This is a genomic window from Lacihabitans soyangensis (genome assembly GCF_024343775.1).
Taxonomy (GTDB): Bacteria; Bacteroidota; Bacteroidia; order Cytophagales; family Spirosomataceae; genus Leadbetterella; species Leadbetterella soyangensis.
On the sequence record NZ_RJUF01000024.1, the window covers coordinates 1 to 52363 of the forward strand.

The window sequence follows — 52363 nt, forward strand, 5'->3', positions numbered from 1 at the left end:
CTAGACCCGAGGCAATGGCAGCTGTCCCACCTGAAGGAGCCCATGAATAGGTATAATTAGGATTTCCACCAGATGCCGATACTGTAGCTGATCCGGTACTTGCTCCATTACAAAATATTCGTTTGTGCAGAAATAGATGCGACCAGGCCGTAGGCTGAGTGATGTTGACCGTTGCTGTTTTCTGACAAGAGTTGGCATCCGTCACCGTAACGGTGTAAGTTCCGGCTGATAGGCCGGTTGCTGTTGCTGCAGTACCCGTATAAGTGCCAGCTGCTAGACCCGTTGCCGTCGCCGCTGTTCCACCTGAAGGAGCCCACGAATAAGTGTAGGGAGCAGTACCGCTTGATGCTGTTACTGTTGCAGTTCCGTTATTTCCACCATTACAGCTCACATCCGTTTTGGAAAATAGACTTACTACAGGTGTTGAGACAATTGTTATTGCATTGGTGGCGACTCTACCGCTCACGCAGTTTGTTGATTCACAGGCTGCATAATAGGTAGTGGAAACAGTCGGAGAATTGGATAAATTTGTTCCTGTTCCGATATTTGAGCCACCTGTAGCAGTAGTGTACCAAGTGAGCGTTGTACCACTAGGGCAAGTACCCGATAGGGTTACACTTGTACCTGAACAAACAGTTGTGTTATTGACTGAAACAGAAGTAGGCTTTTTATTGTCAAAATCAAAAGGTACCACAAACGTACAAGTACCATCTGTTACTTGGGCATAAAGTGTTTGTGTACCAGTTGGGATAGTATTGTTTGCTGTAAACATATTTCCAACCGAAGTATAACTTCCTGCCGAGGTAGTTGCTCCTGCATCCGTGAAAATGCCACTTACTGAATAATTATTACTTCCACCCAAAGTAAAGATTGGACAAGAATTTGTAATTACTACTTTGTTATTTGTTATACCCGAAACAGCATTAGCTTTCAATACACCATTGTTTGTGAATGTGCCAGTGTTTGTAAAGCTATATGTATTTGGCATTTGAATTAAACCTGTATTGGTGGTTGTACCACCATTGGTGTAAGTACCACTCGCCATAAGTATTTTACCACAGGCATTGTTGTTAATTGTATTGCCAGTAGGGTTTTCAATACCAGTTCCCGAATTTATGTTTACTGTACCTGTATTGGTGAAGTTTGTAGTTCCCAAAAACTTAAAGGCCAAAACCGTACCGTCATAATTTATAGTTCCCGCATTACTGAAGTTTACAACATCTGTTGGTAAAGCCATCTCCACTCCGATGCCCCCCACTATGTTTATGATACCGTTTAGGCTATTGGTAATTGTTGCTGGTGTTGAAACAGAGCCAACACCGATTGCTTCATCGGTGCTATTAATTTTTATAGTACCATTGTTGGTTAAAACCGCATCTGTTGCTTGAAGATAAATATAGGCTGGAATAGCAGTATTTGTTGCCGATTCAATATTTATAGTTCCATTATTAGTCAATGTTCCTCCCGCAATTGTAAATCCTTTGCTTAGACCACCATCACCTCTTATGTTTAGTGTTCTTCCACTGTTGATTGTCAGAAGTGCTGTCGACTGAATTTCGATCGATTTAATATCAGGGACTGAAGAAGAGACAACTGGTTTATTAGCAGTATTAGGAATAATAACTTTCCCAGTGGTGAGGTCAGGCACCCAAGCGGGGTTCCAGTTACAAGCCGTGTTCCAATCTGTACTCAATAGCCCTGTCCAAGTGATATTTACATTTCCGGGTGATGAACCGAGTGGTGTACACGGATTGTATGATACATTGACATTTGTACTTGGTTCACTCACGCAAGTATTTGTTCCTGTACATCTGGCGAAAAATGTTTTGTTTGATGAAATTGTTGGGGTATTATTCGGTAAAGCTACCAAAGGATTGGCTGAATCATACCACGAGATAGTATTTGGTGAATTACAGCCGGAAGCCGTAAGAGTCGTTGTATTGCCAGAAACTGAAATGGTGGAGGGTAAGGCTACAGGGCTGGTTGGAGCTGGAGTAGAATTTACAGTAACTACTGTTTGAGATGTACTGGATGTACATCCAGTAACCACGATGTTCAAACTGTATGTTCCTCCAGCAGCTGTTGTTACATTGTTTATCCCAGGATTTTGTAAGGATGAACTAAAACCATTCGGGCCAGTCCAAGAATAGGTGGCTCCAGATACCAAGGGAGAAGACAACGATAAGTTATTTCCAACACAAAGTGGAGAATTAGATGAAATGGATGGTGTGGCAGGCGTAGTGTTAACAGTCACACTTCCATTAATATTGCTTGAGGTACAACCGTTTGCATTTTTTACAGTTAAGACATAAGAAATACTTGGGCCAGATGCACCACTACTTAGACCTACAGTTATTGGTGATAATGAAGGCATTGTAGCATCTATCACAGGGGTAATACCAGCTCCCGAAATTGAAAAAGTGGTTGGTGTACCTGAGGTAGTGGTATATGGAATTGTAAACGAGGTCGCTCCCGAACAAATTGCAGGGCTGGCACTGGTAGTAAGTGTAGGCAATGGATTTACTGTGACATTACCGATTACATTACTTGAAGTACACCCTCCAGCATTTCTTACTGTTAATGTGTAAGAAATACTTGAACCTGATGCTGGACCACTCAAACTTACTGTGATAGGCGATGAACTAGGTAAAGCTCCATTAGTTACTGTTGTGATGCCTGTTCCTGAAATTGAATAGGTAGTCGGGCTACCTGTTGTAGCAGTATAAGGTATCGTAAACTGCGTTGCTCCGGTACATATAGCAGGACTAGCACTGGTAGTAATGGTTGGTATAGGATTTACAACCACACTTCCCGTTACATTGCTTGAAACACAACCATTGGCATTTCTAACCGTCAGCGTATATGAATACGAGCTACCAGTGGCGGCACTGCTCAAATTAACTGTTATTGGTGTAGCAGGCAAAGAAGCATTGGTTACTGTTGTAATACCAGTACCCGAAATAGAGTAGGTTGTTGGAGAACCTGTTGTAGCGGTATAAGGTATTATGAATGAAGATACACCTTCACAAATGGCAGGGCTTGCACTTACCGAAATTGTTGGTAAAGGGTTCACTGTAATAAGGCCTGAATTAGTCCTGGCACTTTCACAGCCATTTACTTTACAAGCTGCTTGGTAAGTGGTGTTTGTGATCGGAGATTGACTAAAAGTAGCTCCAGATGCTGATGTGCCTAAAAGAGTACTCGGTGCAGCAACTGTATACCACTGAACCGTACCGATCGAACAAGTAGCTGAAAGCGAAATACTTTGTCCTGTACATATCGAGGTAGCTGTTGTAACCGCTGTTGGAGGTGGTATTACTATATTGCTTGTCGTAGTATTTGAATTTACAGTAGAAAAGTTACTGCCCGAAACTGAAGCTGTATTTGTGATTGCACAAGTACTTGGCGAATTGCTGATAGTAGCACTAAATGTAATAGTAGTGGATTTTCCGGCTGGAAGAAGGAAACCTGAGCCTGCACCGTTAACAGTTACGGTCTCGCCGGCCTCTATACCTGTCAAAGATTTTTGCGTATTATCCGAATCGTTTACATTTACTTTTTTCTCTACTAACGTGGCTTCTTCGTTTGAGGATTGCTTATCAATTCTTAAGTTACTTTCAGACCTAGCTAAATCGTCTGAAATTTTGGAGGATTCTAAAGAGGCCATTGTTGCCTTTCCTGGTTCTGCAATTAAAGCTGATGGTGCAGCATTGTTTGGGGTAAGGCATGTACCTCCCGCTCTAAATTCTAAAACACCAAAACCACTATCTCTAACACGAGTACTAAAAGGGGAGGAGCCTGGGCTATTTGGAGTATTACTGTTACCGTTCCAATATGTTGTAGAATTCGTTTCACCAACACCATTTATACCCTCTCTCCATATTCTACTGGCATTTCCTCCTGAAACTCCTTCAGTTCTAAATCTTAATAAACCGAGTCCGTTTACATCAATAGGGTTGATTGTATTTCCCGAAATTTTTACGCAATTGATTACATTTGACCATGTAGCACCACTACTGCCATTTCCACTAAGCACATCAATACCGTAATTAGATAATAGTTCTTCTATGATATTATTGGTAATTGTTGCATCAAGGCGAGCCGTTTCAGCTGCGGCTTCTGGAGTATTTTCAGCAGCTTGTAAAGTTAGGTTTCCTTTAGTAATGGTATTACTATTTACTTGAACTACTCCATTACTTTTACCTCTTACTAAGATATTAACAGCAGTACCAGCATCTGTCGAGTGTCGGGTTAGGATATTGCCATTAAATTTACCTTCCATTCCTCTGCCAGAGGCAGGTGTGAAGTCAGACCCATCAAAGTTATTACTATAAAATTCAATCGGTAAGCCTCCTTTTGTAAGTATAGAAGTATTGTTCAATACATTAAAAGTGGTTTTGGCACTTCTGAGGTTATACAAGTGAAAAGCACCACCCACATATGTAGTTCCTCCATCATAATTTACACTACTTCCCTGAATACCTACATCAGTTATTGCTGAACCAGTAGAAGTGGTGTAGACAGCATAGTTGTTGAATCTATAGAAGGCTGAGTTTTTAATATTGAGTGTTCCCACTGTACTGCTGTTGGCAGCAGTTGTAGTTTCGTAAGCAAGACCATGATTGTCATTCGGGCTGGTAGTTAGCTGACCAGTGAATGTCGAATTATTTACATTGAGTGTCATGGCTACATTTTCGTTTAGAATATGTACACATCGACGGTCGTATGACGTGGTTGCGGGAGTAGTTGGTACGTTCAAGGCATTAGCTCCAAGCGATAGTGCAGAATTGTTAATAGCACAAGTGCCCGATAAATTATTTGCATAAAAACAGCTCTTGGAGGTATTTGTGATATTCATGTAATTTAAACTTACGCTACTCACATTATTTAGAAAAACTCCATTTTCAGTAGTATTCTGTATAGTACCACCGCTACCAGCCGTAGTTCCAGAACCAGTAATATTTAGTGCACCGGTAGTATTTTGAATATTGAGACCATTGGCAGCACCACTAGCCGAGACACTGACGAATGTAAGAGCTAAACCTACCTTGTTAGAACTATTTGTTCCTGTAATATTTACACCAACATTGTTTGTTGCCGAAATGGTACCAGTGGTATTTGATAAACTTCCGGTCACAGAGGTTGCTTTGAGAGCAGTTGCAGTTGATGAACTGGCAGATATTTCTTGAAAACTGCAGGCCAATATACCATTGGTTAAATCTAGGGCTGCACCTGTACCAATTAAGTCCATTTCGGATGCAGTGAGGGTTCCAAAGTTATTGCCTACAATATCCTTGGTACTGTTGCCCATATCGAATCCTCTTAGTGTATTATTACTTCCTAGAGTAATGGTGGTTCCACTACTAATGGTAAGGTTAGGCTGGGAGAGATTAGTGGATGGCAATGCAGGGCTTGAATGGGCAGGTACCGTAACACCCGCAAAACTTGCTAGGGAGACAGTTGCTCCTGCTCCTAATACTTTCTGTCCTGATTTAAGAGTTGCGGCCCCCGTGTAAGTTCCCGAATACACAAATATTGTTTGATTTGCGGCTGGATTCGTCGCTCCAGAAAGTGCATTAGAAGCAGCAAAGTCAGACCAATTTTTAAACGGATTGGCCAATGTTCCAATGTTTGTGCTAGTCGTTGCTGCAATATCAACAAACCATATCGGGCTTGTAACTGTAATAGTAACTGTTCCGGTGCCTGTTAGGCTGCTTGAAGAGCCAGTAGCAGTATATGAAAAAGTAGTGGTCCCACTAAAACCTGCGTTTGGTGTGAAAGTAAAACTTCCGTTAGGATTAAACGTAACTGTACCGCTAGTTCCTGCGGTATTTACGGCTGTTACAGTGATTGGCTCATTGGTGGGGCTGTTGTCATTAGCCAAAAGTCCGCTTCCAGCAGGCACGTTGATACCCACGTTCCCTATGCTCGAATAAGCATCATCTCCTGCAATTGGAGTAGCTTTTACACTACCAGCAACCAATGTCAAGTCACTAATTAATTGATCTGTAAATAACACGCCTGTTGCATCATTAGCAGAACCAGAGGCCGTATTGCTCAAAATAATACTGTAATTAAGGATGCCTCCAGGTAAAGCATTACCACCACCTTGTACTGTTACAGATTTAGTAGCAGTTATAGTAGGTAAAAAGAAGGTTTCTTCAACCCAGTTTTGTGTTCTGCTCAAGTAATTTGTTTCGCCGACTTGCGGTTTCAAAACCATAGAGCGATATTTTCTTGGAGGATTGGTCTGTTTTGCGGCATTGGCTGGCTTGCTTTTTAGGTAAGCAGTAGAATCTACCCTATTTATATCTAAATTCGAAATACCAAACATGGTAAGTACAAATCCGATACTCGCAATTAAAAGATAAATTTGTTTCATATAAAAGGCCTTTAAAAATTATTTTTTATGAGAAAACTGCTTCATATTTCATCCCTTCAGAATCATAGCCTTTGGGAGATAAAAACATTGGTATGTCGCCTAGTAAGGGATGTATAATGATGTAAGTTGACTGTGGATAATATTCGTTTTTTTGTTTTGTTCTGAAAATAATCGAAAACGGTTTTCGCTCGAGTGGAGAATAACCATTCAGTGCTATCAATTCTACCAATTGAGCAGGAAGGGTTACTGTTGGCTCAAATTGAATGTCAAAACTTTTATCCAAAAAGTCTTTAAAATCATTATGTGTCAGTGTACTTAGTTTTTGTAATTCCATTGTAATAAATGATATACTCCGTTTGTTTCGGAAATTTTCTGAAAACCCAATCTTTTGTATAATGCCATTGCTGGATTAAAACTCTCCACATGAATAGTTATATGCTGCTCTATTATTTTTGCATGTTCCATAATATCATGCAGGATTGTTGTGCCTAAACCTTTTTTTTGAAACTCAGGTAACAAAGCGATGTCTATAATTCTCAAAGTGGCCTCAAAATTTTCTTGGTAATACAATCGCCCAATGATTTCACTACCTTTTTCTATTATCAAGAAATTGGCACCCAAATAATTCTTTTGATAATACTCATGTTGAGCTTCAAACTGTTGCGTAAGAAATGCCTGCTTCATGCCTTCAGTCCAATCGCTAACCTGGTTAAGCTCGGCCTCTCTGGTACCGAAATAAATTTTTTTCAGAAAGGGAACATCCCTTTCTGAAAAAAACCTAAGTTTTAAATCCTTATTTTTCAAAGATAAAATCATAGCCTTCTTATAGTTCTTAACCTAAAACTCACTGCCGAGGCGGAAAAACACCCTGCAAAGCAATGCAGAAGTTAAGTGTCAAATAGGGCTGCATATTATTATGAGGTAATGAACCACCGGTAATAGATAACTGATTGGGAGACATCGATGTATTGGCCACACTGTTGTAGGTCGGAATATTGGCAATGGCCAAATAACTTTGAGGCCCCGGAATTCCTCCAGAATTTGACAAATCAGCTACCACACTAACTTGGTGACTATGTATTGGCATTTCAGACTGGAGAAGTGTTATATTCTCAGAACCAGATATTTCACCAATATCGTGCAAACTCAAGCCAGGCCCTTGCCCCCAAAACATAGGTGCCGAGCCTTGTAGATTTGGAAGTGCAAAATTTGACTTACCATCACCACCGTATGTTGTTCCAAGAAGTGAAAATAAAGCCGTATTTTGAGATAAAGGCAATATTTGTCCTTGACAAAAAGCCCAACCTTTTGGAGCGAAATTAAAGCCGAATATTCTTATTTCGGCTACAAATGGATCTGCCATAATGTTTTTAGTTTAAAGGCCAATTTTAGAATTGATAATATTTTTTAGAAAAGATTCTACCCACAATCAGAATGCATTTGCATCGAAATATGGATCAATTTGTTATTAGGTAGGACTTGGGTAAATACCAAATAATGAAATGATAAAGCTAACACATAAATAAGGCATCATATTCTCATGGGGTTGGCTACCTCCAGTATTATTAATCGAAGCAGCATTCATGGTATCGCTGGGGGTGTCCCTCAAATACAAATTAGCTGTAGCATTAGCCAAAGAGTTACCTTGTGGCGAGCTCGCCGATGCTGCAGTACCTGATACTAACATAAGGTGATTGTGAGCCGGTATCTGATTGTTTGTCAAAGTAACTGACTCAGAACCTCCTGTTTGTCCTATTATATAATTACTGCCGATACCAGGACCCTGCCCCATGTGCACTGGTAACCTTCCTCTCATGTCAGGTACAGCGTAAGTTTGCTGCCCATCACCTCCATAGGTGGTACCAATCAACTGAAAAAGAGTTTCGTATTCGCTTATTGGCAAAAGACTTCCATCACAAAAAGCCCATCCTGCGGGGGCGAAATTCCCCGCAAACATTCTTATTTCGCCTACATATGGTTGTGCCATAATTTTCTTGTTTTAAGGTTAATAATTAGTTTTGACTCGGAAAAATACCCTGCAAGGCTATACTAAAATTAATCGTTAGAAAGGGCTGCAGGTTGTTATGAGCTTGGCTGCCTCCGACTTGCGAAACAGTATTGGCTGGTAATGATGTCGCTGCAGGCCCATTGGTATAAATGTTTGGAGGGGCAGAGTTAGAGAAAAAATTACCTATGGGACTGGTGACATTACCAGTAGTTCCATTGTTTGCACCCACAAAATGAGAATGGGCTGGCATTTGTGTTAAATTAAGGGTTACGTTTTCAGTACCCGCCCTCTCACCAAGCGTGTGTCCGTTTCCAAACGATATTGGAGTTCTACTTCTCATGTCTGGTAACCCGAAAGTAGTTTGACCATTTCCACCAAAAGTTGTACCCAATAGTGAAAAAAGGGCTTGATTTTGATTGATGGGAAGTAATTGCCCGTTACATAATGCCCATCCTTTGGGGGCAAATCCAAAGGACATCAATCGAATTTCGGCTAAAAAAGGTTCTGCCATAGTTTAAGTGTTTACATGGTTATAAAGAATCGGTCGAAATACTTTTCAAAATTACCCAAGCTCAAGTGGCGACACATGGGTAAAAATACCTGTTTTCAGTTTGGCCCTTCCGAAATATTCACTAGACCAATATACTTGTCTCGTTTTTCTGCTTTTCCAGAAAAACAACCCTTTTCATTCCCTTACCTTCAAATGCCAGACTGCCAACAATACCATTTTCCGCCAGATTTATTTTAATAATCATTCTTGAGGTATTACACATAAAAGAATTATTAAGACCATCAATCACCCGTCTTTGAGGTAAGATATCAGATGACTGAAAATTCGAAAGTTTTGTAAGTTCATTGGATAAAATCAGAAACAAATCAGCTTCATGTTGATTCAAAACACCTACATACTTCCAATTTTCGTGTTTGCAAAAAAGCAATACAACTTCGTCTATCAATTCGCCATGAATTTCTAATCTGATTGGGCTCACTGCATAATTTTTGGATGCATTGAGCAAACAACCTCCTGGAGAATTATTATAACCTAGTTTTCTGAATGAATCCGTATGACTTTGATGTAAACTTGCCAGTTCTAAAGGAAGAAAATGGGAATGTAAACCAAACAAGTCTTTGAAAGTTTGACTTCGGCTTTTTGAATTGTTGGAGAAAATATCTTTTCTAGCAAAGGCTTGGTTGACTGCAAGCATGGCTAAAGCAATAAATCCTCTTCTTTTAATTTTCATGACTAATGGGTTAGGGAAAAATCTAAAGGTTGTCACAATAACTGAAAACCACTAGAACTTTTTATTTATGCAAAGCTATCGAAGGTCTTCATTAATAGTGTAGCCCGATAAGGTAATTCGATAGCCCGATAAGTTAAAGTAGACTTGGTTTTAAATTACTAAGAACCTGCGAAGGCAGCATTCCATGCACTTTCTTAAATGCATTCGAGAATTTGGAAGGATTTTCATAGCCGAAATATAGGGCAACATTTTTTATTTGAACATCGCCGTCTATTAACATTTTCATCGCCAATTTCATTTGCTCATTCCTGTAAAATTGAAATGGTGGCATTTTAAACGTTCTCTTAAAGTTAGACTTCAACTTTGATGGAGACATATTTATTTTTTCAGCAAGAACTTCAATCCCTGGAAATCCATTTTTCAAATTTTCCAAAAGTATTTGTTCAATTTTCTTTATGGAAACAGCCCCCAATTCATCTGGAGTGCCAAGAATACCTTCTTGATCGGTTTCTATTTTTTCCAAAAACCTTTTGAGTACCGCTAAAGTGTTAATCTTGAGTTTTAGTTTGCTAAAAAGTTGCTCAGACTGCTCAGAGAATCCTTTCCATATTTCTAAAGCATAGAAATTGGCATCTTGTAACAATCCTTCCCAACTTAAATATCCAAGTTCATTTTTTAAAAGTTTTTGAAGAATAAATTCATCTGAAAATCCTTCTATTCGAAAATTTTCGTTTACCCATTTTTGACTAAAAGCGAAATTAAAAAATAGACCTTTCGTTCCTTTAAGATGAAAGGCATCGATCGATACTCCCGGTCTATAGATAGCCCAACTATTATTTTTGACTTTTTGATTATTGATGTTTATTTCAAGAACTGGTGCTGTGGGGTTTTCAAACATAGAAAAGGCCAAAAAATAATAATCGGAGGGTACATTGTCATAAACAGCTTTGGTACGTACGTTGGCCTTAAACTCCAGCTCAGAAACCAACAACCAAAGGCCAGCTTCTACTTCATTATAGTGTAATACGCCTTTGGTGAACGGATTGTTGGAATACAATATATTTCTTTTAGGATCTTGGCTCACAAAAGGCATACTTCTGAAACTTTCCACCATCAATGCCGGCGTATTGTTTAGGTATGGAAGTACGAAAAAACCATCTTCGTAATAAAATAGATACTTCTCAAATTTCTTGAACCACTGGAGTACTCGCTTTAGCGGCATTATTTTTAATTTTTCATGACAATTATTCCTTAACAAGCTATGGGGAAGAGCGTTAATTTCTATTTTGAAAAATAGAAACTAAAAATTTGTGTTAAGGAATTTGAATAGCGGCTTTTTTTAAAGTCTTGTTAATACAAATGTGTCGAAAATTGCACCCAAAACAAAATGGAGTGGTTATTTTTTTATCAATCTCTCAAAGTATTTGTTCGAAATTTAGGCTTTATCGTAGGCTATTCTCTCCATTTCAAAACTTCTACGGTTTTCAGTCTTTCTGGAAATACCAAATCCGTTAAAACAACTTTTCCTCCATTTACATAAACTTCTACAAGGGTCCTATCTACCAAAATATCCAACCGAAGTTTATTCTTCTCAGGCATCACTTTAACAGACTCCACACTCGGAAAGCGTTGGTGAAAGTCAGTTTTACCTGAGTTGATACGATCTAGCGAAAGCATATTGGAAGCCACATCATATCTTAGTTTAAGATAATGTTCTGCAGTTTTAAGAAGTTCTAAATCAAAGCCTTTGGATGTACCAAGATTAATGTCCAAACTTAAAGCATAGGAATTTGCAGTCTTCTCGCCAAGCTTGCTATTTAAGGAATAACCTGGCGACAAGAACAATTCCTCTTTCGTTAGTTTTTCGCTTATAATGGGCTGTTGTTGAAGCTTATACGTGTTTCCTGTTTTGTAGAGTGATAATTTTCGGGCTACCGAAAAACCACCTCGATAGCCATCTGGTGCAGGTATATCATTGGCATATTCCCAGTCGTTTGTCCAGCCTATTATAATTGGATTTTTCTGGTTTTTGGGGAGATTATAGAATGGAACGGCTGCATAAAAATCTTTACCTTCGTCTACATAAAAGACTTCGTTCTGCTTTTGAGGTTTAAAAGAATTTCCGTCAAAATCGCCAACAAAATATTGCATGGCCAAATAACCAGCCTGACGGTGCCCGCTCGAAATCATCAATACCCATTTGGTTTCCGCTGTATTCACAATCGGTATTTTTACCAGTGATGGACATTCCCAAATCTTGGTCATATCGCCTTGTTTGCCAAATTCGCTCATAAAAGTCCATTTTTTCAAGTCTTTTGAGGAGTAAAATTGGACTATATATTCCAAAGGTTTCACCACGGTCATGATCCATTTTTTCTCAGACGGCCACCAGATTACATTTGGGTCACGGAAATTGGTGAGACCTATGTCCAGAACGGGGTTTTTGTCGAAATATTTCCAAGTACGGCCTTTGTCTGAACTGTAAGCCAAGCTCTGATGTTGTGCCAAATCCTGTCCAGGTTTAGAGACATGAGAAGTAAAAACAGCTATCAAGCCTTTCTTAAAACCTGCCTTGAACAATCCGGAAGTATTGAAACTATCTACCACCACACAACCTGAAAAAATCATGGTTGTGCTACCATCACCATTTTGAATTTCAGGCAATGCAAGTGGCAAAGTCTCCCATTTTATTAAATCCTTGCTCACCGCATGCCCCCAACTCATGTGCCCCCATTTATCTCCAAACGGATTGTATTGATAAAACAAATGATATTCGCCATCGAGATAAACCAGCCCATTGGGGTCATTTACCCAGTTTTTGGGTGGAGTATAGTGATAATTGGGACGAAAATCTTGGGCGAAAGATTGCACTATTGCCATTTCGAAAACACATAACAGTAAAGTTATCTTAACAATTTTCACTATAAATTTAATTTAATCATTACCACATCCATCTATTACTGCCTTGAAAGTGGATCCAGGCAATACCTCAAATCCAGGATTCAGCAATATACTCTTTTGTGAGTCATAAACAATATTACTCACTGGACTAATCTTCGTTATGGAATTTATTTGGTCATTTGATTCAAACTTCGATTTTGTATTCGTTAAAAAACCGCTATAAATAGGGGAGTTATGACAATCATTAAAAACTATTTTCTGTGATGGTTTACTAATGCACCCATTTGTAACACATTTAACAGTTTGAAATACATTACTGGTCGGAGTATGGACAATACTGTTGGGTTCACTTAATGAACTATTGAAACTCCAATCTGAAAATTGTGTGCAATTAGATGCGAAAGTAACCGCATCGCCAATTCTTGCGTTTTCAGGAGAGTAAGTGATGGTAGGTTCTGGAGTTTCTGTATAGGTTAGTTGGACGGTTGAACTGGCCGTTCCAGCACACGAGCCTCCTGTAATGGTGGCTGTAAGGGTATAGATGCCTGCCATAGCCGCAGTTATGGGTGCATTAAAATAAAAAAATCGATCAGCTACACTAAAGCCATTTGGACCTGTCCAAGAATAAGCAGTACTCGCAATTCCATTATATTCTTGATTTGAACCGCCATCTAAAATCACAATATTACCATCGCAGGCGTTGGCTACAAAGTTATTTGTGGCTTGTGGATTGATGTTACCCACCGTCTCAGAGTAAATAAAGGGGGTTACTTTAGGGATATTTGAAAGTGTAACAATATTAGAAGCAACCCTCGTCTCTGGGCAACCATTAAACGATATTGTTGCTGAATACAAACCAGAGGAAGCTGCCGAAACAGGCGATACGCTATACCCACGACTGGAGTTTGTAACATTTAAGCCATTTGGGCCAGTCCAATTGATACTGCTAATGTTATCGCTTGAAAAATTACTGTAATTTTCAACCTGAATATAAATCCCTCCTGTATTTACTAAGCAATATTCGCCTCCATATGATCCAGTACTCAATACAAATGAAGGGGCTGAATTAACCATGTTTAAACTAACACTTGCCGTACTGGTAACATTACAACCACCACCCAATACTGCTGTCAGACTATATAAGCCAACTTTATTTGCGTTCATTCCTGTTATTGTTGCGGAGGCTTGGGTGCTATTAAATCCATCAGGGCCCGACCATTGATAAGAAACAACTGGAATAGGACCCGAAGTACTTAAAGTTGTGTTAGCACCTGGGCATAGATTTGTCCCATTTAAGTTGATATAAACCCTTGGGTTTGTCAAAATAGAAAGTGTAACAGTAGCTGTAGCGGTAGATATACAGGAACCAGTGAAAGTAGCACTTAAAGTATATATTCCGGCATGAATGGACGAAAAATTAGAAATGGATAGATTTTGCCCAGTACTTGTAAATGAGTTCGGTCCTGCCCAACTATATGTCACTTGTCCAGATTTGTTAGTGCCTGCCACTAATTCTGTTGTACCACCTATGCAATATTGACGACTACCATTTACATAAGCAGTAAAACTTTCTAAGCTTAATGTAACACTGCTGCTAGCTATTCCGGTACATGCTCCTGAATACGAGGCCGTAACGGTATAGCTACCTACTTTGGAAGCATTAAAATCTGTAAGTCCTAGAGAAACACCATTGCTAGAGAACCCATTTGGCCCGGCCCAAGAATATAAAACAGAAAGACTGGAATTACTAAATTGTGCGATATTGTTGGAACTTCCACCCTGGCAAATAGCTGTTGTGCCAGATATATAAACAGAGGGGGTAAACATAGTAAGATTAATGGTGCTTGTACTCGACCCACTACATGTACCTGTGTAAGTTATGGTAGAAGTATAAACTCCAGCTTTCGATGAATTAAAATTACTGATGGTTGGATTAGAAATATTGCTTGAAAAGCCACCAGGCCCACTCCAAGAGTAAGTTAAGCTTAGGCCAGAAGTAGAGGCATTCAAAAAAGTTTGAAATGAAATGTTGGCTCCCGAACAACTGAGACCAGAATAAAAAGCCGCACCAGGCAAATTGTTCGAAACGGTAATCGAATTCGTTGCAGTGGCTTTGCCTGAACACCCTCCGACATATGTTGCTGTTAAAGTATAAATTCCAGAGGCTTGCGTGGTAACGTTTGTCAAAGTCGGACTTGATTGAGTGCTGAAGAAAGAATTTGGCCCAGACCATGCGTAGCTGGGAGTTTGGCTGTATATCACCTCAGAGGAACTGTTCAAATTAAAAGATTGACCAGGGCAGACGATTCTTGGAGAAATTTGACTCAATGTCGGTGTTGAGGTTAAGGTCAAACTCACAGTGGCGGTATATAACTTACAAGACTCCATTGCGATACTTGTAGTATAAGTTCCTTGGTTTGAAATACCCGCATTGATTATAGAAACGGGGTATCCCGTCCCAGTGAAAGCATTTGGACCTGACCAGTCAAATGGTAACGATGATGAGCCTAAGCTAATATTAAAAGTGGCAAAAAGACTGACATTAGAGCCGCTACAATACTTATATGTTCCATTCGAATTAGAGCCATTGGCATTGGCTATTAAACCAAAAGAATCTTTGTTTTGTAATAAAAATGATGAAGACTCATTACTGGTGGTTGTACCGCCATTTACTTTAATTCTTATTTTGTAATTCGTACCTGTAGAAATATTTGTGGGTAAGGTTATACTTACAGGACTGGTAGTTCCGCTACCTATAACCGTAGGGCTAGTAAAAACCCCTAACGCATCAGAAAGCTCAACATTAAAAACTGTACCGTTCGCAAAAGTACCATTTAGATCAAATGGTATGTTTGCAGTTCCGCCAAAACAAAGGATTGATTTGTTGAATTTATTGTCAATTGTAGGATATATAAAACCCCTCATAGCAGCTGTAAAAACACCTCTGCCTTCTGTACTGATAGCCAACACACTATCAGCAGTTCTAAAAGCAATCCTACTTACGGGCACATTTGGCAATCCAGTGTTGCTTTGTTCCCAACTTGGATTAGTGTCTGTTATATTATTGGTTGTAAAAATACCCAAACTGGTGGCTAAAATAACTTTTGGAGTAGATGGGGCAAAAACTGCGTGCTTCACTGGAATATTTGGCAAGCCATGACTTAGCTCGTCTTTATTTACCCAAGTAGTTCCGCCATTATTGGTGTACCAAACCGAACTCACGCCAAAATTGCTGTAGGTAACCAATATCTCATTTTCTGTTGCTCCTAAATCTATGGACGAAACCGAACCACTTGGTAGTTGCCCATTTGACAAACTGGTCACTACAGGTGTTGTATTGATGTTTGTCACTTTCACCAAGCTGGTGGAAGACATATTAAACTGATAGCCTACAAAAATCGTATTGGCGGTTTTTCCGACTTTAATATAATTGACAGGCATCAAAGTTGAAATTACTACATCTTGTGATGTTATTAAATTATCCGTTGTGAGTTGTGTTATCCTAAAAGTTGTATTGTTACTACCAAAATTGGAAGTTACGAAACTGTAGATTTTATTATTGAAATAATCCCAATCAGAGATTTTGGTATTTACCGGTATGGACTTTAAGTAGTTAAGACTTCCATCGTACAAATTTCCAGCTAAAACAACCTGATTATTATTTGTTTGATTTACCATGGCAGGGTAGTTTACAAAATAGCTATTGAAAGTCTTGCTTGTCGTGCCCAATGAATGCAACGCATTGTTTATGGCGAATTCCGGTGTAACCACCAAACCGTTTTCCACAATGTTTTTTAGTGCAATGGCCGAAGAAAACCCAAGCCTTATATTTTTGTTTCTTGCTATTAAAGCTGACCCCGTGGTGGTGATATTGGCAAAATCTGGGGAGTAATAAATCCCTGTTGCAGACGCAACCACAATTGACTGATTATCAGACCCAAGAGCTATTGTATTATAGCTATTTATACTGCCATTTGCAGTTAATGATGTCCAACTGGCACCTCCATCTAGCGTTTTGGCGATATAATATCCTCCCAAAATAACTATGTCACTATTTTGTGGATGAACATTTAAAGAATGTCCGAGGGTGTGATTAAAAAGACTGTAACCATAGGCATTGTTAGGCACGTTTATATTTGTCCATGTAATTCCTCCATTTATAGATTTTTTAAACCAAGCTGCCGTTCCATTAGATATTGAGACAGCGTATATTACTTGAGTGGCACTATTTGCGGAATTCCCTAAACCTATTTGGGTTTTTCCGCCGGTTGAATTTGGAGTAATATCTGACCATGAAGTTCCTGAAGTATTAGTGGATTTATAAACCTTAGAGTTATTGAAATCACCAAAAGCCGCATATAATATCCCATCATTTCCAATTTCAAGGTCGGTACCGTATGGAGTGGTCAATAAAAATGACCAATTGTCACCTCCATCTGTTGATTTTAACAGCCCTTGCCATGTCTGAACAAAGATGCCCTCTGTATTTATGATTACTTTATTGATAAATTGCATGGCATAGGCCACAGTGCCAGTAACCGAAGAGTTAGGAATGGTACTATTAATTCTTATAAAAGTTATACCCCCATCAGTAGATTTGTAAATCCCCGAACCAGAGTATTGACCAAAATTAGCTCCGTAGTCGCCGGTTGCCACATACATTTCAAGAGTATTGGAAGGATTAAAAGTAATCCAACTAATATTTAGGCTTGGCCAGTTATCTCCATCATTAACCATTTGCCAGCTCGAATTAGAATCAGTTATGTCGTTGTTAAACCATAAGCCACCGCCAACTGAGCCAGCCCAATACTTTTTGCCCGCAACGTCATTTAGATCCCGAGTGACACACCTCATATCTCCACCTAAGTCTTTAGGTCCTCGTTCGTACCAAGTCAAATTTGGAGAAATAGCTGAATTTATAGACTTGTTAACAGAGGTTTTCTTCAACAATTCCTCACGTGCTTTTTCTATTTCGGTGAATGGAATTTTCCCTGTGGACGGGTCCGCATATTGCAGAACAAATCGTTGTTTCTCAACTTCAATACTATCAATTTGGGATTGATTGAAAATTTGTGAAGATGAATTTTGAATTATAAAAAATAATAAAATGGATTTGAAGAGGGTTTTATAAGGTATCATAATAAGTTTTAAAAAGTAGAATTATAGTGGAATCAAATTTATTGAAAAATATGCATTTGCAAAAGAAAAGTTAATACAAAAGAGAATTAGATTTTCGATTCATATAAGCACTCCGCATCCTCCCTCTTAAACAGTTGCGTGCCCTCATTCATAGTGGCTGCCGAGCCACAAGCTACGCCCCATTTCAATACATCTGAGAGAGGCAAATTTTGGCTCAATGCCCACACCATTCCACCTACCATACTATCTCCAGCTCCTACTGTGCTTTTCTTTTCAACTTTTGGTGCTGCCACAAAGTGTGTTTGGTCGTTGTTAAAGAGCATAGCTCCGTCAGGCCCCATAGAAACCACTACAATTTCGCATTTGTACTTTTCTATTATTGCTTTGGCAGCACTTTCCACTTGGCTGGATTCTATTTTCTCGAGGCCTAGTAGTTTAGCTAGCTCCTTGTGGTTAGGCTTAATTAGATACGCCCCGCATTCAAGTGCATATTTCAAAGCATCACCAGATGTATCCACAATAATCTTCGGTTTATTTTCTCCAAAAATCTCTGATATGCGTTTAAAGATTATCGAAGATAGATTTTCTGGTAAACTTCCGCTAACTACCAATATTTCAGGATTTCGGTTTTTAACCTTCGCCAAAATTTCCTCAAGCTCCTCCAACGTAAGCTCAGGGCTGGGCATTCCGAATCTGTATTGAGCATTAGTTGCACTATCAACAGCAATAAAATTTTCTCTTGTCCAAGCCACTGTCTCCACTGTTTCAAAAAGTACATTCTCTTTTTTTACCAAATCTTTAAGCAAATCGCCAATGGGCCCACCAGCAGGAAAAAAAGCAATAGACTCACCACCCAGTCGGTTTATGGCCTTGGATACATTGATTCCGCCACCGCCCGCATCATAAACAGGCTGCTCGCATCTGATTTTGTGTTCAGCCACTAAACCTTCAAACTTGGTGTTTTTATCTACAGCGGGGTTTATGGTGAGTGTAACTATTTTGGACATTATATTTATTTTAAACACCCAATTCAATATTTACTAAATTATAAACGGGTGTATATAGGTCTGTATTAAGTTCTTCTGTTTCTAAACTAACAATTAAACTATAACGAACTTTTTCATTAAATTTATTTTGTCGTTTCAAATTCTTGTACCAACCATTTTTAGGAAAAACTGCTAGAAAACTTCTTTCAGACATTTCCCTACCAGTTGAAATAATAAAATCTTTTCTAATTGACCCTTTTGAACTTATTGTACTACCAATTTCCCAACTAACACCAGATCTAGTTGGTTTATTTTCTTTTGTTTCATCATCTGGTTTTGAAATTCTTGTTTGAAATTCATTAACACTTTCATATCGTTTAATAAGTTCAAAATCTAATTGATGTGAATGATAGGAATAATGAGTGGCTAATCTTCTACTTCCAGGATTTGGTTCTATATAGTATGATAGTGTTACTGATAATTTTACAGTTTTCTCTTCTAAATTTTCCAAAGCTTCTTTTGGCCAGGGAAGATTAAACAAATGATATTCATTATATTTACCTCTTGAATCTTCATATTTATAGGGTTGAATTTCTCTTTCTGCTATTAATGTTAAAGAATTTTCAACACTAAACATAGCTTTTTGAATATTTGGCACACCATAACCAACAGATCGTAATAGATTTCTTTTTCCTGATATTTTTTTCATTGCTTCAGTCCAATCTGCTGAATGAACCATTAAACCTCTTATAGTCTCAACCCAATAATTTGGGTACAAACTTCTCAATTCAGCAGCCATTTTTGATGCTAAAGCAGCTGCTCCACTTGAGTCTCCAAAAGAAATAAAAATATCATTTAAAAATTCGGAATCGGTAGTTAAAAGTCTTAGTTCTGAGTGATCTGATGTTAAAATTCCATCGGTAGATCTATTTCCTCCTTCAAAAACCAAATCAGGTTTATTAGGCCAACTATTATCAAAAAGAATTGAGGTTGAATTACTTGGTGACATTGCACCATTTTCAGCTAATGCCCAATGACCTGTTGATATATTAATTTTGTCTTTTCGTGTGTAAGTACCAATTGTTAATGCATTATAAGCTTGTCCAGGATCACTTATACATTGTAACTCATTTAATTTAGGATAATCTTCATGTTTATTTATTTCAACATTTCCTCCGCTTACAATAAATAATTGCTGTCCTAATTCTTTTCCATAACAAATTTTATCAATTGTTGAAGAGCTTGATGATGGTCTTCCCTTAAAAACATTATTTCTTAAAATAGTTAAACAAAATATTCTTAAATTATTTGGCTTATTAATAAATGATGTACTAATAGCATCTTCAAACTTTGGTCCATCAAATTTCTCATCCTCTTGAATGTTATTAAATATTTTAAAAGATTCTATTCCATGATAAATTTTTAAATTTTCAGAAGAACTCAACGCATCAGTTAAATCACCGTAAATCGCTAAACCAGCGACACCAGTTCCATGCCCACCATTTGGATAACTATCTTGAAAACCCCATAATTCATTATAAGAATACAAATTTTCATCGAAAATAAAATCTTTTAATAAAGGATGCCTATTATTTATTCCAGTATCTAAAATACATATTAACACACTATTTTCATCAAATTTATTTTCTGTTCTATCTTTTAAATCATTTAACCATTCTCTTCTGTCTTCAAATGATTCAATAAAATTGGCAATCTCTTGAGGCTTTCTTAGTTCTGCTAAATTATCTAATAACATTAATGAATCTGAGAGTTGCTTTGAAGTTCCTTTTATCAATTTAACAATATATTCCGCTAACTCTATTTGTGATTGACCAATTTGACAGCCTATTATTTCTAAATTATTATATACATGAACTAATTTATCTTGATAATTTTCAGACTTTCTAAACCAAACTTCCCACCAAATATTTTCATTTTCATTTGGGAAAGGGATTTCTGGTTCATCAACCCAAAAAGATTTTAGAGTAGCTATTTCAACTCTACTAATATTGTTTAATAAAGCTTGGTTTTTAAAATTCCCTTTAGCAGAATCTTTACTTGGGTCTAAAAATTGTTTTATTTTCTTTATAAATTCAGAAACTCCATTCTCATTAACTACAACTAACAAAGAATACCTAAATTCTTTTTTATTTTCAATTTCTCGTTCCTCTTCTTCAGTTTTTAAAAGTTGGAAAAGGATTTTGTTTTTTCCAACTCCATCTTTATCAAATTTATCAAAATCAAGTTTTGTTCCCCATTCTGAAACAAACTCAATATAAATTGAATTATCAAAAACTAAATCATTATTTTCTATTTGATGAATATCGAATAAATCTTTTATCTTTTCAATTTTTCCTAGTAAATAATTACCATAAGACCTGTCTCTTCTTAATGGTGGAGGAGAAATTGGATTAGACTTAGGAGTCTTATAAGTATTTTTCTCGTAATTACCTTCAAATGAAATATGTGGCTTATTTTTCATTTACAACATTTCTCAATTTTAATAGTTTTTTTAATGTTGCTAATTCTAATTTATCAAGGTCATTAAGAATCATCTCCTTTATTGTATCGTTACAAATTCTAACAATTTCTGAATAATTCAGACCTAAAGCTAGTTTTGATAGTGCTTTATAGTCAATTTTAGTTGAAAACGAAAATGCTTTTGTCTGCTTCTTTATAATTTCAATTATATGATTTTCATCGGGTAATGGGTACTCTATAATTTCATCAAATCGTCTAAACAAAGCCTTATCCAAAGATTCGGGTAAATTAGTTGCAGCAATTATTATACTATTACTCTGATCTTTTTCGATATTAATCAAGAAAGAATTTAATACTCTCTTTATTTCTCCAATATCCTGATTTTGATTTCTATGTGAACCAATAGAATCGAATTCATCAAAAAGATAAACAGCTCTTTGGTCATTCATGGCATCGAAAATCAATCTTAGTTTTGCTATTGATTCTCCCAAATATTTAGACATTAATCCATCTAATCTAATAATAAAAACAGTTATGCCTAATTCTCCAGCTATGGCTTGAGCAGTCATTGTTTTGCCTGTTCCTGGAGCTCCTGTTAATAAGAGTTTGCGTTTTGGTTCTAAATTATGAGCCTTTAAAATTTGCCACTTTTCTTGTTCTTTAATAACTTTATAAAGTGTGTTTTTAATATTTTCATCCAAAACCATATCACTTAAATTAATTTTAGGTTGAAAAACCTCAATTAATTCTTGTAATTCTCTTTTTGGTAAATTTAATGGTAATGCTTTGCTGTGAATAGCATTTACAGACCTATCCTTTTTTGCTACATCAATTAGTTTTTTTAATTCTTGAGCAAATGTTGTATGTCCTTGTTTTGCTTCGGTTGCAGCAATTTGGAGGGCTGTAGAAAAAAAACGAATTTCATTATCTTCTCCAAATGATTTTATTAAGGATTTTATTTGATCTGAAGCAGCCATATATTTAATATTTAACTCAATTTAGCGAAAACTACTGAAAACAAAAATCTATCTAAAAAAAAAGGTGAACAAAATGTCCACCAAAATCAATTCTGCGGTAAAATAAACAAAGTTTATTACTCAGCAGGCTTTATCATTTCCAACAATTCAGCCGATACCCCTGTCATAGAGTAGCCACCGTCGTGGAAAAGGTTCTGCATGGTCACCATCTTTGTTAAATCAGAGAAAAGTGTTAAAACATAATCCGCACAGGCATCGGCTGAGGCATTGCCCAGTGGAGACATTTTTTCGGCAAATTCGTAGAATGAGTCAAACCCAGCTATACCACCACCCGCACGAGTTTTAGTTGGCGACTGTGAAACGGTGTTTACTCTTACGTTTTTCAATTTTCCATATCTGTAGCCATAACTTCTGGCAATAGACTCCAACATAGCTTTGGCATCTGCCATGTCGCTATAGAAAGAGAATGTTCTTTGTGCCGCCATGTAAGTTAAAGCCACTACAGAGCCCCATTCGTTGATGGCGTTCATTTTTTCGGCTGTTTGCAAAAACTTGTGGAATGACATGGCCGAAATATCCACACTTTGTTTATAAAAATCGTAGTTAAGGTCTCCATAAGCCCTGCCTTTACGTACGTTTGGTGACATACCGATAGAGTGCAAAACGAAGTCCACTTTTCCGCCCAATATGTCCATAGATTTGGCGTAAAGATTTTCAATATCTTCTACACTGGTAGCATCAGCAGGGATTATTTCAGCCTCACAGGCCTCAGCAAGTTTGTTGATTTCACCCATTCTCATGGCTATAGGTGCGTTGGTGAGAGTGAATATTGCCCCTTCTTCTTTAGCTTTCAATGCAACTTTCCATGCGATAGAATTCTCGTCTAAAGCACCTGATATGATACCTTTCTTACCTTTTAGTAATCCGTAAGCCATAATATTGGTTGGTTTGTTCGGTTTATGTTTTAAATAACGAATCGCAAAATTAAGACATTTTTTTGATTTGCTCGCTAAAATTACTTCAAAGCACACTTCCATCCGCAATGTGGATATGTTTCCTAATCTTTTTTTTGCCATCAAAAGCCAATCCATTACATTTGATTCCCTTTTTTCAAATCGAACTGATGATTGTATCGCCAACAGAGCCATTCAAAATTATTTACAGCCTTTACGAACACGAGTACCTCGGTTTTCTTTTAGAGTCGTATGTGGTGCAGCTCAACGCTAGGGGAGAAGTCACTTTTCAAACCCAAAACATCTCATCAAAAAATATTTCGGACTTTGCAACTGGCCTAGAGGAGGATGATTTTGAATTGGTAAAGCTTACTGATGGTATTCAGCAAGACGTAATTTTAAAGAAATTCAACACTAAGAAAATAACAGCCGAGGACTTTTTTAAGAAAACTTTCCATGCAGAAAAAGGCGATAAACTGCTGCGAGATTCTATTTTTGCTTATCTAGAAAATTACAAAAAAGAGATCTTTTCAAGAATTAAAAACAAGCATTTGTTCATAATGGGCAGCGATGGTGTTGCCACTTGGAAAGAAATAGAAATAATGAAAGAACCAGCTAAAGCTTACTTTCATTTTGACAGACAAGAGGAGCAGACGGTGTATTATCCCATCATCAAATGTGGAGAGGAAAAAGTCAAGTTTCAGTTTAAAAATGCCTACATCATCAACGACTTGCCTGCCTGCATGTTGATAGACACCAAACTGTATATTTTTGATGATTTTGCGGATGGCAGGAAACTAAAACCGTTTCTGAATAAGCCAAATATAATTATCCCCAAGAAAATAGAAGATACTTATTATCAGAAATTTATAGTACCATTGGTTGCAAATTTTAATGTATTTGCCAAAGGTTTTGAAATCATTAAGGAAAAACAAGAATTAAAAGCCCAATTGCTCGTTTCGGAAGTAAAATCCCAGAAATCTAACGGTAATTTGTTCGAAAGCACCTCTGAGAATGCCAGTTTTGAAGAAAGTAAATTTTATCTGGAGCTGTCTTTTCAATACGGCAAATACAACTTTAAATACGATAATTTCAGTGCTCCGGCCTACGTTTTTTTGGAGAAAAAAGAAGATTCTTGGGTTTTTCATAAAATCAAAAAGAACTTAGAAAAAGAAAAGGAAACGATACTTTTCATTAAAAACCTACATTTAGATTTAAGAAATGGACGCATAGCCAAACCCAAAAGTGAAGCTATAGAATGGCTTCAGAAAAATGCACTAAATCTGGAAGAATTGCAGATAGAAATAAGGCAAAATACAGAAAATACGGTACAGTATTTCTTGGGTTATTCAAAACTCGAAATACAGATAGAGGAAAACCGTGACTGGTTTGATATCAAGGCTCTGGTGCAGTTTGGCGAGTACAAAGTGCCTTTTGTGAAACTCCGAAACTACATTTTGAATAATATCAGAGAGTTTGAACTTCCAAATGGCCAAATGGCGATGATTCCGGCTGAGTGGTTCAGTAAATATTCCGAACTTTTCGAAAACATTGAGGTAGAAGACGAGGAACAGGGCCGTCTGAAAAAGCATCATGTGGGGATAATAAATTATTTGGAAGAAGACGGTCTGGCTGTAACAGTAATGAACCGCAAGTTGCAGGGCTTGAAAAACTTTGAGGAAATTGAAGAAATAGAGCTTCCAAAAAACTTCAAGGGCAGTCTAAGGCCTTACCAGAAAGCGGGTTACGATTGGTTACATTTCTTAAAAAACTACAAATTTGGCGGATGCTTGGCGGACGATATGGGGCTTGGAAAAACTGTTACTACTTTGGCTTTTTTGCAAAAAATCAAGGAAGATAAGCCAGAAAATCCGAGTATATTGGTCATGCCGACCTCGCTGATTTATAATTGGCAAAAAGAGGCCACTAAGTTTACGCCAAAGCTAAAGATCCTCATACATTTTGGGCAAAACAGACACAAAGATGCGGGAGCATTTAAGTTTTATGATCTTATCATTTGTAGCTACGGTGTTTTGAGGTTAGATATTGATTTCCTGAAAAATTATAGATTCAATTACGCCATCTTGGATGAATCTCAGGCAATCAAAAACCCTAGTTCTTTGATTTTTAGGTCGGTTATTCAGCTCAATACTGAAAATAGACTCATTTTGACAGGTACTCCGCTCGAAAACAGCACTATGGATTTGTGGTCGCAGATGAGTTTTATCAATCCCGGACTATTGGGCTCAATGGCCTATTTTAGGGATAACTTCCAGAATCTGATAGAAAAGCAAAAAGACGAAGAGACGCTTCAAAAACTCTTTGCACGCATAAAACCTTTTATGCTGAGACGACATAAAAAGCAAGTAGCCAAAGACTTACCGGAGAAAATAGAGTCTATTCAATACTGCCAAATGTCGGAAGAGCAGGAGAAAATGTATGAAGAAACCAAGGCATATGTAAGAAACCAGTTGTTAAGCGAAGCTGGTTCAGGAGGATTAAAAAAATCGAGCATTTTGGTGCTTCAAGGATTAACCAAACTGAGACAATTGGCCAATAATCCACTAATGGTCGACGAAAGCTCCCCGGGCGATTCTGGTAAAGACAGAGACGTTATGCATAAGCTATTGGACGTGGTGAAAGAAGGATACAAAACGCTGGTATTTAGTCAGTTTGTTAAACATCTTTCGTTGATTGCCAAGAAATTGGACGAACAAAATATCCCGTATTTGTACCTTGATGGTGCTACAAAAAACCGCATGGAGTTGGTGGAAAAATTTCAGAATGAGGACAGAGAAAAGGTCTTTTTGATTTCATTAAAAGCCGGAGGCGTGGGATTAAATTTAACAGCGGCTGAGTATGTATTTATGTTAGATCCATGGTGGAATCCAGCCATTGAGGCCCAAGCGGTAGACCGTGCCCATCGAATAGGTCAAACCAACACCGTCTTTAGTTATAAGTTTATTACAAAAAACACGGTAGAGGAAAAGATCTTGGATCTGCAAAACACCAAAAAGCAGCTTTTCAATGAGCTCATAACTGCCGAAGAAGGATTTATTAAGTCACTTTCAGAGAAAGATATTCTTTCGCTTTTGGAATAAAAATATTTCAGTCAAATCAAAAACTCAAACAAATCGGGCTTGTCGTTGATATAGGTAAATTGCACATTGGCTTTTTCCATGCGTTTGATGAGTTCGGAGAATTCTTCTTTTTTAGAAAGTTCAATACCCACCAAAGCTGGGCCTCGTTCTCTGGATGTTTTTTTAGAATATTCAAAAAACACGATATCTACAGTTGGCCCTAAAACTACTTCCAAAAACTCTTTGAATGCTCCTGAACGCTGCAAAAACCGTATAATGAAATAGTGTTTTAATCCCTCAAAAAGTAGCGAACGTTCCTTTATCTCTTCTGTGCGTGTAATGTCATTGTTTCCACCGCCGATAATGCACACTACATTTTTGCCTTTTATTTTATCTTTTATTGTGTCTAAAGCCGCCACACTCAAGGCACCTGCTGGCTCAGCCACGATGGCTTCTTCGTTATAAAGCTGTAAAATGGTGGAGCATACTTTTCCTTCGGGAATCAGAAGGATGTTATCCAATTTGTCTTTTACTATTTCATAGGTCAATGTACCAGCTTTTTTTACAGCGGCACCATCTACAAATTTATCGATATGCTCTAGCGGAGTTACTTTTCCATTGTCTATAGAAACCTTCATAGTGGGCGAACCAAGCGGCTCTACACCAATAAGTTTGGTTTTTGGACTCAAATTCTTGAAAACAGTGCTCACACCTGCCGCCAAACCACCGCCTCCAATCGCAAAAAGCAAGTAATCTATTTTAAAATCCGCATCTTTGAATATTTCAAGGCCCACTGTTCCTTGCCCTTCCATTACCTGAATATCGTCAAAAGGGTGGACAAATATGCCCCCGTTTTCTTCTACGTATATTTGAGCTGCATCGAACGAGTCGTCGTAGGTATCACCTGTCAGCCGAACTTCTACCCATTCTTTGCCAAACATCTTCACCTGCTTTATTTTTTGAGCGGGTGTGGTGGTGGGCATAAAAATTTTACCGTGTACACCCATTTTCTGGCAGGCATAAGCCACTCCTTGGGCGTGATTTCCAGCACTGGCACACACCACTCCTTTGGCTAAATCCTCGGCAGACATAGATGCCATTTTGTTGTAGGCTCCTCTGATTTTGTATGACCTGACCACTTGTAAGTCTTCTCTTTTGAGATAAATGTTGGCTTGGTATCTTTCCGAAAGGTTTTGATTAAACATGAGAGGTGTTTTCAAAGCCACATTTTTTAATCTCGAAGCCGCGGTGTAAATGTTTTCTAGTTCTATGCCGTTGATCATGGTCGAACGCTTGTCTGATTAATTAAATATTAAGCAAACCTACAAAATTTATGATTCTCAAAAATCATTTCGCTGAAAATTACCATGCAACCTTTGGCATAAAAATGCATCTTTCAGAAAAACTAAAATATAAATATGAAAAAGTATCACATTATCATTTTCTTAAGCTTGGCCATAAGCTTTTGTATGGCACAGACCAAAGAGCCTTTCACTACCAAGAAATTCACGGGTGTAAACATCCAGAGCGTTAAAGTAAATACTACTGGCGGTGGTATTAAGGTTTTCGGAACAGCAGCTAAAGACGCTGAAGTAAAGGTTTTTGTCAACACTAACAACTGGAACAAAACGGCCTCAAAAGGTGAAATTGAGGAAGAATTAAAAAACTACATCCTTGAAATGGAATACAAGGATGGAGCTATAATTTGCCTAGCTAAACCAAAAGACCCTGAGATGAAGCGACAAAAGATTTCAATCGGTTTCGAGGTGTATTCGCCATCAAAAGTGGATGTAAACTTGGGTACCGCTGGGGGAGGAATAACCTTGGATAATCTGGAAGGAGACTTGAATTTCAAAACCAGTGGTGGTGGAATTACAGTATCCAAACTTAAAGGTAAAGTTGAGGGAAAAACGAGTGGTGGCGGAATAAAAATGGAAGGTTGCGATGGCATAATCAGCATGAAAACCAGTGGTGGGGGAATTTCTGCAAAGAACTCAAAAGGAAATATCAATTTGTCAACTTCAGGCGGTGGTATCGAACTCAGTCAATTGAAAGGAACCATTAAGGCATATACAAGTGGTGGTAGCATTGATTCTGAAGAAATTAAAGGTAGTTTGGACGTATCTACTTCAGGTGGAAGTATTGAACTGAATCAAATAAGTGGTGATGTGGTGGCCAGAACATCTGGTGGTGGTATTGATGCCAACATCGTAAAATTGGGCAAAATATTGAGCTTAAGCACAAGTGCGGGTAATATTCGAGCTAATATTCCTTTTTCTGAAGGTATGGATCTAGACTTGAAAGGAAACAGAATTAAAAGCGATAAACTATCAAAGGTTTCTTCAAACCTAACCTCAGGAAGAGTAAAAGGAAAAGTAAATGGCGGCGGAACAGAAGTTACAATGTCTGCCTCGTCGGGTACTATTTTTGTTGAATAAAAAGTAGTTTGTTGTTAACAGAAAAGGGAAAGGATTTTTAAAATTCTCTCCCTTTTTTGATTGTACGAAAATACCCTTCTACTTCATCTTAAATCTCACTCCGTAGTTTATCCCAAATGTTCTTGGCTTGAACCTTAAATTCTGTTCGCTCCTAACTCCGGAAATCAAGGCTTGTTGGTAGGTTGAGCCCAGATTGGCTTCCCAGCTATTGTTGATGTCGTAATTGATTCTCAGGCCTCCCATTCCGCTGATATTTAGCAAATTAAAACTTGAATTAGCAGCAGTGAGATTGCTACTTTCAGAATTTTGACTGTCGAAATTACCAAAAACAAACATATCACCACTAACTCCACCCAGAGCCTCCATGTCAAGTTTTTTAATGAGAGGAATACTATAATTTAAAAGAACTGGCACATTGAAGTAGTTGTACAACTGCTTATTAGTAGCATTTACCGAAAGCACGGTTTGTGTATTGCTGCTTTTAGAATCCAGATAATTCGACTGAAAATAGCTGTTAACCTCACCCGTATTTTGATTGATAGCATAGACGTTTGTGCTCATGTAAGCATTGGCTTGCATATATCTAAGACCGCTTTCAATACCCAGTCTGTTTTTTATTTTTTTGCCAAAAGAAAAGCCAAAATTCACTGCTCTTCCGTTTCTAAAGCTGCTTTCAGGCAAGCTATTGGACAAAAAACCGGCAGTGTTTCCTTGAGGCGAAGGGCTTGAAGGTGACATTTCAAATTGCGTGCCTTTCGATACAAAAGCGGCATCATTTCTTGCTGAAGCCAATGCGTCTCCGGTAAAACCAGTATTCTGAAAGTTGGGATTAAAAGGAGCCACACCAGAGTTTAAACCAAACCACATTTTGTCTTTTGACTCTTTGGTCTCAGCCACTGCATCCTCAAAATCTACGCTTATGTGAGAACGAAAAGGTTGAAATCTATTGGCAAAATATTTAGCTCCTCTTTGCTTCAATGGATTAATCTCAATTTTCTCCGAATCGTTTGCGGCTAAATAACTTTCTGCAGCTTTCGGTTTGGCCGGATTCAGAAGTTCATTACTTAGGGTATTTTTTTGTGAAATTCCCTCGTCTGAAGTACCAACAGAACCCATTTTTCTATTTCTTCCAAACAAATTTAGTTTTCTTCCAATTGACTTCTGTTCTTTGTTTTTAGTAAAAGACAATGTCGCCAATCTACCTTTTTCTTGAGTGTCAAAAGATTTGTTGTTTTCTTCTGAAATTTCTGCTTGCTTACTCTGAATCCGAGTCTTTTCGTCTGTGTTTTGTTTATCTATTTGTTGGTTAGTTTCTTTGCTATCAATAACTTGTGATATGTTTTTGGTTTGATTATTATTTACAAAAAGTACCGTAAGTCCTAAGACCAAAGCCGCAGCTATGCCTGACAATAGGGCAGGGTTTTTCCACCAAATAAAAGCTATTCTTTTCTTCTTCTTTTTGTCAAGCTCTTTTTCGATATTTTCCCAAACCAAGTCAGGGGGTGGCACAGAGGCGTCCTTGAAGGCCTCATTCCACTGGTTTTCGAAACTTTTAAATTCTGATTCCATTTATTTAATTGGCTTTAGCCAGTCTAATATTTTCTTTTTCTATTTTTTCTATCAAAAGCATCCGTGCTCTCGAAAACTGCGATTTTGAGGTTCCCTCGGTAATGTTCAGCATCTCAGCAATTTCTTGGTGTTTATGTCCTTCAATAGCATATAAGTTAAAAACCGTCCTACAACCCTCAGGGAGCTCATTTATCAAACCCAGCAAGGTTTCCATTTTAAGATTTTCGAGTCCTAAATTTTCTGGACTTTCGTCGAATTCGCCATGATAATCTGCAATATCGACAGTGGGCATTTGTCCACGTTTCTGGATAGCTTTTAGGGCCGTGTTTATGACTATTCGCTTAAGCCAAGCCTCTAAAGGACAATCAAATCGGAAAGAATGAAGGTTTTTAAAAATCTTTATAAACGCATCTTGCAATACATCCTGAGCCTCATCCTTGCCTTTCATGTACCGCAACGCCACCGCATAGAGCTTTCCAGCAAATTGTTCATACAATTGCCTTTGAGCCACCCGCTCCTCGCGTATGCAGGCCTCCACTACAAGTTTATCGTTTGACATATTTTATAAAAGGCAGAACACAAAATGCTGTATTCTAAGGGTACAACAATGATTCCAATAACGAAAAAAAGGTTGGAATTATATTATAAATATTGGCGATGTGGCGGGATTAGAACTACTATCAGCCCTTAACAATAGCCTGTTAAATGTAGTTAAGCTGAAGGTAAATTACTAATGTTAACTTGAAAAACTGACAGCTCGAACTGATGTAAATAGTATTCCAAATGCTCATTGAATAACATTTGGACGCTGTAAAGCCAATAATGTATTAGTTGTAGGCTTTTGTTCGTCGTCAATAATCAATTTTTAAAGTCTGTCCTTCTAAATTTTTACCTTTTGATTGTTTAATTTTCAATTTCTGCGTTTCTGACATTCCAATAGTTTCTCCATCCTTTAGAATCACATCATTTTCAAGTACATAACTTGTCAAATTATACATCATTCCTAAAAGGTCCTCCAAACTATGTTTAGATTCAATAATTTCCATTTCCTGTTTTCTGAAATCTTTAAGTCCATATGTATAAATTGAATTCTTATTATGTTCTGACCTAATTCCGAAATAAATTAAGTTGTTTATTGGCAAATTTTCTTCTGAAATGTCCTCTACATTTCCTTGATAAAAATCTTTACTTAATAGTAATGTTCTACCTCCAATGTATACACCTAACGATTTACTGTTGTTTAGAATGCTAGAAATAATTTTGTTAAAAAGTAAGTTTTCTTTTATTGGATTTTTTCCACAGTTGGTAATTGAAACAATGATGTGTCCTTTATGTTCGCTTGATTCTGTTTTGCCGTTCTCCCAATAGTAGTTAAAAGAAGCTGTTTCTTCTATTTCATTTCCCGGAATAGGTATTGGCATATTACCAATAGCGATTTGATAATTATCAATTATCAAAACTGATGTTTCATCACCTGAATCTTTGTCGTTAACTTTAAGTTTCCATTTATCCCTAAGTTCTTCAATAACTGGTTTGATTTTCATTGAGTTAGGTTCTTTAAGTAAAACCATTCCTAATAAAATCTCATTTTTATCTTGTTTTTCTTTTTTGCTATTCTTCTTGAAAAAACTAAAAAGTCCCATAGTTAAAATTATTGTTGAAAAAAAAGTCAGAATGATTTTCATTGTCAAATCAGTTTGAATTGTCTATTGGGTTCTAAAAGCTTTCGCCCAACTTGTAAATATAAAAATCTGGTCGTTGAGAATTTTGTAATTGTTGATCAATGGTATGCCACTTGGTACTTTAGGAGCCGAAATTCCTTCTTTCAAAACCAAGTTGCTTTTAATAACTCGTATTTCGTCGTAAAGCTGTTCATCAAAAAACGATTGAATTATTTGTGGGCCTCCCTCTACCAAAAGGCTGTTTATACCTCTGTTTTTGAGATCAGAAAGCATGGTGTTTAGGAAATTCTTTTCCGCATTTAATTGTATAAATTCCAGATTGTCAATAGTTTCGTTTTTGTGAAGATTGTAAACCAAAGTTTTTTGTTTTTGGTCAAAAACATGTGCGTTTCGAGTAATTCTATGATTTTTATCAATAATTATTCGAGTAGGGTTTTTGCCTTCTGGCCAATTTCGGGAGTTTAGTTGGGGGTTATCGGTTAAAACAGTGTTGGTTCCCACCAAAATTCCGGATTCCTCGGATCTCCAACGGTGAACGGTTATGTTGGTAGTGGTATTCGAAATGGCTATTGGATTCCCATCATTTTGTGCCACAAATCCATCTGCGGTTTCGGCCCATTTTATGATTATGTAAGGTATACCTGTTCGATGTGCTTTGAAGAAACGCTTATTGAGCTCTTCGCCCTCTGCTTCCAAAACGCCGGTTTCGACCTCAATTCTAGCATCTTGCAATTTTTTAATACCTGTTCCCGATACTTGCGGAAATGGATCTAAGTTGCAAACTACTACTTTTCTGACCTTATGTTTTATCAATAAATCAGCACAAGGAGGTGTTTTACCGTAATGAGAGCAGGGTTCTAGCGTTACATAAACAGTAGATTCTGGTAGTAAATCTTTGTCTTTTACGGAATTAACGGCATTTACTTCGGCATGAGCTTCCCCATATTTTTGATGAAAACCCTCGCCGATAATCAAACCTTTATGCACTATCACGCATCCAACCATGGGATTGGAACCTACCCACTCTCTACCCAAGGCGGCTAGCTGAAGTGCTCGTTGCATGAAAATTTGATTCATATTTTCGGACTCGCTCAAGATAAATCGGCTACTCTAAACGGTGTTATGGTGTAATTGGTCCAAACACCTTCTAAAATGTAAGGCTCATTTTTGAGATATTCTAGAAGGTCATTTTCGTCTTCAAAATTCAAAATAACAGCCGAACCTTTCATTTTTCCTTCTTCAGAAAGTTGAGCACCTCCAACAATAATTTTACCTTCTGCTTTCATGCGTCTGGCGTATTCAAAATGACGTGGACGAACTTCCATACGTTTTTCGAGTGCATTCGGGGCGTCACCATCAAAGGCGACTAGGAGATATTGAGGCATTTTAATAATATTTATTCAAAAATAAATCTGAATGGATAATCAAGTAGGTTTTTTATGGAATCATTTTGAAATCTTTCATAAGCATGTCTTCTCATAGTTTGCATACTCGGGTGATTAAAATTAAAAATTTCAATTGTTTTTTGAGCATTTACAGATTCAAAAGGGCTCAATTGAGGATTAGGCTCAAGTTTGTGTGTAGAATAATTATAAATAAAATATTTTTGAAATTTATAATTCTGATCATCGGGCCTTAACAATACTGGGTCAAAATTTTCCATTTTACACATCTGGCAATGATTACAAGACAAAAAAAGATTCTCCCATTTATATGCTATAGTATAAAATTCTGGAAGACTTTTTGGACAAAAATGATCTATAGTCAAATCTCCTTCCCCAAGCGGAAATTTATCACAATAATGACAATGATTGTCGGACATTTTCAAAAGAATAGGGATAAGTTTTGAGTTAATCTTAACTCCATTTATTGTCCTCCATTGAAAAACATGAGAATTACTTAAAGATTTATTTTTACTGTACTTTTCACCCCATTTTTTCCAGTTATTTTCTAAATCATTTGGTTGTGGTAATCTAGTTAACTGCCTCATTTTTAAATTCTAAATTAATTCCAAAATGATTTTTTAATTGTCGAACTTCCATAGAAATTATATTTTTAATTTCATCACTTTGATCGCTTAAATAGTGAGCCAAGTCTACGAATTCTAGAATTAGTTTTTGATTTTCTTTATTCCTAATTATTTCAGTCCGAAGTGAATAAAAATCCTTGAACTTTTTCTCTATTTCAATTCCGTACATGCTTTCTATTCCGAAAACCTCATTGAGGATTGTTAGAACACTATTTCCATCTTGCGAAAGTAAAATCTCCTCTGAAATTTCAGATTTTTTCCCGTCAAATTTCAGTTTATAAATCCATGCATCATCTACTGAGCCTACAACGAAAGGAGAGTGAGTTGAAATGAAAATTTGAGCATTTTTGAAAAGTTTTTGAATTATTGGAAGAACTTTTCGTTGCCATGCTGGATGTAAATGAACCTCTATTTCATCAAGAAATAAAATAAAGCTTCTATCAAAAACCCCTAAATCATCCTTCCATTTTATTCGATCCATTCTCATTAATAGGTCAGCTATCCAACTAATAACTGATTTTAATCCATCTGGTAAATTATCGAATGTTAATGATTGCTCGTCTATAATCATACTTACACTGAAAGGATTTTCACCTAAATCAAATCTTACGTTTTTATCTATTATTTCAGAGATTGCCTTTTCAATAGTTTTTAAGGTTGTTTTATATTTTACTGACTTTTCTCTATCATGCTTCATGAACGCTAATGCCTCATAAGCTTTCATATTAGCTATCCACTGTAACAATAGTTGAGGATTAACGGAGTTACTGAAACTTAAAATGTTTTCAAATGGGGAATTTCGAATTTCATTAATTCCGTTAATTGTACTCCCTTCAACTTTTCTGTACCCTGAATAGGCAAAAGTTACAAAATCAATAGGTTCAACATTAGGGGAATAATTTACATATTGAAAGTATTTTTGTAGATAGTACGGCATGCTATCATTCAATAGGTTGCCATTGTTGTTGTAGTATTTTATATGTTCATTATTGAAAAATAAAATTTTATAGTTACTTTTTTCATCTTTAAATCTAAACCTTGAAATTAGAGTAGGATTTGATTGAAGTGGATTTAACATTCCTGCCAATAACATAAGCAAAGTTGATTTTCCAGAACCATTTTCACCTGTAATGATGTGAATTTCTGCTTTATCTTCATTTTTTTTAGGCTTAAATTCTAAATTGAAATTTTCAAAAACTCCAATATTGTTTATTGAAATACCTTTTATTTTAAAATCTTCCATTATTCTCTCAAGTAATGTTTGTTGTATCAAAAGTAGCAAATTAAAGATATATATCCCAATTACATCATATTTAGAATAAACGCAAAAAAACAAAAGCCCCAATGAATCTCATCGGGGCCTTTCCATATTTTCAAATTGACTAATTTACAAATTAACTAATTGTCAAATCAAATTCTTAAACCAAAGCAGCGTTAGTCTCAGACATACGCTCAGAACGTTTACGCTCGTTTTCGTCAAGGTAGATCTTTCTCATTCTCAACGACTTAGGTGTTACTTCTAAGTACTCGTCTTTTTGGATGTATTCCATACATTCTTCCAAAGAGAAGTTCAACTTTGGCGTAATTTTTACGTTGTCATCAGAACCAGAAGCACGCATGTTGGTTAATTTTTTCGAAGTCTGTAAGTTTACCACGATGTCATTCTGACGGTTGTGCTCACCTACTACCATACCCATGTAGATATCTTCACCTGGATCGATAAAGAAAACACCTCTGTCTTGCAATTTGTCTATAGCGTAAGGTACAGCGGGGCCATTACCCATAGATATCATTGAACCATTAGTACGTCCAGGAATAACACCTTTATATGGCTCATAGGCCTTGAAACGGTGGTTCATAATAGCCTCACCTTGTGTTGCAGTCAAGACATTTGAACGCAAGCCTATCAAGCCTCTTGAGGGAATGTTGAACTCAAGGTGTTGTAAATCTCCTTTTGGTTCCATAATCAAAAGCTCACCTTTTCTTTGTGTGGCCAACTCAATTACTTTACCTGCGGTTTCTTCGGGAACGTCAACTACCAAGGTTTCGATTGGCTCCATACGCTCTCCGTTTGGTCCATCCATGTACAATACTTGTGGTTGACCAACCTGGAACTCATATCCTTCACGACGCATGGTCTCAATCAAAACTGATAAGTGGAGAATACCACGACCAAATACGATAAATTTATCTTCTGATTCACCTTGTTTTACTCTAAGAGCAAGGTTTTTCTCTGTTTCTTTCATCAAACGATCACGTACGTGACGTGAGGTAACGAATTTGCCCTCTTTACCAAAGAATGGTGAGTTGTTGATGGTAAACAACATGTTCATGGTAGGCTCGTCTATGGAGATTCTTTCCAATGCCTCAGGGTTTTCTGCATCAGCAACAGTATCGCCGATTTCGAAATCGTCCAAACCAGTGATCGCACATATTTCTCCACAACCCACTGAATCAGTTTTAACTCTTCCCAATCCTTCAAAAACCTGCAATTCCTTGATTCTCATTTTTTTAATAGAACCGTCGGCCTTACAAAGCGATACTTGCATGCCTTCTTTCAAAGTTCCTCTGGCTACTCTACCAATGGCTATTCTACCCACAAATGAGTTGTAATCCAATGAAGTGATTTGCATTTGAGGCGTTCCTTCATTAATCGGAGATGCCGGTATAAATTCAATGATGGCATCCAAAAGTGGAGTGATTGAATCTGTCTGAACTTTCCAGTCTGTGCTCATCCATCCTTGTTTTGATGAACCATAAAGACATGGGAAATCTAATTGGTCTTCAGTGGCATTTAAGTTGAACATCAAGTCGAAAACATTCTCATGAACTTCGTCAGGACGACAGTTTTCTTTATCGACTTTATTAACAACTACAATAGGTTTCAATCCTAAATCAAGTGCTTTGCCTAATACAAAACGCGTCTGAGGCATTGGACCTTCAAAAGCATCTACCAACAAAATAACACCGTCAGCCAATTTCAATACACGCTCTACCTCTCCACCAAAGTCGGCGTGACCAGGAGTGTCAATAATATTGATTTTGATGCCTTTGTATCTTACCGATACGTTTTTCGACACGATAGTGATACCTCTTTCACGCTCAAGGTCGTTGTTGTCGAGGATTAAATCTCCAAACTCTTGGTTTTCTCTAAAGATTTTAGATGCGTGGATGATTTTGTCAACAAGGGTAGTTTTACCGTGGTCAACGTGAGCAATGATGGCGATATTTCTTATTTCTTGCATTTTGATTCCCTTCAAAAAAGGATTTTTAGATTGAGTTTTTTGAGGGTTTTAGCCCTAAAAAGTCCGCAAAGGTACGAATTTATTTTTAATAAACTCATAGCCAATGTATTAATTTAAAGTAAACTATTGATTGTCAAATAATTAATTGGAGAAGTGCAATTTTGGATTTTAAACTTTTTCTTTCTCCAAAATCCTCTTCACAATCAATTCGGCATGTACACGGGAATTTTCTATGAACAAACTTCGGGTGTCCATTCCTCCACATATTACACCAGCGATAAATACGTTCGGGAGGTTGGTTTCCATGGTGGTTTCATCATATTGAGGCTTTCGCTGTGGGTCATCGGATAGTTTTATGCCTAATTTTTCTAAAAAAGGTAGATTTGGTTTATAGCCAGTCATGGCCAAAACCCAGTCGTTTTCTACTGTGATTTCGCCCCCAGTAGTATTTATTGTTACGCTGCTTTCGGTTATTTTAGAAATTTTAGATTCGAAATATGCCTTTATAGAACCTTCTGTTATTCTATTTTCAATATCAGGCCGAACCCAATATTTCACGCTTTTGCCTATTTCGGGTTCTCGAATAACCATTGTTACCTCGGCTCCTTTTCGCCAAGTTTCAAGGGCCACATCTACAGCTGAATTGTTGGCTCCAACTACCAAAACCTTCTGAAAAGCATAGAAATGTGGGTCTTTATAATAATGGGTTACTTTGGGTAAGTTTTCACCTTCGATACCCAGTGTGTTCGGAATATCGTAAAAACCAGTAGCCAAAATCAAATATTTGGCCTCATATTCACTCTTTTTTGTTGTAGTTTGATATAAATTTCCTACATTTTTAACAGACTGAACTTCCTCAAAAAGCCTAACATTCAAGGTTTTATTTTGAGTAACTCTTCTGTAATATTCTAAGGCTTCCGAGCGTGTGGGTTTTGCTGAAATAGACACAAAAGGCACCCCGCCAATCTCCAGCCTTTCGGATGTACTGAAAAAAGTCATGGTTGTTGGATAATTATATAGAGAGTTCACCAAGCAGCCTTTTTCTAAAATTACATAACTCAAGCCAGCCTGCTGACATTCAATTCCGCACGCCAAGCCTATTGGACCACCACCGATTATAACAACATCATATTTTTCCATGAAACAAATTTAAGGACAAACGGCCTTTTTTGGACTGCAATTCGGTTTTAAAAATGTTTTGCTTTGAAATAATTCTTAATTTTCGAACACCATAAATTTTCATAAAATGTTCATTCATGAAACTGAACGATTTATCCTGCGAAAATTTGTCTTAGCCGACGCTCCATTTATCCTCGAATTACTAAATACGCCTACTTGGCTACAGTTCATCGGGGATAAAGGTGTTAAGAGTTTAGAAGATGCTGAAAATTATCTCAAAAATGGTTCATTGAAAAGTTATGAAGAACACGGCTTTGGATTCTATTTGGTGGCTGAAAAATTGACACAAAGACCTATAGGAATGTGCGGTTTCATCAAAAGACAGGAACTGGAAAATGTCGATTTGGGGTTTGCCTTTTTGCCGGAGTTTATCGGAAAAGGCTTCGGATTTGAAATTGCACAAGCAACATTGAACTTCGGAAAAGGGGTTTTGAAACTTGGCCGAATAATAGCTATAGTGGATCCCCTAAACACGGCTTCCAATTCCCTTTTACAGAAACTCGGGTTTGTTTTTGAAAAAACCATTCATTTTGGGGAGAAAAGGACTTCGCTGAATTTGTATGGGATTTGAAATCTATTTCCTACCACCCATCCGCCAAATAATTCGTTGGTAGAAAATAAATGCTTCGCCAAAAAATAAAATATAACTTTGTTGCTTTCAATAAAATAAACAAAAACCGATAGTATGGTTATTATCGAAACTAAGAATATAGCTAAAAGATATGTGATGGGATCTGAGGTTATAGATGCATTGAAAGATGTAACAATTACCATCAAAAAAGGCGAATATGTGGCATTTATGGGACCCTCGGGTTCGGGGAAATCTACGTTAATGAACATTATTGGATGTTTAGATTCACCAACCTCTGGTACTTATGTGCTTAACAATAAAGATGTTAGTGGCATGAGTGAAAACGAACTGGCCGAAGTTCGAAACAAAGAAATTGGCTTCGTTTTCCAGACGTTTAACCTTTTGCCAAGACAATCCTCTCTAGAAAACGTGGCTCTTCCACTTATATATGCAGGCTATGGCAAAGCGGCAAGAACAGAAAAAGCACAGGCAGTTTTGGCAAGTGTGGGCTTGGGGGAACGTTCACAGCACAAACCCAACGAACTTTCAGGTGGACAACGTCAGCGTGTGGCTGTGGCCAGAGCACTGGTAAATGACCCCTCTATATTGCTGGCTGATGAACCTACGGGTAACCTCGACACTAAAACTTCCTATGAAATAATGCAGCTTTTCCATGAAATATATGAGAAAGGCAACACCATAATAATGGTTACACATGAGGAAGATATAGCCAACTACGCCCACAGAATTATTCGACTTCGTGATGGATTGATAGAGTCGGACTTGGTTAATCCTAACCCAACGAATCCTTTGGAAATGGCAAAAAAATTGGCTGAGAAAACTAATTGAGACTTTCGGTCGTTAATACCTTGAAACAATTTTTTAAACTATAATATTTCAACAAAAATGAAAAAAAGCATATTTGTATTCTTTGCCTTAATCAGCACATTTGCATTTGCACAAAAACCAGCTGCTAGCCCAACTATTACCACAGAAAGTGCTAACGTAAAAGTTGTATATGGTCAACCTTCGAAGAAAGATCGCGAAATTTTTGGTAAACTAGTCCCTTATGGTGAGGTTTGGAGAACAGGTGCCAACGCTGGTACAGAGGTTACTTTCAAGAAAGACGTTAATTTTGGAGGTGCTAAAGTAAAAGCGGGTACTTATACTTTGTTTACAATTCCTACCAAAGACGAGTGGACAGTAATTTTGAACTCAGAACTAAAGCAATGGGGTTCTTACGGTTACGACAAAATAAAAGACAAAAATGTTGCATCGGTTAAAGTTAAATCAATGAGTAATGAGGGTGTTATGGAAAAGTTGACCATTTCGGCTGAAGATGCTCAGATTAGCATTGAGTGGGACAAAACAGTGGTAAGAATTCCTCTAAAGTGGTAATTTTCTATAAAGAATTAACTATAAAAGCCTTCCAAACGGAGGGCTTTTATGGTTTTAAGACGTTTTGAGGTTTACCTTCTAAAAAACCTTTCAGGTTTTCAATCACTATTTCAATCAATTTTTTTCTGGCCTCTACACTTGCCCAGGCTATATGGGGACTTACTTTGCAATTTTTAACATCCGCCAAAATGTGGTCTTTTGCAGGTGGTTCCACCGTCAAAACATCCAAATAAGCACCAGAAATTTCTCGTGAGTTTAGGGCAATCTTCAAATCTTCTTCGTTTATCAACCCGCCACGAGCAGTGTTTATTAAAACCGCTGTGTTTTTCATTTTTAAGAAGGCTGCGGAGTTAATAAATTTTTCGTTATCAGCTGTTAGTGGGCAGTGTAGGCTTATGTAATCTGACGAAAGTAGAAGAGTTTCAAAGTCTACCTCAGTAATTCCATCTATCGGTGAATCTAGTGGCGTACGTTTATTTACAAGCACTTTCATTTCAAAAGCAAGAGCTATTTTCGCCACCTTTTGTGCAATGTTTCCAAATCCAATTAGGCCGATAGTTTTGCCTGAAAGCTCGGTGAGGGAGTTGTCGTAATAACAAAAATCGGGTTGTGAAGCCCATTTTTCAAAACTAGCATGCTCTGCTAAACGATTAGAAAACGACAGAATCATTGCAAAAACCTGCTGAGCTACCGAGTTAGAACTGTAATTTCGAGCGTTAGTAACCGTAATTCCAAGTTCATTTGCAGCGGCTATGTCTACAATATTGTAACCTGTGGCCGTAACGCCAATGTACTTGAGTTTTGGTAGTTTTTGCATAGTTAACCTATCCAAAACCACCTTATTGGTTAAAACTATTTCGGCGTCTTTAGCTCTTTCCCAAACCAATTCTGGGGGAGTTCTATCATAATGAATAAATTTACCAAAAGAACTAAAAACGGAGAGGTCAATCTCTTGCGGATGAATGGTGTAGGAGTCTAAAAAAACTATTTTCATAAATCAGACAGGGTATTTTTTTTCAAATATAAATCTATATTTAGCGGAAATAGTTAAAAAAGGGGACAAAACCGACAATTATAAATTAATAAATAAAGGAAACTTTACCTTTCATGCCATAAACCACAAATAAGAAAAATACCAAAATAGCGTTTAATCAGCTTTCTATTAAAATATATACCCCACAAACAACATTTTTCTTACTTTTGAAAAACAAATATCACGATGACAATATCGAACTTAAAGAAAAATACAGTACTTCAAATATTTACCATTTTCTTAAGGTACTTGATTGGTGCGGCTTTTGTGTTTGCGAGTATTGTTAAAATTCAGGGTTTGAGATTTACCTCCGAGACTGGTGCAGGAAGTCCAATAAATTCGGCTTGGCATTTTTTCGAAACGATGTATGCCTCAGGAATATACTGGAAATTCATTGGTTGGGGGCAGCTATTATCAGGTCTGATTCTTATGACTCAGAGGTGGAGTACAATCGGGGCGATCCTCTTTTTACCTATCATAACCAATATTTTCTTCATCACCATTTCTTATGAATTCGCTGGAACACCGATAATAACGTTTTTAATGCTGTTAGCCAACGTCTATTTATTAATTTGGGACTGGAATAAACTCAAGCTTTTGTTTTCCAATCATAGTTACGAATACAGAGACGACAACCCACCATTTTCAAAACTCAACACCTGGGCATTTTTGGGTATATTCTATTTCTTCTTGGTTTTAATCATGCGACTGGGTTCCGATTATTTATTTAAGTTGGGCTTAGTCAATCCTATTTACTTTATGATTGCCTGTTTCGGTTTAGGAGTATTGGTTGGTTTAATTCTCATTATTTTCGAACATAGAAGAACAAAAAGATATCAATAATAGCTTCTTTATCAATAATTAAATTTTCTTTTCTTTTGTGTTTTCCGTTACTTTTGGAAAATATTCAAACCCTTAAAGATGAAACTAAGATTTTTATTTTTTGTATTTTTCTCCCAAAGTTTAATTGCTCAAAAAGTTCCCCTAAAACTTTGGTACAACAAACCCGCAGAATACTTTGAGGAAGCATTAGTAGTGGGCAACGGAAACCAAGGGGCCACAATTTTCGGAGGTACAAAAACCGACAAAATATTCCTTAACGACATCACTTTATGGTCTGGTGAGCCCGTAAACCCCTACATGAACAAAGATGCCTACAAGGCATTCCCAGCCGTAAAAGAGGCTTTACAAAACGAAAATTATCGAGCAGCAGACTCACTAATAAGACAAATACAGGGAAAATATTCGGAGTCCTTCGCACCTTTAGGAACCATGTACATTGATTTTGGCCATGAAAATCCTTCAAATTACTACCGTGAACTATCCCTAGACGATGCCATTTCAAAAGTCAATTATAAAGCTGGTAAAACCATTATTTCGAAAGAATATTTTTATTCACATCCTGATAAAGCCTTTATTATCAAGTTTAAAAGCTCGGTACCCGGTCAATTAAATTTTACTATTCGGTTCGATTCTCAACTAAAACATTCTGTTAAATCTGAAAATGATTTATTGCATTTTGCAGGAAGAGCACCCATCAAGGCAGATCCTAACTATGTCAATAACAAAATAGACCCTGTGGTTTTTGCAGATAATAGAGGTACAAGGTTTTCAGGAAACATCTTTATTAAAAAACAAACAGGTAAAACCGTAAAAACAGAAAATTCTATTGGCGTTCAAAACGGTACAGAAGCAATTTTAATGGTATGTATGGCCACTAGCTTCAATGGTTTCGATAAAGACCCCGAAAAAGACGGCAAAAATGAACAAGCCATTGTTTCTCAAAGACTTTCAAGAATCAAAAATACCCCTTACCTCGTCCTTAAAGACAAGCATGCTGCTGACTATAAAAAGTATTTCGACAGAGTAAAACTTGATTTAAAGCCAGATCTGAGCGTCAATCTACCCACGGACGAAAGATTACGTAGATATGCCACAGGGGCCGAGGACAAATATCTTGAAACACTGTATTTCCAATACGGAAGGTATTTATTGATAAGCTCGTCGCGGACAGAAGGCGTTCCTGCCAATTTGCAAGGCCTGTGGAATCCGCACATGAGACCACCATGGAGTAGTAATTATACCATGAACATCAATGCCGAGGAGAACTATTGGTTGGCCGAAAACACCAATCTTTCGGAAATGCACCAACCATTTTTGAGTTTTGTTGAAAACCTCGAAAAAACGGGTCGAATATCTGCAAAAACCTTCTACAATGCCAACGGATGGGTCTGTCACCACAATTCTGATATCTGGGGGATGACCAATCCTGTAGGTGACTTTGGTAAAGGCGACCCAGTTTGGGCCAACTGGTCCATGGGAGCTACTTGGGCCAGTACACACCTCTGGGAGCATTATATTTACACAAAAGATGTAGATTTTCTTAAAAACAAAGCATATCCGCTTATGAAAGGAGCAGCCGAATTTTGCTTGGATATGCTTATCAAAGACAAAAAAAATCAATTCATCACGGCAGTCGGAACATCGCCAGAAAACGTTTACATCACTGACAAAGGCTACAAAGGAGCTACGCTTTATGGAGCAACCGCCGACTTGGCGATGATCAGAGAGTTGTTTATCGATTTGATAGAGGCAACCAATGTTTTGGGTGGCGATTATGATTTTAAAAACAAATTGGAAGAGGTTTTAGCCAATATGCACCCTTACCAAGTAGGCAAAAAAGGAAACTTGCAAGAATGGTACTACGACTGGGAAGATGCCGAACCAAAACACAGACATCAATCTCATTTGTATGGAATGTACCCAGGCAACCACATCAGTATGGCCGAAACACCTGGGCTGGCAGCTGCAGCCAAAACTTCTTTAGAAATAAAAGGCGACGAAACCACTGGCTGGTCAAAAGGCTGGAGGATTAACCTTTGGGCGAGACTTTGGGATGGAAATCGCTCCTATAAAATGTACCGCGAATTGTTGAAATATGTAGAACCTGACGGTGTAAAAGTAAGCTACCAAAGAGGTGGCGGAACCTACCCTAATCTTTTCGACGCCCATCCGCCGTTCCAGATTGATGGCAATTTTGGTGGAGCCGCCGCTGTAGCAGAAATGTTAGTCCAAAGTACCTTCGATAAGATTTACTTACTTCCTGCCCTTCCTGATGCGTGGAAAAGTGGCTCAGTAAAAGGTTTGAGAGCAAGAGGCGGTTTTGAAATAGACTTAGAATGGGAAAATGGTCAGCTAAAATCAGCTAGAGTTAAAGGAAAACCTGGTGGTGAGACCGAGTTGGTTTATAAAGGAAAAAGCAAAACCATAAAAGTGGCTAATGGCGGTGTGGCAACTTGGTAGAGCGTTTTGAAAAATCGCTTAATGTTTTTAAATTTTAATTGTTGATTTTATTTTCGACAATTTGGAAAATCGTGTTACTTTATGTCTCGTTATAAACCTTTTCAATAAAATTTAGTCAAAAGAAAAACTCTCAGCAATATGAAGGCATTTGGACCTATCAGTCACGAAAAATTTGCAGGAACATTTGATGATGAAGCTCTCAAGCATTTGATGCGTAGGGCATTGCTGGGAATCAAACTTGATGATTTTAAAAAGTTTTCGGGTCAGAACCTAGATCAAGTTATCAATACTATCTTCAAAGAGAGCACTACCCCTGCACCACCTGTTAATCATTATGAGAATACAGTAAAAGATACTACAGGTGTTCCGCTGGGTCAAACTTGGGTGAATAGTACTTACGGAGATGGCACTATCAATAGTAGGCGTAGGCAATCATTGAAGTCGTGGTGGTTACAACAGATGCATTTCCAAGCACCTACGATTCATGAAAAAATGAATTTGTTTTGGCATAATCATTTTGCTACTGAGGTAAATGTATATGACGACGCACGTATGGGATACATGTACCTTAGTACCATAAGAAAATTCGCCCTTGGAAATTTTAAAAATTTCGTAAAGGCTATTACACTTGAACCCGCAATGCTGAATTATCTCAACGGTAATCAAAATACTAAAACAGCCCCGGACGAAAATTACGCCCGCGAACTTCAAGAGTTGTTTACATTGGGCAAAGGCCCTAACTCAAAATATACCGAAGAAGATGTCAAAGCCGCAGCCAAAGTTCTAACGGGATACAGATATACCAGAGAGCCATTAAAATCTTATTTTCAGGCAGATAGGCACGACAGTACCGACAAGACTTTCTCTTCATTCTATGGGAATAGAGTCATAAAAGGTCATCCAGGAGACTTCGCTGAAAACGAACTAGATGAGCTCATAAATATGATTTTTGAAAAAGAAGAGGTTAGCTTGTATATCATTCGTCGGCTTTACTTATTCTTTTTCTACTACGATATTACACCTGAAATAGAAGCAAATTTTATAAACCCACTAGCTAAAATCTTCAGAGACAGTAAATTCGAAATTTTGCCAGTCCTTAAGGTAATGTTTTCCAGTAAACATTTTTTTGATACTGAACTGAGAGGCAGTATTATTAAAAGTCCAATTGAGCACCTGATAGGTACCACCAAACTACTTGAACCCAACTGGCCAATTTATGAAAGTTTCATTAATGAATACTATTTACTAGCGAATGACCTTGCTACTGTTTCTGACAGAGGTCAGCAAGTTTTAGGTGACCCGCCTAGCGTAGCAGGTTGGCCCGCCTATTATCAAGCCCCCGTTTATCATGAAATATGGATAAACGCAAGTACTTTCCCCGAACGCACCAAGTTTACAGATAACTATATTTCGAAAGGCTACAAACGGAATAACCAATCATTGTTGTTTGACCCGATTAGTTTTACCAAAAAACTTAAGGACCCCTCCGATCCAGTAAAACTTATAGATGAGCTAACATTTTTGCTTTTTCAGATACCCATATCAAGTAAGCTCAAAACCAAACTCAAAACAGATATATTACTTGCTGGTCAAGCTTCTGATTATTATTGGACTGAGCTTTGGAACGAAGCTTTACAGAAGCCGACCAACAATAATATTAGCATGGTTACTTCTAGATTAAAAAGCCTTTTAAGTTATTTTCTTGCATTACCTGAATACCAATTAAGCTAAGCCATGAGAAGAAGAAACTTTATAAAAAATACAATGTTAGGTGCACTTACACCTACGTTTTTGAGTAATCAAAGTTTGTGGGCCATGGGGAATGTAGACCAGAAATTGCTCGAAAATGAAAATGTTTTGGTTGTAATACAGCTCAACGGTGGCAATGATGGATTGAATACTGTCATTCCTATAAATCAATATGGGAATTACAAAAATGCACGTTCAAATATAGCTCTAGTTGAAAATAAGATTCTGAAAATTCCTCAGAGCGATTTAATCGGCCTACATCCTTCTTTAAAAAATCTTGCATCATTAATGAGCGAAGGTAAAGGGAATATCATTCAGGATGTAGGATACCCCAATCCCAACTTTTCGCATTTTAGGGCTACTGATATTTGGCACACAGCCTCAAATTCAAACGAAGTTTTAGAAAGCGGTTGGGCGGGAAGACTTTTGGCACTCGATCACCCGAATTACCCCGAAGGTTATCCTTCTAGTAAATACCCAGATCCGCTTTCGATACAGATTGGTTCCGTGGTTTCTACTGCCCTTCAGGGACCCTTGTATAGTATGGGAATGTCAATTTCTGATACTACAAATTTCTATAATCTCATTGAAAATGCCGACGAGCCTGTCCCTAATACTTTAGCAGGCAAAGAGTTAGATTACCTAAGGCAAGTATCTAAACAAACCAACAAATACTCTGAAACTATCAAAGCGGCTGCACTGAAAGTTAGTCAACAGAAAACATATCCGAATCTTAGTTTGGCCTCTCAACTTAAAATTGTAGCAAGACTTATTGCGGGAGGGCTCAAAACTAAAATTTATTATGTAAACTTAGGTGGATTCGACACCCATAGCGGACAAGTTGTGACGACCGACACCAGCACAGGCACACATGCCAACCTTATGGCCAATCTAGGAGATTCTATTAAAGCATTTCAGGACGATCTGAAGTTTTTAGGTGTGGCTGATAGAGTCTTAGGTATGACATATTCGGAATTTGGACGTAGGATAAAGTCTAATGCGAGCTCTGGAACTGACCATGGGGCTGCAGCACCAATGTTTTTCTTTGGGGAGAAAGTTAACCCAACTTATTTTGGTAAACCTACCACTATTTCTGCCAATGTGGGGAATAACGACAATATACCGATGCAACACGACTTTCGTTCGGTTTATGCCTCTATTATGAAATATTGGTTTTGTAGCGATTCGGTAGAAATGAAAAGTGTATTGTTCAGAGATTTTGCAACGATTCCGCTCGTTAACGGAAGTGTTTGCGGTTATGTGACCAGTACTGAGCCTGAATTAACAAACGCTCGTTTGAAGGCCTATCCAAATCCTGTTCAAGACATTTTGAATCTAAGATTTATCTCTGATGGAGGCCAAAATTCTTTTCAATTGCTGGATATGAGAGGTATAGAAGTAATTCCAGAAATAGATGAGGAAAGGGAGGCTGGGAGTCAAGAAATCACGCTCAATATTAGCCACCTGAATTCTGGAATATATCTGGCGAGATTCAGAAACAATGATTATCAGGAGGTTGTAAGGGTTCTGAAAAAGTAAATGCTTTAAGCGTAAAACGATTATCAAATCGTTTTAGAAAATCTAAATTCTGATTCTAGAAATTGTCGCTCACAAATTTGGAAATGACTGTTACAATTTCGAAATAATAATAGTGGTTATAGATTCTTGGGGTAAAGTGAATCTCTGACCGTTTATTTTTTTGTTCTTCAAATTATCCTCAGATGAAGTTATGTAAGCCTCTGCTTTCTGTTTTTTCCAGATGCTGGGTAATTCAATAGATTGATTTTCAACATTATTTATTAAAACCAAAACGACTTGATTTTTGCCTTTGTAAGCAGAATACAGCACTTTTTTATTTTCCAAATCCACTTGAATCCTTTGCATTTCAGGGCGAACAAACCTCGAAAAATTCCCTAGCGTCCAAAGCAACTTTGACTCTAAAACATCTCCATCAAACTTTTGATTGTCGTCTTCTCCTAATTTGCCTTTGTTTGAAATATAAATGAGGCCGTCCTTATAATCATTGGCACTTACAGACAGCCACCAATGCCAGGCAGAGGCGTTGGCCAAAGTCAAATCAGTATGAATAACTTTAGCCACATAAAGAGCCGTTTTCATTCCCAAATCCATCTTACTTCCATTTATTTCGCCTGCATTGTCACCCAAAATACAATATTCCGATTGCCAGTAATTGATGTTATGTTTCTTTATTTTCTCTCCTAAATCCATCCTTTTCTTAACCAATTCATCATTTGGAGAAGTGGTAAAATAGCTATGTCCGCAAATTATTTTCTCTACAGATTTCAGATTTCCAACATAATTCGGACTTTCTGTTCCAAAGAAATCTTCAATTTGATTGTCTTGATTTTCTTTTGAGCGATTGGTTTCGGTTTTGTACAAATAATCTATCTGAGCCGTTTCGGCTATGGTTAGCTTGGTTTTTAGGTTATTTTGGGTAAATTTTTCATCTATTTTCCGGACAGCCCAAGCCAAATCTGAATTGTCGATAGGCGTACCTTCTTGCGTTCCATAGCCTGATTTAGATTTCGGTCCCCAATCCCACTGCGGCTCATTGAAAGGGCTCAGATAGTCCAGTTCTAACTTAGTCGAAACTTCCGCCAAAAAGTTGGTAAATTCATCAATTTTTGTTTTGTCAAAATTCCATTCACCTAATTTACCAGTGCCAATGGCTAAACCATTTTTGGTAAACGAAACAGGTGCTGAATTCAAAAATCCCAAAGTGAAATCAACTTTATGGCGTTTGGCGGCATCCATAAACCATTGTTGTCCAGCTTGTTTGGTCCAATCGTATTTTCCATTTTCAAGAAAGCACTCTGCTCTTCGCCATTCGTTGGTAATCATGCTTTTGGTAACTTGTTCTGTACTTCCTGCACCAATATTGAACCGCCACATCGACAAACCTATGCCCTTAGGATTCCCCGATTTATCCATTTCTTGGCTAAATAATAACTCAGCTATCTTTTCCCGTTTTTCTAATGGATAGTACTTGCCCACCATCTGCATTGACCAGCAATCTGACGCACCAAAACTGTGCATGGTTTGGTAGGTAATGGAGGTGTCAATTTTTATCTTTTGTGCGAAAGAAAAGTTATTCAACAAAAGGAAAAGGACTGCCAGTTTTTTCATTGGGTTTGGTATATATTAATTTTTGATTAACCTCAAATTGAACTTTCAGATGACGTAAAGTTTTGAATTAAGTCTACAGAAATTCTATTCAAGGCATTCAATTATTTATTTCTCATTGCTCATGCTGTACGGAAAATCGCTTTCCTTAGTTCCACGCGTTTCGTTGGGTTTGTTTGACATTTTCAGGTCCAAAACGCCGCCTTTGGTGATGTCCTCGTGGTTTAAGAAATTCTTCGAATAACTTTGAGCGTTCAGTTTGGCATCGTTAACATACACATGTTCTGTCGAGTTTGTGGGAGCATTTATTGTAAATTTTTTGCCATTTTCAAGCGTGAGCGTAGCTTTTTTGAAAAGCGGCGAACCCAAAACGTACTGGTTAGAACCCGGACAAACGGGATAAAAACCCAATGCCGAGAAAACATACCAAGCCGAGGTTTGGCCATTGTCTTCGTCGCCACAGAGGCCATCAGGAGCATTTTTATAGAGTTTGTCCATAATGTTTCGAACGAGTTTTTGGGTTTTCCATGGTTGACCAGCGTAATTGTACAAATAAGGCATGTGCTGAATCGGCTGATTCCCGTGAGCGTATTGACCCATGTTCATGACTAACATTTCAGTAATTTCGTGTATCTGCTGGCCATAATAGGAGTAGTCGAAAGTGGGTGCAGCAGTGAAAACCGAATCCATTTTGCCCACAAAATTCTGTTTTCCGCCCATTAGGTTTTGAAGGCCTTTAATATCATGAAAAACACACCAAGTCCAGTGCCACGAGCAACCTTCGGTGAAGGCATCCCCCCATTTGTCAGGCCTGAAAGGCGACTGGAAGCTTCCGTCAGAGTTGCGTCCACGCACAAAATTCACGCTTGGGTCAAACACGTTTTTGTAATAATGGGCTCTTTTGTAAAGTGTATCTTGTTCAGCTTTAGGTCGGTTAAGGGCCTTGGAGAGTTTCCAAAGCGTGAAGTCATCGTAGCTGTATTCAAGTGTTCGGGCGGTGTTTTCGTTGATTTTTACATCGTAGGGTATATAGCCTTTACCATTGTAATATTCCACACCATACCGACCAACCGAGGTCAGCGGACCAGCATTCTGGGTGTTTTTGAGCATGGCTTCGTAAAGCGTGTTGATATCGTATCCTCTGATGCCTTTTAGGTAGGAGTCTGCTATAATAGAGGCCGAATTGGAGCCCACCATACAGTCTCTGTGGCCAGGACTGGCCCATTCGGGTAACCAACCGCTTTCTTTGTAGGTGTTTACGAGCCCTTCCATTATCTGGCTGTTGAGCTCAGGAAACATGAGCGTAAAAAACGGAAATACCGCCCTGAAGGTATCCCAAAAGCCGTTGTCGGTAAACATATAACCGGGCAAAACTTGCCCGTTGTAAGGGCTGTAGTGCATCACTTTGTTGTTTTTGTCTAGCTCATAAAATTTCCTTGGGAAAAGCATTGTGCGGTAAAGTGCCGTATAAAAAGTTCCTTTTTCTGCCTCTGAACCACCTTCTGCGGCTATTCTGCTCATCATTTTGTTCCATGTGGCTCTGCCTTCGGTGGCTATTTGGCCAAAGGTTTTGTTGCCAATTTCGCGTTGTAAATTGAGTTCGGCTTGTTCGGGGCTAATGAAAGAGGAGGCTATTTTGAGATTTACGGCTTCATTGGCTTTGGTTTTAAACTGTATCACAGAACCTACGTGTTTGCCAGTGGCTTCCAACAATTTTATATCCAAACTGCCGTCTTTGGCGATGTACACTTGCTCAAAGGCCTTGTCGGCATATATCACGAAATAGTTCTTGAAGTTTTCGGGTACACCACCAGAGTTATTGCAAGAGTAGCCCACTATTTTTCGCTCTTCTGGATACACTTTTATGTGCGAGTTTTTGAAAAAGGCATCTACGATCAAATACGCCTTTTCGGTTTCGGGATACGTAATTCTGAATCTTGCGGCACGCTCAGTAGGGGTTATTTCTACTGTCATGTTATAGTCTGAGAGGTAGACTTTGTAGTAATGTGCTTGCACCACTTCGGCTTTGTGTGAATACCACGATTCACGCTTGTTTTCATCGAAGACGAGTTTTTCGGTGGTGGCGAATATCGAAAACGCACCATAATCATTAATCCACGGCGAGGGTTGGTGGGTTTGTTTGAAGCCCCTGATTTTTTTGGCGGCATACTGGTAAGCCCAACCGTCGCCCATTTTGTTGGTTTGTGGCGACCAGAAATTCATTCCCCAAGGCAAGGCAATGGCCGGGTATGTGTTGCCATTTGATAAACTAAAGTCAGAATCGGTACCGATGAGTGGGTTGATGTATTTGGCCAAGTCGGCGTTTTGGGAAAAGGCATTAAATGCCAACAATACAAAAAGGGCTATTTTTTTCATTAAAATCAAGAAAGATATTTAGCCCGAAATTTATGGATTTTTAGTGAGGAAATGGGTGGGGGAGAGGTTTTTTGTTTTGGGGTGGGGAGGAGAATTGTGTTTATAATATACATGTTAATTTTCAGGATTAGAATTAAATGAATTTGTTTATTTCTTGACGAATTCACATGACCCATGAGGGACAGAACGGCCTGTTTGAGCTCTTTTTGTTGGCCTGCCTTTAGGCGGAACGCAAAAAAGCGAGTAGTGATGGCCCGACCCCAGCTGCTGTGGGGAAGATTTTAGTTTGGGGGATGCTCAACTGACTTTGTTTGAATGTTATAAAATCTTAATTTACTTTATCTAATTTGGCAGTTTTCTTCAAAATAAAAGAAGAAATCAAACAACTTATAAACCCCAAGACAAGGAGCAAATGGGCAAAATTCCAACCTGAATTCCAGTAGATAAACGTCAATAAAAAGAAACTTATAAAATTGAGTAAGAAGCTAATTCCTATTCA

The 52363-nt window shown here is 37.7% G+C and carries 36 protein-coding genes; 9 read left to right on the plus strand and 27 right to left on the minus strand.

The annotated features are described in order from the left end of the window. From EGI31_RS09860 to EGI31_RS09925, 14 genes are all read right to left on the minus strand, one after another. Positions 1-6382: Ig-like domain-containing protein (locus EGI31_RS09860; protein ID WP_255037065.1), on the minus strand; the 6382-nt coding region annotated here is incomplete at its 3' end. 25 nt (positions 6383-6407) lie between these two features. After that, positions 6408-6716, minus strand: a complete 309-nt coding sequence (locus EGI31_RS09865; RefSeq protein ID WP_255037066.1) for a DUF6916 family protein — start codon at positions 6714-6716, stop codon at positions 6408-6410. After that, entirely contained in the window at positions 6698-7198 is a 501-nt protein-coding gene (locus tag EGI31_RS09870; RefSeq protein ID WP_255037067.1) for a GNAT family N-acetyltransferase, read from the minus strand. The genes EGI31_RS09865 and EGI31_RS09870 overlap by 19 nt, the downstream gene beginning before the upstream one ends. A 28-nt stretch (positions 7199-7226) precedes the next feature. Next, the gene (locus tag EGI31_RS09875; RefSeq protein WP_255037068.1) at positions 7227-7745 is read right to left on the minus strand and encodes a phage tail protein; all 519 of its coding nucleotides are present in this window, start codon (positions 7743-7745) and stop codon (positions 7227-7229) included. Positions 7746-7850: 105 nt separating this feature from the next. Further along, positions 7851-8369 (minus strand): phage tail protein, encoded by a 519-nt coding sequence (locus EGI31_RS09880; protein ID WP_255037069.1) that lies wholly within the window; start codon positions 8367-8369, stop codon positions 7851-7853. A gap of 25 nt (positions 8370-8394) precedes the next feature. Further along, entirely contained in the window at positions 8395-8901 is a 507-nt protein-coding gene (locus EGI31_RS09885; RefSeq protein ID WP_255037070.1) for a phage tail protein, read from the minus strand. Between the two features lie 121 nt (positions 8902-9022). Continuing rightward, positions 9023-9631: a hypothetical protein gene (locus EGI31_RS09890; RefSeq protein ID WP_255037071.1), complete on the minus strand. Its 609-nt coding sequence runs from the start codon at positions 9629-9631 to the stop codon at positions 9023-9025. Positions 9632-9764: 133 nt separating this feature from the next. Continuing rightward, positions 9765-10853: a helix-turn-helix domain-containing protein gene (locus EGI31_RS09895; protein ID WP_255037072.1), complete on the minus strand. Its 1089-nt coding sequence runs from the start codon at positions 10851-10853 to the stop codon at positions 9765-9767. A 230-nt stretch (positions 10854-11083) separates the two neighbouring features. Then, positions 11084-12511: a glycoside hydrolase family 32 protein gene (locus EGI31_RS09900; protein ID WP_255037073.1), complete on the minus strand. Its 1428-nt coding sequence runs from the start codon at positions 12509-12511 to the stop codon at positions 11084-11086. 54 nt (positions 12512-12565) lie between these two features. Next, positions 12566-17671 (minus strand): 3-coathanger stack domain-containing protein, encoded by a 5106-nt coding sequence (locus EGI31_RS09905; protein ID WP_255037074.1) that lies wholly within the window; start codon positions 17669-17671, stop codon positions 12566-12568. Positions 17672-17757: 86 nt separating this feature from the next. Continuing rightward, positions 17758-18678: a 1-phosphofructokinase family hexose kinase gene (locus tag EGI31_RS09910; protein ID WP_255037075.1), complete on the minus strand. Its 921-nt coding sequence runs from the start codon at positions 18676-18678 to the stop codon at positions 17758-17760. Between the two features lie 10 nt (positions 18679-18688). Beyond that, on the minus strand, positions 18689-21139 hold the full coding sequence (locus EGI31_RS09915; protein WP_255037076.1) for a S8 family peptidase: 2451 nt from the start codon (positions 21137-21139) through the stop codon (positions 18689-18691). Further along, positions 21129-22115, minus strand: a complete 987-nt coding sequence (locus EGI31_RS09920) for an AAA family ATPase (RefSeq protein WP_255037077.1) — start codon at positions 22113-22115, stop codon at positions 21129-21131. The genes EGI31_RS09915 and EGI31_RS09920 overlap by 11 nt, the downstream gene beginning before the upstream one ends. 116 nt (positions 22116-22231) lie before the next feature. After that, positions 22232-23050, minus strand: coding sequence for an enoyl-ACP reductase FabI (locus EGI31_RS09925; RefSeq protein WP_255037078.1), 819 nt, complete (start codon positions 23048-23050; stop codon positions 22232-22234). A 188-nt stretch (positions 23051-23238) separates the two neighbouring features. Here EGI31_RS09925 and EGI31_RS09930 point away from each other — a divergent pair, with 188 nt between their 5' ends. Then, complete coding sequence (locus EGI31_RS09930; RefSeq protein ID WP_255037079.1) at positions 23239-26169, plus strand: DEAD/DEAH box helicase; 2931 nt, start codon at positions 23239-23241, stop codon at positions 26167-26169. 11 nt (positions 26170-26180) lie between these two features. Here the strand turns inward: EGI31_RS09930 and ilvA are convergent, their stop codons facing one another. Beyond that, positions 26181-27431: a threonine ammonia-lyase gene (ilvA, locus tag EGI31_RS09935; protein WP_255037080.1), complete on the minus strand. Its 1251-nt coding sequence runs from the start codon at positions 27429-27431 to the stop codon at positions 26181-26183. Positions 27432-27566: 135 nt separating this feature from the next. Between ilvA and EGI31_RS09940 the strand changes: the two genes are divergently transcribed. Beyond that, positions 27567-28586 carry a DUF4097 family beta strand repeat-containing protein gene (locus EGI31_RS09940; RefSeq protein ID WP_255037081.1) on the plus strand — a complete coding sequence of 340 codons (1020 nt, stop codon included), beginning with the start codon at positions 27567-27569 and terminating at the stop codon, positions 28584-28586. A 78-nt stretch (positions 28587-28664) separates the two neighbouring features. Here EGI31_RS09940 and EGI31_RS09945 read toward each other — a convergent pair whose 3' ends face one another. The 9 genes from EGI31_RS09945 to EGI31_RS09985 form a co-directional block, all read right to left on the minus strand. Next, the gene (locus EGI31_RS09945) at positions 28665-30155 is read right to left on the minus strand and encodes a hypothetical protein (protein ID WP_255037082.1); all 1491 of its coding nucleotides are present in this window, start codon (positions 30153-30155) and stop codon (positions 28665-28667) included. A 4-nt stretch (positions 30156-30159) separates the two neighbouring features. Beyond that, a complete protein-coding gene (locus EGI31_RS09950; RefSeq protein WP_255037083.1) occupies positions 30160-30714 on the minus strand; it encodes an RNA polymerase sigma factor in 555 nt (184 codons plus the stop codon). 292 nt (positions 30715-31006) lie between these two features. Next, positions 31007-31840 (minus strand): DUF4261 domain-containing protein, encoded by an 834-nt coding sequence (locus tag EGI31_RS09955; RefSeq protein ID WP_255037084.1) that lies wholly within the window; start codon positions 31838-31840, stop codon positions 31007-31009. A gap of 21 nt (positions 31841-31861) precedes the next feature. Next, positions 31862-32914, minus strand: coding sequence for a bifunctional diaminohydroxyphosphoribosylaminopyrimidine deaminase/5-amino-6-(5-phosphoribosylamino)uracil reductase RibD (gene ribD, locus EGI31_RS09960; RefSeq protein ID WP_255037085.1), 1053 nt, complete (start codon positions 32912-32914; stop codon positions 31862-31864). Between the two features lie 14 nt (positions 32915-32928). Beyond that, positions 32929-33222 carry a YciI family protein gene (locus EGI31_RS09965; protein ID WP_255037086.1) on the minus strand — a complete coding sequence of 98 codons (294 nt, stop codon included), beginning with the start codon at positions 33220-33222 and terminating at the stop codon, positions 32929-32931. An 11-nt stretch (positions 33223-33233) separates the two neighbouring features. Continuing rightward, positions 33234-33827: an HNH endonuclease gene (locus EGI31_RS09970; protein WP_255037087.1), complete on the minus strand. Its 594-nt coding sequence runs from the start codon at positions 33825-33827 to the stop codon at positions 33234-33236. Then, positions 33811-35109 carry an AAA family ATPase gene (locus tag EGI31_RS09975; RefSeq protein ID WP_255037088.1) on the minus strand — a complete coding sequence of 433 codons (1299 nt, stop codon included), beginning with the start codon at positions 35107-35109 and terminating at the stop codon, positions 33811-33813. The genes EGI31_RS09970 and EGI31_RS09975 overlap by 17 nt, the downstream gene beginning before the upstream one ends. Before the next feature lie 175 nt (positions 35110-35284). Beyond that, complete coding sequence (gene typA / locus EGI31_RS09980) at positions 35285-37111, minus strand: translational GTPase TypA (protein ID WP_255037089.1); 1827 nt, start codon at positions 37109-37111, stop codon at positions 35285-35287. Between the two features lie 168 nt (positions 37112-37279). After that, the gene (locus EGI31_RS09985) at positions 37280-38251 is read right to left on the minus strand and encodes a YpdA family putative bacillithiol disulfide reductase (RefSeq protein ID WP_255037090.1); all 972 of its coding nucleotides are present in this window, start codon (positions 38249-38251) and stop codon (positions 37280-37282) included. 106 nt (positions 38252-38357) lie between these two features. Between EGI31_RS09985 and EGI31_RS09990 the strand changes: the two genes are divergently transcribed. The 3 genes from EGI31_RS09990 to EGI31_RS10000 all read left to right on the plus strand — a co-directional run bounded on the left by EGI31_RS09990 (position 38358) and on the right by EGI31_RS10000 (position 40259). Continuing rightward, complete coding sequence (locus tag EGI31_RS09990) at positions 38358-38861, plus strand: GNAT family N-acetyltransferase (protein WP_255037091.1); 504 nt, start codon at positions 38358-38360, stop codon at positions 38859-38861. A gap of 114 nt (positions 38862-38975) precedes the next feature. Then, a complete protein-coding gene (locus EGI31_RS09995; RefSeq protein ID WP_255037092.1) occupies positions 38976-39710 on the plus strand; it encodes an ABC transporter ATP-binding protein in 735 nt (244 codons plus the stop codon). Between the two features lie 57 nt (positions 39711-39767). Next, positions 39768-40259, plus strand: coding sequence for a DUF2911 domain-containing protein (locus tag EGI31_RS10000; RefSeq protein WP_255037093.1), 492 nt, complete (start codon positions 39768-39770; stop codon positions 40257-40259). A 46-nt stretch (positions 40260-40305) separates the two neighbouring features. On the opposite strand, the gene EGI31_RS10005 is transcribed toward EGI31_RS10000, so the two are convergent. Continuing rightward, the gene (locus tag EGI31_RS10005) at positions 40306-41253 is read right to left on the minus strand and encodes a D-2-hydroxyacid dehydrogenase (RefSeq protein ID WP_255037094.1); all 948 of its coding nucleotides are present in this window, start codon (positions 41251-41253) and stop codon (positions 40306-40308) included. A 225-nt stretch (positions 41254-41478) separates the two neighbouring features. Between EGI31_RS10005 and EGI31_RS10010 the strand changes: the two genes are divergently transcribed. The 4 genes from EGI31_RS10010 (at position 41479) to EGI31_RS10025 (ending at position 47883) form a co-directional block, all read left to right on the plus strand. Continuing rightward, positions 41479-42135 carry a hypothetical protein gene (locus EGI31_RS10010; protein ID WP_255037095.1) on the plus strand — a complete coding sequence of 219 codons (657 nt, stop codon included), beginning with the start codon at positions 41479-41481 and terminating at the stop codon, positions 42133-42135. A 78-nt stretch (positions 42136-42213) separates the two neighbouring features. Further along, positions 42214-44595, plus strand: coding sequence for a glycoside hydrolase family 95 protein (locus tag EGI31_RS10015; protein WP_255037096.1), 2382 nt, complete (start codon positions 42214-42216; stop codon positions 44593-44595). Between the two features lie 138 nt (positions 44596-44733). Further along, positions 44734-46326 (plus strand): DUF1800 domain-containing protein, encoded by a 1593-nt coding sequence (locus tag EGI31_RS10020; protein WP_255037097.1) that lies wholly within the window; start codon positions 44734-44736, stop codon positions 46324-46326. A gap of 3 nt (positions 46327-46329) precedes the next feature. Continuing rightward, on the plus strand, positions 46330-47883 hold the full coding sequence (locus tag EGI31_RS10025; RefSeq protein WP_255037098.1) for a DUF1501 domain-containing protein: 1554 nt from the start codon (positions 46330-46332) through the stop codon (positions 47881-47883). A 90-nt stretch (positions 47884-47973) separates the two neighbouring features. Here EGI31_RS10025 and EGI31_RS10030 read toward each other — a convergent pair whose 3' ends face one another. Both EGI31_RS10030 and EGI31_RS10035 read right to left on the minus strand, forming a co-directional pair. Further along, a complete protein-coding gene (locus tag EGI31_RS10030) occupies positions 47974-49491 on the minus strand; it encodes a glycoside hydrolase (protein ID WP_255037099.1) in 1518 nt (505 codons plus the stop codon). Positions 49492-49596: 105 nt separating this feature from the next. Continuing rightward, positions 49597-51864, minus strand: a complete 2268-nt coding sequence (locus EGI31_RS10035; RefSeq protein ID WP_255037100.1) for a GH92 family glycosyl hydrolase — start codon at positions 51862-51864, stop codon at positions 49597-49599. Positions 51865-52363: the final 499 nt, after the last annotated feature.

Excerpts from the sequence above, each read along its gene's own strand:
- EGI31_RS09910 (WP_255037075.1), bottom strand. The coding sequence starts at position 18,678 with ATGTCCAAAATAGTTACACTCACCATAAACCCCGCTGTAGATAAAAAC.
- EGI31_RS10005 (WP_255037094.1), bottom strand. The coding sequence starts at position 41,253 with ATGAAAATAGTTTTTTTAGACTCCTACACCATTCATCCGCAAGAGATT.
- EGI31_RS09900 (WP_255037073.1), bottom strand. The coding sequence starts at position 12,511 with ATGGCAATAGTGCAATCTTTCGCCCAAGATTTTCGTCCCAATTATCAC.
- EGI31_RS10030 (WP_255037099.1), bottom strand. The coding sequence starts at position 49,491 with ATGAAAAAACTGGCAGTCCTTTTCCTTTTGTTGAATAACTTTTCTTTC.
- typA (WP_255037089.1), bottom strand. The coding sequence starts at position 37,111 with ATGCAAGAAATAAGAAATATCGCCATCATTGCTCACGTTGACCACGGT.
- EGI31_RS10020 (WP_255037097.1), top strand. The coding sequence starts at position 44,734 with ATGAAGGCATTTGGACCTATCAGTCACGAAAAATTTGCAGGAACATTT.
- ilvA (WP_255037080.1), bottom strand. The coding sequence starts at position 27,431 with ATGATCAACGGCATAGAACTAGAAAACATTTACACCGCGGCTTCGAGA.
- EGI31_RS09965 (WP_255037086.1), bottom strand. The coding sequence starts at position 33,222 with ATGCCTCAATATCTCCTAGTCGCCTTTGATGGTGACGCCCCGAATGCA.
- EGI31_RS09875 (WP_255037068.1), bottom strand. The coding sequence starts at position 7,745 with ATGGCAGATCCATTTGTAGCCGAAATAAGAATATTCGGCTTTAATTTC.
- EGI31_RS10035 (WP_255037100.1), bottom strand. The coding sequence starts at position 51,864 with ATGAAAAAAATAGCCCTTTTTGTATTGTTGGCATTTAATGCCTTTTCC.
- EGI31_RS09950 (WP_255037083.1), bottom strand. The coding sequence starts at position 30,714 with ATGTCAAACGATAAACTTGTAGTGGAGGCCTGCATACGCGAGGAGCGG.
- EGI31_RS10015 (WP_255037096.1), top strand. The coding sequence starts at position 42,214 with ATGAAACTAAGATTTTTATTTTTTGTATTTTTCTCCCAAAGTTTAATT.
- EGI31_RS09985 (WP_255037090.1), bottom strand. The coding sequence starts at position 38,251 with ATGGAAAAATATGATGTTGTTATAATCGGTGGTGGTCCAATAGGCTTG.
- EGI31_RS10025 (WP_255037098.1), top strand. The coding sequence starts at position 46,330 with ATGAGAAGAAGAAACTTTATAAAAAATACAATGTTAGGTGCACTTACA.
- EGI31_RS09915 (WP_255037076.1), bottom strand. The coding sequence starts at position 21,139 with ATGAAAAATAAGCCACATATTTCATTTGAAGGTAATTACGAGAAAAAT.
- EGI31_RS09925 (WP_255037078.1), bottom strand. The coding sequence starts at position 23,050 with ATGGCTTACGGATTACTAAAAGGTAAGAAAGGTATCATATCAGGTGCT.
- EGI31_RS09870 (WP_255037067.1), bottom strand. The coding sequence starts at position 7,198 with ATGATTTTATCTTTGAAAAATAAGGATTTAAAACTTAGGTTTTTTTCA.
- EGI31_RS09895 (WP_255037072.1), bottom strand. The coding sequence starts at position 10,853 with ATGCCGCTAAAGCGAGTACTCCAGTGGTTCAAGAAATTTGAGAAGTAT.
- EGI31_RS09920 (WP_255037077.1), bottom strand. The coding sequence starts at position 22,115 with ATGGCTGCTTCAGATCAAATAAAATCCTTAATAAAATCATTTGGAGAA.
- EGI31_RS09975 (WP_255037088.1), bottom strand. The coding sequence starts at position 35,109 with ATGGAAGATTTTAAAATAAAAGGTATTTCAATAAACAATATTGGAGTT.
- EGI31_RS09990 (WP_255037091.1), top strand. The coding sequence starts at position 38,358 with ATGTTCATTCATGAAACTGAACGATTTATCCTGCGAAAATTTGTCTTA.
- EGI31_RS09905 (WP_255037074.1), bottom strand. The coding sequence starts at position 17,671 with ATGATACCTTATAAAACCCTCTTCAAATCCATTTTATTATTTTTTATA.
- EGI31_RS09940 (WP_255037081.1), top strand. The coding sequence starts at position 27,567 with ATGAAAAAGTATCACATTATCATTTTCTTAAGCTTGGCCATAAGCTTT.
- EGI31_RS09880 (WP_255037069.1), bottom strand. The coding sequence starts at position 8,369 with ATGGCACAACCATATGTAGGCGAAATAAGAATGTTTGCGGGGAATTTC.
- EGI31_RS10010 (WP_255037095.1), top strand. The coding sequence starts at position 41,479 with ATGACAATATCGAACTTAAAGAAAAATACAGTACTTCAAATATTTACC.
- EGI31_RS09995 (WP_255037092.1), top strand. The coding sequence starts at position 38,976 with ATGGTTATTATCGAAACTAAGAATATAGCTAAAAGATATGTGATGGGA.
- EGI31_RS09930 (WP_255037079.1), top strand. The coding sequence starts at position 23,239 with ATGATTGTATCGCCAACAGAGCCATTCAAAATTATTTACAGCCTTTAC.
- EGI31_RS09945 (WP_255037082.1), bottom strand. The coding sequence starts at position 30,155 with ATGGAATCAGAATTTAAAAGTTTCGAAAACCAGTGGAATGAGGCCTTC.
- EGI31_RS10000 (WP_255037093.1), top strand. The coding sequence starts at position 39,768 with ATGAAAAAAAGCATATTTGTATTCTTTGCCTTAATCAGCACATTTGCA.
- EGI31_RS09865 (WP_255037066.1), bottom strand. The coding sequence starts at position 6,716 with ATGGAATTACAAAAACTAAGTACACTGACACATAATGATTTTAAAGAC.
- EGI31_RS09890 (WP_255037071.1), bottom strand. The coding sequence starts at position 9,631 with ATGAAAATTAAAAGAAGAGGATTTATTGCTTTAGCCATGCTTGCAGTC.
- ribD (WP_255037085.1), bottom strand. The coding sequence starts at position 32,914 with ATGAATCAAATTTTCATGCAACGAGCACTTCAGCTAGCCGCCTTGGGT.
- EGI31_RS09885 (WP_255037070.1), bottom strand. The coding sequence starts at position 8,901 with ATGGCAGAACCTTTTTTAGCCGAAATTCGATTGATGTCCTTTGGATTT.
- EGI31_RS09955 (WP_255037084.1), bottom strand. The coding sequence starts at position 31,840 with ATGAAAATCATTCTGACTTTTTTTTCAACAATAATTTTAACTATGGGA.
- EGI31_RS09970 (WP_255037087.1), bottom strand. The coding sequence starts at position 33,827 with ATGAGGCAGTTAACTAGATTACCACAACCAAATGATTTAGAAAATAAC.